50 protein-coding genes, 2 tRNA genes and 2 pseudogenes (2 of these 54 running past the window's edge) are annotated in these 56,553 nt (G+C 63.0%); 15 read left to right on the forward strand and 39 right to left on the reverse strand.

Going from position 1 to position 56,553, the window contains the following annotated elements; genetic code table 11:
* Positions 1-435: the 5' end (the start) of a branched-chain amino acid ABC transporter substrate-binding protein gene (locus QQ992_RS25290; protein WP_286111483.1), read on the reverse strand. The gene continues 702 nt to the left of window position 1, outside the view; only the first 435 of its 1,137 coding nucleotides appear in the window; it begins with the start codon at positions 433-435; its stop codon lies off the left edge, out of view.
* A gap of 449 nt (positions 436-884) precedes the next feature.
* On the opposite strand from QQ992_RS25290, the gene pncB reads away from it, so the two are divergent.
* Positions 885-2,090, forward strand: coding sequence for a nicotinate phosphoribosyltransferase (gene pncB / locus QQ992_RS25295; RefSeq protein WP_060498568.1), 1,206 nt, complete (start codon positions 885-887; stop codon positions 2,088-2,090).
* A 3-nt stretch (positions 2,091-2,093) separates the two neighbouring features.
* Positions 2,094-2,921, forward strand: a complete 828-nt coding sequence (nadE, locus tag QQ992_RS25300; protein ID WP_286111484.1) for an NAD(+) synthase — start codon at positions 2,094-2,096, stop codon at positions 2,919-2,921.
* A 33-nt stretch (positions 2,922-2,954) separates the two neighbouring features.
* Here nadE and azu read toward each other — a convergent pair whose 3' ends face one another.
* On the reverse strand, positions 2,955-3,404 hold the full coding sequence (gene azu, locus QQ992_RS25305) for an azurin (protein WP_025752457.1): 450 nt from the start codon (positions 3,402-3,404) through the stop codon (positions 2,955-2,957).
* 349 nt (positions 3,405-3,753) lie between these two features.
* On the opposite strand from azu, the gene QQ992_RS25310 reads away from it, so the two are divergent.
* Complete coding sequence (locus QQ992_RS25310) at positions 3,754-4,341, forward strand: cytokinin riboside 5'-monophosphate phosphoribohydrolase (protein ID WP_286111485.1); 588 nt, start codon at positions 3,754-3,756, stop codon at positions 4,339-4,341.
* 154 nt (positions 4,342-4,495) lie between these two features.
* Here the strand turns inward: QQ992_RS25310 and QQ992_RS25315 are convergent, their stop codons facing one another.
* The 8 genes from QQ992_RS25315 to rnr all read right to left on the reverse strand — a co-directional run bounded on the left by QQ992_RS25315 (position 4,496) and on the right by rnr (position 14,228).
* Positions 4,496-6,796: a YgiQ family radical SAM protein gene (locus QQ992_RS25315; protein ID WP_025752453.1), complete on the reverse strand. Its 2,301-nt coding sequence runs from the start codon at positions 6,794-6,796 to the stop codon at positions 4,496-4,498.
* A 215-nt stretch (positions 6,797-7,011) separates the two neighbouring features.
* The gene (dnaB, locus tag QQ992_RS25320) at positions 7,012-8,409 is read right to left on the reverse strand and encodes a replicative DNA helicase (RefSeq protein ID WP_025752446.1); all 1,398 of its coding nucleotides are present in this window, start codon (positions 8,407-8,409) and stop codon (positions 7,012-7,014) included.
* Positions 8,410-8,522: 113 nt separating this feature from the next.
* Complete coding sequence (rplI, locus tag QQ992_RS25325) at positions 8,523-8,969, reverse strand: 50S ribosomal protein L9 (RefSeq protein WP_003249568.1); 447 nt, start codon at positions 8,967-8,969, stop codon at positions 8,523-8,525.
* A 20-nt stretch (positions 8,970-8,989) separates the two neighbouring features.
* Positions 8,990-9,853 (reverse strand): hypothetical protein, encoded by an 864-nt coding sequence (locus QQ992_RS25330; RefSeq protein WP_019098921.1) that lies wholly within the window; start codon positions 9,851-9,853, stop codon positions 8,990-8,992.
* Between the two features lie 33 nt (positions 9,854-9,886).
* Complete coding sequence (rpsR, locus tag QQ992_RS25335; RefSeq protein ID WP_003249563.1) at positions 9,887-10,117, reverse strand: 30S ribosomal protein S18; 231 nt, start codon at positions 10,115-10,117, stop codon at positions 9,887-9,889.
* A gap of 28 nt (positions 10,118-10,145) precedes the next feature.
* Positions 10,146-10,571, reverse strand: coding sequence for a 30S ribosomal protein S6 (gene rpsF, locus QQ992_RS25340; protein ID WP_003249557.1), 426 nt, complete (start codon positions 10,569-10,571; stop codon positions 10,146-10,148).
* A gap of 328 nt (positions 10,572-10,899) precedes the next feature.
* Positions 10,900-11,646 (reverse strand): 23S rRNA (guanosine(2251)-2'-O)-methyltransferase RlmB, encoded by a 747-nt coding sequence (gene rlmB, locus QQ992_RS25345; protein WP_016712311.1) that lies wholly within the window; start codon positions 11,644-11,646, stop codon positions 10,900-10,902.
* Positions 11,643-14,228, reverse strand: coding sequence for a ribonuclease R (gene rnr / locus QQ992_RS25350; RefSeq protein WP_286111487.1), 2,586 nt, complete (start codon positions 14,226-14,228; stop codon positions 11,643-11,645). The genes rlmB and rnr overlap by 4 nt, the downstream gene beginning before the upstream one ends.
* Positions 14,229-14,499: 271 nt before the next feature.
* On the opposite strand from rnr, the gene QQ992_RS25355 reads away from it, so the two are divergent.
* The 5 genes from QQ992_RS25355 (at position 14,500) to QQ992_RS25375 (ending at position 18,631) form a co-directional block, all read left to right on the forward strand.
* Positions 14,500-14,586, forward strand: a tRNA-Leu gene (locus QQ992_RS25355).
* Between the two features lie 88 nt (positions 14,587-14,674).
* Positions 14,675-14,761 (forward strand) — tRNA-Leu (locus QQ992_RS25360).
* 139 nt (positions 14,762-14,900) lie between these two features.
* On the forward strand, positions 14,901-15,926 hold the full coding sequence (locus tag QQ992_RS25365; RefSeq protein WP_286111489.1) for a methyltransferase domain-containing protein: 1,026 nt from the start codon (positions 14,901-14,903) through the stop codon (positions 15,924-15,926).
* A gap of 126 nt (positions 15,927-16,052) precedes the next feature.
* Positions 16,053-17,066 (forward strand): extracellular solute-binding protein, encoded by a 1,014-nt coding sequence (locus QQ992_RS25370; protein WP_119371596.1) that lies wholly within the window; start codon positions 16,053-16,055, stop codon positions 17,064-17,066.
* Positions 17,066-18,631 (forward strand): ABC transporter permease, encoded by a 1,566-nt coding sequence (locus tag QQ992_RS25375; RefSeq protein ID WP_119371597.1) that lies wholly within the window; start codon positions 17,066-17,068, stop codon positions 18,629-18,631. Before QQ992_RS25370 ends, QQ992_RS25375 begins: the two co-directional genes overlap by 1 nt.
* Before the next feature lie 112 nt (positions 18,632-18,743).
* Here the strand turns inward: QQ992_RS25375 and QQ992_RS25380 are convergent, their stop codons facing one another.
* From QQ992_RS25380 to QQ992_RS25440, 14 genes and pseudogenes are all read right to left on the reverse strand, one after another.
* Positions 18,744-19,214 (reverse strand): DUF2867 domain-containing protein, encoded by a 471-nt coding sequence (locus QQ992_RS25380; RefSeq protein ID WP_286111491.1) that lies wholly within the window; start codon positions 19,212-19,214, stop codon positions 18,744-18,746.
* Between the two features lie 59 nt (positions 19,215-19,273).
* Positions 19,274-19,789, reverse strand: a pseudogene (locus QQ992_RS28185) (methyl-accepting chemotaxis protein); the annotation flags it as partial.
* 390 nt (positions 19,790-20,179) lie between these two features.
* Positions 20,180-21,298 (reverse strand): annotated as a pseudogene (locus QQ992_RS28190) (methyl-accepting chemotaxis protein); the annotation flags it as partial.
* 106 nt (positions 21,299-21,404) lie between these two features.
* A complete protein-coding gene (locus QQ992_RS25390; RefSeq protein ID WP_016712316.1) occupies positions 21,405-22,697 on the reverse strand; it encodes an adenylosuccinate synthase in 1,293 nt (430 codons plus the stop codon).
* Between the two features lie 56 nt (positions 22,698-22,753).
* A complete protein-coding gene (locus QQ992_RS25395) occupies positions 22,754-23,941 on the reverse strand; it encodes an ATP phosphoribosyltransferase regulatory subunit (protein ID WP_003249540.1) in 1,188 nt (395 codons plus the stop codon).
* Between the two features lie 301 nt (positions 23,942-24,242).
* A complete protein-coding gene (gene hflC / locus QQ992_RS25400; protein WP_105946312.1) occupies positions 24,243-25,112 on the reverse strand; it encodes a protease modulator HflC in 870 nt (289 codons plus the stop codon).
* Positions 25,112-26,293 carry an FtsH protease activity modulator HflK gene (gene hflK, locus QQ992_RS25405; RefSeq protein ID WP_105946313.1) on the reverse strand — a complete coding sequence of 394 codons (1,182 nt, stop codon included), beginning with the start codon at positions 26,291-26,293 and terminating at the stop codon, positions 25,112-25,114. Before hflK ends, hflC begins: the two co-directional genes overlap by 1 nt.
* 96 nt (positions 26,294-26,389) lie before the next feature.
* The gene (hflX, locus tag QQ992_RS25410; RefSeq protein ID WP_016712319.1) at positions 26,390-27,691 is read right to left on the reverse strand and encodes a ribosome rescue GTPase HflX; all 1,302 of its coding nucleotides are present in this window, start codon (positions 27,689-27,691) and stop codon (positions 26,390-26,392) included.
* A 12-nt stretch (positions 27,692-27,703) separates the two neighbouring features.
* Positions 27,704-27,964, reverse strand: coding sequence for an RNA chaperone Hfq (hfq, locus tag QQ992_RS25415; RefSeq protein ID WP_003258160.1), 261 nt, complete (start codon positions 27,962-27,964; stop codon positions 27,704-27,706).
* 94 nt (positions 27,965-28,058) lie between these two features.
* Entirely contained in the window at positions 28,059-29,030 is a 972-nt protein-coding gene (gene miaA / locus QQ992_RS25420; protein ID WP_016712320.1) for a tRNA (adenosine(37)-N6)-dimethylallyltransferase MiaA, read from the reverse strand.
* A 1-nt stretch (position 29,031) separates the two neighbouring features.
* The gene (mutL, locus tag QQ992_RS25425) at positions 29,032-30,930 is read right to left on the reverse strand and encodes a DNA mismatch repair endonuclease MutL (RefSeq protein WP_119371603.1); all 1,899 of its coding nucleotides are present in this window, start codon (positions 30,928-30,930) and stop codon (positions 29,032-29,034) included.
* Positions 30,927-32,357 (reverse strand): N-acetylmuramoyl-L-alanine amidase, encoded by a 1,431-nt coding sequence (locus tag QQ992_RS25430; RefSeq protein WP_016712322.1) that lies wholly within the window; start codon positions 32,355-32,357, stop codon positions 30,927-30,929. Before QQ992_RS25430 ends, mutL begins: the two co-directional genes overlap by 4 nt.
* 11 nt (positions 32,358-32,368) lie before the next feature.
* Positions 32,369-32,782 (reverse strand): tRNA (adenosine(37)-N6)-threonylcarbamoyltransferase complex ATPase subunit type 1 TsaE, encoded by a 414-nt coding sequence (gene tsaE, locus QQ992_RS25435; RefSeq protein ID WP_156867742.1) that lies wholly within the window; start codon positions 32,780-32,782, stop codon positions 32,369-32,371.
* A 47-nt stretch (positions 32,783-32,829) separates the two neighbouring features.
* The gene (locus QQ992_RS25440; protein ID WP_286111497.1) at positions 32,830-33,690 is read right to left on the reverse strand and encodes an NAD(P)H-hydrate dehydratase; all 861 of its coding nucleotides are present in this window, start codon (positions 33,688-33,690) and stop codon (positions 32,830-32,832) included.
* A 65-nt stretch (positions 33,691-33,755) separates the two neighbouring features.
* Here QQ992_RS25440 and queG point away from each other — a divergent pair, with 65 nt between their 5' ends.
* Positions 33,756-34,820, forward strand: coding sequence for a tRNA epoxyqueuosine(34) reductase QueG (gene queG, locus QQ992_RS25445; protein WP_286111498.1), 1,065 nt, complete (start codon positions 33,756-33,758; stop codon positions 34,818-34,820).
* 298 nt (positions 34,821-35,118) lie between these two features.
* On the opposite strand, the gene QQ992_RS25450 is transcribed toward queG, so the two are convergent.
* Together QQ992_RS25450 and orn are read right to left on the reverse strand one after the other, a co-directional pair.
* On the reverse strand, positions 35,119-35,730 hold the full coding sequence (locus QQ992_RS25450; protein ID WP_020193322.1) for a trimeric intracellular cation channel family protein: 612 nt from the start codon (positions 35,728-35,730) through the stop codon (positions 35,119-35,121).
* Between the two features lie 91 nt (positions 35,731-35,821).
* Positions 35,822-36,364 (reverse strand): oligoribonuclease, encoded by a 543-nt coding sequence (orn, locus tag QQ992_RS25455; protein ID WP_016712326.1) that lies wholly within the window; start codon positions 36,362-36,364, stop codon positions 35,822-35,824.
* A 152-nt stretch (positions 36,365-36,516) separates the two neighbouring features.
* Here orn and rsgA point away from each other — a divergent pair, with 152 nt between their 5' ends.
* Entirely contained in the window at positions 36,517-37,548 is a 1,032-nt protein-coding gene (gene rsgA, locus QQ992_RS25460) for a small ribosomal subunit biogenesis GTPase RsgA (protein ID WP_286111502.1), read from the forward strand.
* Positions 37,549-37,712: 164 nt separating this feature from the next.
* On the opposite strand, the gene motB is transcribed toward rsgA, so the two are convergent.
* Positions 37,713-38,747 carry a flagellar motor protein MotB gene (motB, locus tag QQ992_RS25465; RefSeq protein ID WP_286111504.1) on the reverse strand — a complete coding sequence of 345 codons (1,035 nt, stop codon included), beginning with the start codon at positions 38,745-38,747 and terminating at the stop codon, positions 37,713-37,715.
* A gap of 3 nt (positions 38,748-38,750) precedes the next feature.
* The gene (gene motA / locus QQ992_RS25470; protein ID WP_016712329.1) at positions 38,751-39,602 is read right to left on the reverse strand and encodes a flagellar motor stator protein MotA; all 852 of its coding nucleotides are present in this window, start codon (positions 39,600-39,602) and stop codon (positions 38,751-38,753) included.
* Positions 39,603-39,732: 130 nt separating this feature from the next.
* Between motA and QQ992_RS25475 the strand changes: the two genes are divergently transcribed.
* Genes QQ992_RS25475 through asd form a run of 3 tightly spaced genes read left to right on the forward strand, consistent with a single transcriptional unit; the run spans position 39,733 to position 42,995 of the window.
* Positions 39,733-41,268 carry an HDOD domain-containing protein gene (locus QQ992_RS25475; protein ID WP_286111505.1) on the forward strand — a complete coding sequence of 512 codons (1,536 nt, stop codon included), beginning with the start codon at positions 39,733-39,735 and terminating at the stop codon, positions 41,266-41,268.
* A 44-nt stretch (positions 41,269-41,312) separates the two neighbouring features.
* The gene (locus QQ992_RS25480; RefSeq protein ID WP_286111507.1) at positions 41,313-42,122 is read left to right on the forward strand and encodes a rhodanese-like domain-containing protein; all 810 of its coding nucleotides are present in this window, start codon (positions 41,313-41,315) and stop codon (positions 42,120-42,122) included.
* 9 nt (positions 42,123-42,131) lie between these two features.
* The gene (asd, locus tag QQ992_RS25485; RefSeq protein ID WP_016712332.1) at positions 42,132-42,995 is read left to right on the forward strand and encodes an archaetidylserine decarboxylase; all 864 of its coding nucleotides are present in this window, start codon (positions 42,132-42,134) and stop codon (positions 42,993-42,995) included.
* A gap of 73 nt (positions 42,996-43,068) precedes the next feature.
* Here asd and serB read toward each other — a convergent pair whose 3' ends face one another.
* Complete coding sequence (serB, locus tag QQ992_RS25490; RefSeq protein WP_198752007.1) at positions 43,069-44,283, reverse strand: phosphoserine phosphatase SerB; 1,215 nt, start codon at positions 44,281-44,283, stop codon at positions 43,069-43,071.
* Positions 44,284-44,417: 134 nt separating this feature from the next.
* On the opposite strand from serB, the gene QQ992_RS25495 reads away from it, so the two are divergent.
* Positions 44,418-45,878, forward strand: a complete 1,461-nt coding sequence (locus QQ992_RS25495; RefSeq protein WP_110740833.1) for an AhpA/YtjB family protein — start codon at positions 44,418-44,420, stop codon at positions 45,876-45,878.
* A gap of 218 nt (positions 45,879-46,096) precedes the next feature.
* Here QQ992_RS25495 and QQ992_RS25500 read toward each other — a convergent pair whose 3' ends face one another.
* The 9 genes from QQ992_RS25500 to QQ992_RS25540 form a co-directional block, all read right to left on the reverse strand.
* Positions 46,097-46,807, reverse strand: a complete 711-nt coding sequence (locus QQ992_RS25500) for a PqiC family protein (protein ID WP_119371612.1) — start codon at positions 46,805-46,807, stop codon at positions 46,097-46,099.
* A 172-nt stretch (positions 46,808-46,979) separates the two neighbouring features.
* Positions 46,980-49,238, reverse strand: a complete 2,259-nt coding sequence (parC, locus tag QQ992_RS25505) for a DNA topoisomerase IV subunit A (RefSeq protein ID WP_286111509.1) — start codon at positions 49,236-49,238, stop codon at positions 46,980-46,982.
* Positions 49,239-49,248: 10 nt separating this feature from the next.
* Positions 49,249-49,767, reverse strand: a complete 519-nt coding sequence (locus QQ992_RS25510) for a retropepsin-like aspartic protease family protein (protein ID WP_198750357.1) — start codon at positions 49,765-49,767, stop codon at positions 49,249-49,251.
* A complete protein-coding gene (locus tag QQ992_RS25515; RefSeq protein WP_105946327.1) occupies positions 49,764-50,750 on the reverse strand; it encodes an esterase-like activity of phytase family protein in 987 nt (328 codons plus the stop codon). The genes QQ992_RS25510 and QQ992_RS25515 overlap by 4 nt, the downstream gene beginning before the upstream one ends.
* Positions 50,747-52,651 (reverse strand): DNA topoisomerase IV subunit B, encoded by a 1,905-nt coding sequence (gene parE / locus QQ992_RS25520; RefSeq protein WP_286111512.1) that lies wholly within the window; start codon positions 52,649-52,651, stop codon positions 50,747-50,749. Before parE ends, QQ992_RS25515 begins: the two co-directional genes overlap by 4 nt.
* Before the next feature lie 34 nt (positions 52,652-52,685).
* Positions 52,686-53,294: a YqiA/YcfP family alpha/beta fold hydrolase gene (locus tag QQ992_RS25525; RefSeq protein ID WP_016712341.1), complete on the reverse strand. Its 609-nt coding sequence runs from the start codon at positions 53,292-53,294 to the stop codon at positions 52,686-52,688.
* A 110-nt stretch (positions 53,295-53,404) separates the two neighbouring features.
* Positions 53,405-54,202, reverse strand: coding sequence for a 3',5'-cyclic-AMP phosphodiesterase (gene cpdA, locus QQ992_RS25530; RefSeq protein ID WP_286114000.1), 798 nt, complete (start codon positions 54,200-54,202; stop codon positions 53,405-53,407).
* A 1-nt stretch (position 54,203) separates the two neighbouring features.
* Positions 54,204-54,656: a DUF1249 domain-containing protein gene (locus QQ992_RS25535; protein ID WP_016501905.1), complete on the reverse strand. Its 453-nt coding sequence runs from the start codon at positions 54,654-54,656 to the stop codon at positions 54,204-54,206.
* Positions 54,647-55,264, reverse strand: a complete 618-nt coding sequence (locus QQ992_RS25540) for an NUDIX domain-containing protein (RefSeq protein ID WP_286111514.1) — start codon at positions 55,262-55,264, stop codon at positions 54,647-54,649. The genes QQ992_RS25535 and QQ992_RS25540 overlap by 10 nt, the downstream gene beginning before the upstream one ends.
* A 196-nt stretch (positions 55,265-55,460) precedes the next feature.
* Here QQ992_RS25540 and QQ992_RS25545 point away from each other — a divergent pair, with 196 nt between their 5' ends.
* Complete coding sequence (locus QQ992_RS25545; protein WP_016712344.1) at positions 55,461-56,207, forward strand: RsiV family protein; 747 nt, start codon at positions 55,461-55,463, stop codon at positions 56,205-56,207.
* On the opposite strand, the gene cytX is transcribed toward QQ992_RS25545, so the two are convergent.
* On the reverse strand, positions 56,176-56,553 hold the 3' end of the coding sequence (gene cytX, locus QQ992_RS25550; protein ID WP_286111517.1) for a putative hydroxymethylpyrimidine transporter CytX. Its footprint extends 906 nt past the window's final position; only the last 378 of its 1,284 coding nucleotides appear in the window; its start codon lies off the right edge, out of view; its stop codon occupies positions 56,176-56,178. The two genes, QQ992_RS25545 and cytX, sit on opposite strands and share 32 nt — an antisense overlap.

Genomic DNA, 56,553 nt, shown 5'->3' on the forward strand with positions numbered 1-56,553 from the left:
GCACATGCGGAACATGGCGCTCAGGCCGCGTTCGGTCACCTGCGGGTTGGTGGAGCCTGGGGTGATGGCGATAACGCCGGCTTCGTCATACACCTCGGAGGCCGGGATGGTGTTGGAGGAACAGAAGTGGCCGACCACGCCGATCACCTTGTCCTGGTCGACCAGGCGGTTGGCCACGGCCACGGCCTGCTTCGGCTCGCAGGCGTCATCGCCCTTCACCAGGACGATTTTCTCGCCATTCACGCCGCCAGCGGCGTTGATCTTGTCGGCCGCTGCCTGCGCACCTTTCATGTACTGCTCGCCAAACGCTGCGTTTGCCCCGGTCATCGGGCCCGCTACACCGATCTTGACGTCGGCCTGAACATACGAAGAAACACCCAGTGCTGTAGCCACGGCCAGAGCCAGGAAACCTTTCTTGTAAAACGTCTGCGACATGAGGTGGTGCTCCTAGAGTTTTTTTTGGTTGGCACTACAACTTCTCAACCCTGTGCTCAGAGCAAGGGCCGTGCCATAGGGTTTGTCTTCCGGGAAAACACACTGTGCCAAGCGCCAGCAGGCGACCGGCGGCCTTTTCTTTATTGAGCGTGCAACCGTCTGCCACGCGGCAGGCGCCACCACACGTACAGACAAGGAGCAACCGCCTGGTGCCATCATTGCAACCCCGCCAAGTGTTAACGTGCAACCAGCCTGTAACAGCGGACGTCACCGAACTGCACACCGCTGGTGCGCGACTGCTACAGGCGGCACCGTTTCAAGGCTAGCCGGTGCACGGAAAAACACCTCTGTTTTGGCTGTTCCGGCCTCTTCGCGGGCAAGCCCGGACACAACAAGCCCCAAAAGGCTGGCACAATGTCCGCCATTCGCCGCTTCCGGAGCCCCCCTTGATGAGCGAGAGCGCATTCGCCGAGCGCATCGTGCACAACCTGCTCGACACCGACTTCTACAAACTCACCATGATGCAGGGCGTGCTGCACAACTACCCGGACGCCGACGTCGAATGGGAGTTCCGCTGCCGCAACGGCGAGGACCTGCGCCCATATCTTGGCGAGATCCGCCACCAGCTCGAACTGCTCAGCGACCTCACCCTGGATGATGGCCAGCCGGCCTTCCTCGAGCGCATCAGCTTCCTCAAGCCCGACTTCCTGCGTTTTCTGCGACTGTTTCGCTTCAACCTGCGCTACGTGCGCATCGGCATCGAAAACGACCAGCTGTTCCTGCGCCTGAAAGGCCCGTGGCTGCATGTGATCCTGTTCGAAGTACCGCTGCTGGCCATCATCAGCGAAGTGCGCAACCGCCACCTGCACCCACGCATGCGCCTGGCGGAGGCCCGCGACCAGCTGTACCGCAAGTTCGACTGGCTGCGCGCGCATGCCAGTGACGATGAACTGGCCGAACTGCAGGTAGCCGACTTCGGCACCCGGCGGCGCTTTTCCAGCCGTGTGCAGGAAGACGTGGTGCGGGTACTGCGCGACGACTTCCCGGGCCGCTTCGTCGGCACCAGCAACGTCGACCTGGCATGGAAACTGGATATCAAGCCACTGGGCACCATGGCCCATGAATGGATCATGGCCCATCAGCAACTCGGCCCGCGCCTGATCGACAGCCAGATCGCCGCGCTGGACTGCTGGGTGCGCGAATACCGCGGGCTGCTCGGCATCGCCCTGACCGACTGCATCACCATGGATGCCTTCCTTGGCGATTTCGACCTGTACTTTGCCAAGCTGTTCGACGGCCTGCGCCACGACTCCGGTGAACCGGTGGCCTGGGCCGAGAAGGCCATTGCCCACTACCAGAAACTGGGTATCGACCCGATGACCAAGACCCTGGTGTTTTCCGATGGCCTCAACCTCACCCGTTCGCTGGAAATCTTCCGTGCCCTGCGCGGTCGCATCAACGTCAGTTTTGGCATCGGCACCAACCTGACCTGCGACATCCCGGGTGTGGCCCCGATGAGCATCGTGCTTAAAATGACCGACTGCAACGGCGCGCCAGTGGCCAAGATTTCGGACGAAGCCGCCAAGACCCAATGCCGCGACGAGAACTTCGTCGCCTACCTGCGCCACGTATTCAAAGTCCCCAGCAAGGAGTAACCCATGCAAGCGGTTCAGCAAGAGATTGCCCAGGCACTGAAGGTACAGCCGCCGTTCGCCGACACTGCCGCGCTTGAGGCCGAAGTCGCCCGGCGCGTGGCGTTCATCAAGGACTGCCTGGCCAACGCCCGGCTCAAGACCCTGGTGCTGGGCATCAGCGGTGGCGTCGACTCGCTGACCGCCGCCCTGCTCGCCCAGCGTGCCATCAACGAGCTGCGCGCCGAGACCGGCGACAAGGCCTACACCTTCATTGCCGTGCGCCTGCCGTACCAGGTGCAGCATGACGAGCATGACGCCCAGGCCTGCCTGGACGTGATCAAGGCCGATGAAGTGCACACCGTCGACATTGCCCCGGCAGTGAAAGCGCTGGCCGCTGAGGTTGTAGAACTGAAAAATGGCTCGCCAACCTTGGTGGACTTCGTGGTGGGCAACGTCAAGGCGCGTACGCGCATGGTCGCCCAGTACACCATTGCCGGCGCACGTGCGGGCCTGGTGATCGGTACCGACCACGCCGCCGAGGCGGTAATGGGCTTCTTTACCAAGTTTGGTGATGGTGCCTGCGACCTGGCGCCGCTGAGCGGGCTGGTGAAAAACCAGGTACGGGCCATTGCGCGCAGCTTTGGTGCGCCGGAGTCACTGGTGGAGAAGGTGCCGACTGCAGACCTTGAGGACCTGGCGCCGGGCAAGCCGGACGAAGCGTCCCATGGCGTGACCTACCAGCAGATCGATGCCTTCCTGCATGGTCAGTCGGTTGATCAGGCGGCGTTCGACATCATCGTTGCCACCTACCGCAAGACCCAGCACAAGCGCGAACTGCCGTTCGCCCCTTGAAGCTAAGGGGCCGCCTTGCGGCCCCTTACCCGCTTACTTGACGACGACCTTGCCCTTCATCATCGAGATGTGGCCCGGGAAGGTGCAGAAGAAGCTGTAGTCACCACCGGCTTCCAGCTTGGTAGCGTCGAACTTCACTTCGGTTTCTTTCTCAGGCGCACCGATCATCTTGGTGTGAGCGATGATCGCGGCGTTGTCAGCCTTGATGTAGTCCTTGTCCAGGCCCTGGCTCATGCCTTCGGTAGCAATGCCCTGCATGTCGGCAGTCTTGCTGATCACCAGGTTGTGGCCCATCACGTTCTTCGGCAGGTTGCCCGAGTGGGTCAGTTTGACGGTGAATTCCTTGCAGCTCTTGTCGACGGTGATTTCCTTGGTGTTGAAGGACATCTGGTCGGTCGAGTCGACAGTTACCGAGCACTCGGCGGCGAAGACAGAGGCGCTGGCGAGGGTCAGCAGGGATACCGCTACAGCTTTCGCAAACATCATGAATCTCCTTGGCAGGGTTTTATCAATTGCGAGACTGCCTGAAACCGTTCAGCCCCTTGCTGATATGGGTCAAGGGGGTGTCAAGAGGCCAGCCAGTAGAATTGTTCAATGGATTGTATACAACCAATCTAAGGGCACATCATGCCCTTTTATTAGACGATGGGACAACCTCTCATTTAGGAGCAATACCAAATGCCCATCTCTGCCTTCATCAATAGCCTGCTCGCCGCCTATGCCCACGGGGCTACCGGCGCCATCTGCGAATTCTCCCGCCCGGAATGAACGCGGCCTTGGAAGCAACGGGCATGCGCCGTACCCTGTGCACCTGAGTGACAGGAGATGAGCAATGCCCGTACGTTCCGTTTGTGTGTTCTGTGGTGCCAGCATTGGCGCCAACCCTGCTTACCGTGAAGCTGCCGTCGCGCTCGGCCAGGCCATTGCCCGCCGTGGCCTGACCCTGGTGTATGGCGGCAGCGCCGTGGGCCTGATGGGCGTGGTGGCCGACGCGGCCATGGCAGCAGGTGGCGAAGTGGTCGGCATCATCCCGCAAAGCCTGTTGGACGCTGAAGTCGGCCACAAAGGCCTGACGCGCCTGGAGGTGGTCGATGGCATGCACGCGCGCAAGGCACGCATGGCCGAGCTGAGCGATGCCTTCATCGCCCTGCCGGGTGGGCTGGGTACGCTGGAAGAATTGTTCGAGGTATGGACCTGGGGGCAACTGGGCTATCACGCCAAGCCGCTGGGGCTGCTCGATGTGAACGGCTTCTATGACAAGCTGGGCGGGTTCCTCGACCATATCGTCGAAGAAGGCTTTGTGCGGCCGCAACATCGGGCGATGTTGTTGTTGGAGCAGCAGCCGGATGCGCTGCTGGACGGGATGGACAGCTTTGTTGCGCCGGTGGCGCCGAAGTGGGTCGACAAGAAGCCTGATTGAAGCTGAGACTTTTGGGACCGCTTTGCGGTCCTTTCGCGACACAAGGCCGCTCCTACACCGACCGCGCCCCTCGGATTTATCGGGTTTGCGCGATCAATGTAGGAGCGGCCTTGTGTCGCGATGGGCTGCAAAGCAGCCCCAAAAAAACGATCAGTTAACGTGGAATGACAGGCTGGCGCGGCTTCTTGTTGCCCTTGCCACCCTTGGCCGCTTCCTTGCGCTCTTTGGCCGCCTTCTCGTTACGCGCAAACGCCTCGGCCTTGGCCTTCTCGCGCTTGTCCCACGGTTTGCTGCCATCACTGGCACGCGGTGGCAGGCCCGTGTGCTGGGTAAGGATCTTCTGATCCTTGCCCACCTTGTGGCTGCCCGCCGGCGTCGAGTTCTTGCGGCGTGCGCTCTGGTAGGTATCGGTCTGCGGCTGGTGCAGCGGGATCAGCTGGTGCTTGCCCGGGCCGATCAGGTCGGCACGGCCCATACGCTGCAGTGCTTCACGCAGCATCGGCCAGCCTTTCGGGTCGTGGTAGCGCAAGAACGCCTTGTGCAGGCGGCGCTGCTCGTCGCTCTTGACGATCTCCACCCCTTCGCTCTTGTAGGTCACCTTGCGCAGCGGGTTCTTGCCCGAGTGGTACATGGCCGTGGCAGAAGCCATCGGCGACGGGTAGAACGCCTGTACCTGGTCGGCGCGGAAGCCGTTGCCTTTCAGCCACAGGGCCAGGTTCATCATGTCTTCGTCGGTGGTACCCGGGTGCGCGGCGATGAAGTACGGGATCAGGTACTGTTCCTTCCCCGCCTCTTTCGAGAACTTCTCGAACATGCGCTTGAAGCGGTCGTAGGTGCCGATGCCCGGCTTCATCATCTTGTCCAGCGGGCCACGCTCGGTGTGCTCCGGGGCAATCTTCAGGTAACCGCCCACATGGTGGGTGACCAGCTCCTTCACGTACTCCGGCGACTCGACGGCCAGGTCGTAACGCAGGCCCGAGGCGATCAGGATCTTCTTCACACCTGGCAAGGCACGGGCCTTGCGGTACAGCTCGATCAACGAGCTGTGGTCGGTGTTGAGGTTTTCGCAGATACCGGGGAACACGCACGACGGCTTACGGCAGTGCTTCTCGATATCGTGGCTCTTGCAGGCGATGCGGTACATGTTGGCGGTCGGGCCGCCAAGGTCGGAGACCACGCCGGTGAAGCCCGGCACCTTGTCGCGCATCTCTTCGATCTCGTTCAGGATCGACTCGTGCGAGCGGTTCTGGATGATGCGGCCTTCGTGCTCGGTGATCGAGCAGAAGGTGCAGCCGCCGAAGCAGCCACGCATGATGTTCACCGAGAAACGGATCATCTCGTAGGCCGGGATGCGCTCCTTGCCATAGGCCGGGTGCGGCACACGGGCGTACGGCATGCCGAACACGTAGTCCATTTCTTCGGTGCTCATGGGGATGGGTGGCGGGTTGAACCACACATCCACTTCGCCATGCTTCTGCACGAGGGCGCGGGCGTTGCCCGGGTTAGTCTCCAGGTGCAGCACGCGGTTGGCGTGGGCGTAGAGAACCGGGTCGTTACGCACCTTTTCGAACGACGGCAGGCGGATCACCGATTTTTCACGGGTCACACTCGGACTGTCGAGGATCTGCACCACTTTGGCTTCGTTCGGGTCTTCCTGGTCGCCCTTGGCCTGCTCGATCGCGCAGGCCTGGGTGTCCTGGGTGTTCACGTACGGGTTGATGATCTTGTCGACGCGGCCTGGGCGGTCGATACGTGTGGAGTCGATCTCGTACCAGCCCTGTGGGGTATCACGGCGCACGAAGGCCGTGCCGCGCACGTCGGTGATGCTCTCGATCTTCTCGCCGTTGGACAGGCGCTGGGCCACTTCGACCACCGCGCGCTCGGCGTTGCCGAACAGCAGGATGTCGGCACTGGCGTCGATCAGGATCGAATGGCGAACCTTGTCCTGCCAGTAGTCGTAGTGCGCGATGCGGCGCAGCGACGCCTCGATGCCGCCGAGTACGATCGGCACATGCTTGTAGGCTTCCTTGCAGCGCTGGCTGTACACCAGGCTGGCGCGGTCCGGACGGCTGCCGGCCAGGCCACCAGGGGTGTAGGCGTCGTCCGAACGCATCTTCTTGTCTGCGGTGTAGCGGTTGATCATCGAGTCCATGTTGCCCGCGGCCACACCGAAGAACAGGTTCGGCTCGCCGAGCTTCATGAAGTCGTCTTTCGACTGCCAGTTCGGCTGGGCAATGATGCCCACGCGGAAGCCCTGGGCCTCCAGCAGGCGGCCGATGATGGCCATGCCGAACGACGGATGGTCGACGTAGGCATCACCGGTCACGATGATGATGTCGCAGGAATCCCAGCCGAGCAGATCCATCTCCTCCCTGCTCATCGGCAGGAAAGGTGCTGGCCCGAAGCATTCGGCCCAGTACTTGGGATAGTCGTAGAGTGGTTTGGCTGCTTGCATGTCAGTGACCGGTTCTGGTGTGCAGGGAAATCGCGGGCGCGGAATATAGCACAAATTTTGACCAAATCCGACGATGGTTGTCGGATTCATGAGGATCGACGAAAGAAAACATCGCCCCCTGTGGGAGCGGGTTTACCCGCGAATGCGGCGGTACAGCTGACATCGCATTCGCGGGTAAACCCGCTCCCACAGGGAACCGATAATTGTCTCAGTGCTTATTCGTCGTCGTCGAAGTTGTACATGCCCGGTGCGAGGTTCTCGAAGCGGGTGTACTTGCCGATGAACGCCAGGCGTACGAAGCCGATGGGGCCGTTACGCTGCTTACCGATGATGATTTCCGCCACGCCCTTGTGCTCGGTCTCGGGGTGGTACACCTCGTCGCGGTACACGAACATGATCACGTCGGCGTCCTGCTCGATTGCACCGGATTCACGCAAGTCGGAGTTCACCGGGCGTTTGTTCGGGCGCTGTTCCAGGGAGCGGTTCAGCTGCGACAGGGCGATGACCGGGCAGTTGAATTCCTTGGCCAGGGCCTTGAGCGAGCGGGAGATCTCGGAAATTTCGTTGGTCCGGTTGTCGCCGGCCGACCCCGGGATCTGCATCAGCTGCAGGTAGTCGACCATGATCATGGCGATTTCGCCGTGCTCACGGGCCAGCCGACGGGTACGGGCGCGCATTTCCGAGGGGCTGATGCCAGCGGTATCGTCGATGAACAGCTTGCGGTCGTTGAGCAGGTTCACCGCCGAGGTCAGGCGCGGCCAGTCATCGTCGTCCAGCTGGCCGGAACGCACCTTGGTCTGGTCGATTCTGCCCAGCGACGAAAGCATACGCATGATCAGCGATTCGCCTGGCATCTCGAGGGAGAACACCAGCACAGCCTTGTCGGTACGCAGCACGGCGTTTTCCACAAGGTTCATGGCAAAGGTGGTCTTACCCATCGACGGACGGCCCGCGACGATGATCAGGTCGGCAGCCTGCAGGCCACTGGTTTTTTCATCCAGGTCGGTAAAGCCGGTGGACACGCCGGTGATATCGCTGTCGGAGTTGAACAGCGTATCGATGCGGTCGATGGCCATGGTCAACAGCTCGTTGACGCCTACCGGGCCACCGGTTTTCGGCCGCGCCTCGGCGATCTGGAAGATCTGCCGTTCGGCATCGTCGAGGATTTCTTCGGCGTTACGCCCCTGCGGGTTGAAGGCGTTGTCGGCAATGTCGGTACTGATGCTGATCAGTTGGCGCAACGTGGCCCGCTCGCGAATGATCGCGGCATAGGCCTTGATGTTGGCCACCGATGGGGTGTTCTTGGCCAGTTCGGCCAGGTACGCCAGGCCGCCGATTTGCGAAGAGAGGCCTTCTTTATCCAGCTGCTCGTGCAGGGTCACCACGTCGAATGGCTGGTTGGCGTCGGCCAACTTGTGCACGGCACGGAAGATCAGGCGGTGGTCATGCCGGTAGAAGTCGCCATCCGACACCTGATCCAGCACCCGCTCCCAGGCGTTGTTGTCCAGCATCAGGCCACCGAGCACGGCCTGTTCGGCCTCGATGGAATGCGGCGGCACCTTCAGGGCTGCGGTTTGCAGGTCTAGCTGTTCGGAGGTGGTGATCTCGTTCATGGCCACGAAAGAATTCTGGAGGATGAAAAAGACAAAGGGCACGGCCTGTCGAAAACAGGACCGTGCCCGATGTTAACCGCCTGGCTCGCAAGGAGCCAGCCAGTCAGCGCAGCTTAGGCAGCTACGACAACCACGCGTACGGTGGCTTCAACGTCGCTGTGCAGGTGCACGGCTACGTCGTATTCGCCAACCTGACGGATGGTGCCGTTCGGCAGACGAACTTCAGCTTTGGCCACTTCAACGCCGGAGGCGGTCAGGGCGTCAGCGATGTCGTGGGTGCCGATCGAACCGAACAGCTTGCCTTCGTCGCCAGCGGTGGCAGTGATGGTCACTTCCAGCTCGGCCAGTTGGGCAGCGCGGCTTTCAGCCGAAGCTTTCTTGTCAGCGGCTGCTTTTTCCAGCTCGGCGCGACGCTCTTCGAACGCAGCCAGGTTGGCGGCGTTGGCAACGGTGGCCTTGCCGAATGGCAGCAGGAAGTTACGGCCGTAACCAGCCTTAACTTTTACTTTGTCGCCCAGGTTGCCCAGGTTAGCGACTTTTTCCAGCAGGATCAGTTCCATTTGGTAAAACCTCTTAACTTTTAACCTTCACCGTTCGCGGAGTCATTCCCCTTGGGGGACTTGCGACCGCGAAAATCAATCAGGCTGTCGACAATGGCCAAAACCACCAGCAACGGATAAATCAGCTGCATGATCAGCGGCAGCGTCACGTACATGCCCACCAGCCAGAAACCGGCCAGTCGCCCCTGTGCCACCAGCCCATGCATCAAGGCGATGCCGGCCAGTACCAGAACCAGGCTCGAAGCCGATGCCAGGATGATGAACTGCGGGCCGATAAACGGCGCCACCACCATCACTGCCACCAAGACCGCCATGGTCTGTTTCGGCAACTTCAGTTCGCGAAACTCGCGACCGAAGCCTCCAGGGTTGTACAACGCTGCCTGCCAGTAGCGCGCCAGCATTAACGCCAACACACTGAACAATTGCACCGTCACTGCTGTGGAAGCGACCAGCACAGGGCGGATCAGCTCACCGGAGAGCACCGGTTGCCCTTCGATTTTCGGCATGGCTTCGGCAAACGCCTTGGCCAGCACATCGAAGGTTTGGGCCAGCGCCAGATCAAGCACGAGGCTAAACGCCACGGCGAACACGGCACTGGCCAGCAACACCCGGCTCCAGGGATGCTCGGCACGCAACATGGCGGCCAGGGCCAGGGCACCCGCAATCACCAGAAAGGTGATGGGATCGCCCATGACCCACACGGCCAGCCCGGCGAGCAGGCCGCCGGCGATGACCGTTGTAGCATCCTTGAACCCACGCCGCAGCAGCACAAGGCTGCTGGCAGCGGCACTCAACCAGAACAGCAGCGGCAGTACCGCGCTGATGACCACCACCAGGGTGGCCTGCACACGACCGCGCATGATGAAACTTGCTAACGCTCGCATGCTAATCCCTTACTGCTTGTCGACGACCCGGTCTCAGCGGCCGTGGCTGTCGGTGTAGGGCAGCAGGGCCAGGAAGCGGGCGCGCTTGATAGCGGTAGCCAGCTGACGCTGATAACGAGCTTTGGTACCGGTGATACGGCTTGGAACGATCTTGCCGGTTTCGGATACGTAAGCTTTCAGGGTGTTGAGATCTTTGAAGTCGATCTCTTTCACGTCTTCAGCAGTGAAGCGGCAGAATTTACGACGACGGAAGAAACGTGCCATTTAATAGGCTCCTCTAAAGGTCCGTGGATTACTCGTCAGCGTTATCGCTGGAGTCGCTGTCATTGCTGTCGTCGCCTTCGGCGGAGTCAGCATGCTCAGGACGCTCGCGACGCTCACGGCGCTCGCTGCGGTTCTCTTCAGCCTTCAGCATCTCGGACTGGCCGGTAACGGCTTCGTCGCGACGGATGACCAGGTTACGGATAACGGCATCGTTGTAGCGGAAGTTGTCTTCCAGCTCGGCCAGGGCCTTGCCGGTGCACTCAACGTTCAGCATCACGTAGTGAGCCTTGTGAACATTGTTGATTGCGTAGGCCAGTTGACGACGGCCCCAGTCTTCCAGGCGGTGGATTTTGCCACCATCTTCTTCGATCAGCTTGGTGTAACGCTCAACCATGCCGCCGACTTGTTCGCTCTGGTCCGGGTGAACCAGGAAGATGATTTCGTAATGACGCATGAATGCTCCTTACGGGTTAGTAGTCTGCCAGGAAATCTGGTCAGACAAGGAGTGAATGACACTGTATGTCTTGCACGGAGGGGAGGCACATGAGCGCCTGCCAGCTCGGCAAGGGGCGCAATTGTAGAGAAGGCGGGGCGGACAAGCAAGGAGATTGGTGAATATTTGAACAGCCTGAAACACTTTATGCCTGCCCCGGCCCTATCGCCTGTAGGAGCGGCCTTGTGTCGCGAAAGGGCCGCAAAGCGGCCCCAGGATTTATGCATCGACACAGAGATCCCGGGACCGCTTTGCGGTCCTTTCGCGACACAAGGCCGCTCCTACAAGATCAGCGCTTGGCCTGCCGCTGCCGCACGGCTTCGAACAGGCAAACGCCGGTCGCTACCGAAACGTTCAGGCTGCTGACGCTGCCGCCCATCGGCAACTTCACAAGGAAGTCGCAATGTTCGCGGGTCAGCCGGCGCATGCCCTTGCCTTCCGCGCCCATGATCATCACCAGCGGCCCGGTCAGGTCCTGCTGGTAGATCTCCTGCTCGGCCTCGCCCGCAGTACCCACCACCCACAGGCCACGCTGCTGCAGTTTCTCCAGCGTACGCGCCAGGTTGGTCACGGCCACCAGCGGGATCACCTCTGCCGCACCGCAGGCCACCTTGCGCACAACCGGCGTCAGCGTGGCCGATTTGTCCTTGGGCACGATCACAGCCGTGGCACCCGCCGCATCGGCCGTACGCAGGCACGCGCCGAGGTTGTGCGGGTCGGTCACACCGTCCAGCACCAGGATCAGCGGCGGCGTTTCGGTGCGCTCAAGCAACTCTTCGAGCATCAACTCGCCCCATACCTGGCTTGGGCTGACCTCGGCGACCACGCCCTGGTGCACACCTTCTACCCAGGCATCCAGCTCACGGCGCTCGGCCTGGCCGACCGGCACGCGGTTTTCCGCCGCCAGCGCCAGCAAGGTTTCCAGGCGTGGCTCGCTGCGCCCTTCCGACAGCCAGATCTGCTTGACCCGCTTCGGATGGTGCTTCAGCAATGCCTGCACGGCGTGCACGCCGTAGATCTTTTCCAGCTGACTCATGACTTGCTCTTGCTCTTGCGTGGCGCACCGGACTTCGGCGGGCCTTTACGGTGCTTGGTCGGCTTGCCGGAACCGGAGGGCTTGCCACCTTTGTCCGACTTGCTGCTGGCATGGCCGCCACTGCGCGCCTCGCTCATCAGCGCCTTTTTCATTTCGCGGCTCTTGCGCACTTCGGCGTTACGCTGCACGGCGTCTTTCGGGAAGTACGCCTCGGCGGTTTCGCTCTTGCGGCTACGCGGTTTAGGCGTGGCTTTCGCTTCGGTTACTGGCTGCTGTTCAACCTTGTCGGCTGCTGGCGCGGCGCCGCGCTGCTTGCGGCCGATCGGTGCAGCGAGGGTTTTTTCCGCCACTTCGAAGTCGATCTTGCGCTCGTCCAGGTCAACACGCATGACCTTCACTTCGATGGTGTCGCCCAGGCGGAAGCTGCGGCCGGTGCGCTCGCCCGACAGGCGGTGGTGCACCGGGTCGAAGTGGTAGTAGTCGCCCGGCAGCGCACTGACGTGCACCAGGCCTTCTACATAGATGTCGGTCAGTTCGACGAACAGGCCGAAACCGGTCACGGCGGTGATCACACCCGGGAAGGTCTCGCCCACGCGATCCTTCATGAACTCGCACTTGAGCCAGTTCACCACGTCACGGGTGGCTTCGTCGGCCCGGCGCTCGGTCATCGAGCACTGCTCGCCGAGTTGCTCCAGGGTGTTCTCGTCGTACGGGTAGATACGCGCCTTGGGGATGCTCATGGCGCCGGCACGCTTGACGTGCGGGGTATCGACCTTGGAACGGATGATGCTGCGGATGGCGCGGTGCACCAGCAGGTCCGGGTAGCGGCGGATCGGCGAGGTGAAGTGGGTATACGCCTCGTAGTTCAGGCCGAAGTGGCCATTGTTCTCGGTGCTGTACACCGCCTGGCTCAGCGAGCGCAGCATCACGGTCTGGATCAGGTGGAAGTCCGGGCGCCCGGCGATGCTCGCCAGCAGGGCCTGGTAATCCTTCGGTGAAGGGTCCTTGCCTTTGTGCAGGCTCAGGCCCAGCTCACCCAGGAAGGCGCGCAGTTTTTCCAGGCGCTCCGGCGGCGGGCCGTCGTGCACGCGGTACAGGGCTGGCACGCCGTGCTTTTGCAGGAACTCGGCGGTGGCCACGTTGGCCGCCAACATGCATTCCTCGATCAGCTTGTGGGCATCGTTGCGCACGGTCGGGCGGATTTCCGCGATCTTGCGCTGGTCGCCGAAGATGATGCGGGTTTCCTGGGTTTCGAAGTCGATGGCGCCCCGGGTGTGACGGGCATCCACCAGCACCTTGTACAGGTTGTACAGGTTCTTCAGGTCCGGCACGACTTCCTTGTATTCCTCGCGCAGCGCCTTGCCCTCACGGGTGCGGGCGTGCTCGAGCATGCTGCTGACCTTGTTGTAGGTCAGGCGGGCGTGGGAATGGATAACGCCTTCGTAGAACTGGTAGTCGACCATCTGGCCGGCTTTGTTCATGGTCATTTCGCAGACCATGGCCAGGCGATCGACATGCGGGTTCAGCGAGCACAGGCCGTTGGACAACTCCTCAGGCAGCATTGGCACTACACGCTCGGGGAAGTACACCGAGTTGCCGCGCTGCTGGGCTTCGACGTCCAGGGCCGAGCCCAGGCGTACGTAGCTGGACACATCGGCAATGGCCACGTACAGGCGCCAGCCACCGGAGAACAGGCGCAGCTTGCCCAGCGGTTCGCAATAGACAGCATCGTCGAAGTCGCGCGCATCTTCGCCGTCGATGGTGACGAACGGCAGATGGCGCAGATCGACGCGCTTCTCTTTGTCCTTCTCTTCGACTTCGGAGCGGAACTTGCGCGCTTCCTTGATCACATCCTTGGGCCAGACGTGCGGGATATCGTAGCTGCGCAAGGCAACGTCGATTTCCATGCCCGGCGCCATGTAGTTGCCGATGACCTCGACCACGTCGCCTTGCGGCTGGAAGCGCGGGGTTGGCCAGTGGGTGATCTTGATCTCGACGAACTGGCCGATCTTCGCGCCGCCGTTACGCCCGGCGGTCACCAGCACTTCCTGCTGGATCTTCGGGTTGTCCGGGGTTACGTAGCCAATGCCACCTTCTTCGAAGTAACGGCCGACCACGCTTTCGTGGGCACGGGAGATGACCTCGACCAGCACACCTTCGCGGCGGCCACGGCGGTCGACGCCAGAGACACGGGCCAGGCCGCGGTCACCGTCGAACACCAGGCGCATCTGCGACGGGCTGAGGAACAGGTCTTCGCTGCCGTCATCGGGAATAAGGAAGCCGAAGCCATCGCGGTGGCCGGAGACGCGACCACAGATCAGGTCCAGCTTGTCTACCGGGGCATAAGTGCCGCGCCGGGTATAGATAAGCTGGCCGTCACGCTCCATGGCACGCAGGCGGCGGCGCAGGGCTTCGATCTGGTCTTCTTCGTACAGACCGAACTCGGCCGCCAGCTCCTCACGCGCAGCCGGTTCGCCACGGTCGGCGAGGCGCTGCAGGATCAGCTCACGGCTGGGGATAGGGTTGTCGTATTTTTCCGCTTCGCGAGCGGCCTCGGGATCGAGGGATTGCCAATCGGCCATCAGAAGGGGTTCACCTTGGGGTATATAGATAGGAATTCTGGCATAGGCGTATTGAAACCGGAAATGTCAGCCTTGGACAGCCCCACCGGCGCTTCCGGCGAGCAGGAATAGGCCTGCGGAATCAACAAGTTGAATTTTTTGAAATTTTTTTCGTTTGGGGGGTTTACAGCCCCCCGGACCGTCCGTATAGTGCGCACCACAACGACGGACAACCCCGAAGTTGTAGTAGAGATGAACGACGCTGTAAAGCATCAAGTAACCTCGAATGTGTGCCCAGGTGGCGGAATTGGTAGACGCGCTGGTTTCAGGTATCAGTGACCGCAAGGTCGTGGAAGTTCGAGTCTTCTCCTGGGCACCAAATATTTTCAAGTAACAGATGACCAAGGATCTGTTACTACTGTGTGAAAGCTGACGATAGTCGCCTTCAACAGATGATGTAAAGCTTTGCCCAGGTGGCGGAATTGGTAGACGCGCTGGTTTCAGGTATCAGTGACCGCAAGGTCGTGGAAGTTCGAGTCTTCTCCTGGGCACCATACAAAAACCCACTAGCTTGCTAGTGGGTTTTTTCTTGCCTGCGTTTTTTGCATTCCCTCTCTCCCTGCCCTCTCTTTCGTTGCAATCCAGAATGATTCCTATCTAGGATTGGGCTTTCTCTCATGGAGCGAGCGAACGATGAGCACGGACCTGACGACCCCTCACCCGCTACAGGCGTGCTGGGACCTGCAACTGGCGGGCCTCGCTGCCGATGCCTTGCGCGTGGCTCTGACAATCGACCTGTTCGAGCACCTTGAGCAATTCACCGCACCCGCTCAGCTGGCGAATGTACTGGACCTTGAACCTTTCAATACTGGCTACCTGCTGGAAATGCTCTGGGCACAAGGCCTGCTTGAGCGCGATGAGCAGGGCAGCCGTTACCGCAATGGAGAAACTGCCAAACGCTATTTGCGCCGGAGCGCCGGCAACTATTGCGGCGATGCCCTGCTCTTTCGTCATCAAGTTCTGCGCCAGGCTGGCCAACCACTGGAACAGGCACTGCGCAATGGCCTGCCACCCGCAGCAGCCCCTGGCCCGGAAATGGCCCAACGCTGGGCCGAGGCGGCACGGGTGCAGATTGCCCAGGAGCAATTGGCGGTTACTGTGGACGTGGCGTGCGCGCTGATCGAACGCCTACCGCAGGCACCGCGATTGCAACGCATGCTCGACTTGGGCGGCGGGCCAGGCCTGGTCGCCATTGCCCTGGCCCGGCAGCTACCGGATTTGCACGGGACAGTATTCGACTTCGCCGAAACCGCAGCGGTGGCACAGGAGAATATTGTTCGCGCCGGGCTGGAGAAGCGCCTAGGCATTATCGGCGGCGATCTGGACCTGGATGATATTGGCAGTGGCTATGACCTGATCTGGTGCTCATCGGTATTCCACTTCGCTCATGACCTTGATGGGTTGCTGCGGCGACTGCATGCTGCGCTGAACCCAGGTGGCGTACTGGTGTGCTGCCATGCCGAGGTGCCGGATGACCAGCAGAGTGCCGCGCGGGTGCTGCCTTATTATCTGCATATGCGCATGCAGGGGCGGCATGTGTTGCCGGCCGGGGAGCTAGCTGAGCGGTTGCGCGGCATCGGGTTTGTCGAAGTACAGCAACAGGATGGCCTGAGATACCCGGTTGCGCCGGTAACCGCAGTGATTGCCAGTAGGGGGTAATCCAGTACAGACCCTGAAGGTTAAACCATGGTCTGCCCCATGAATTTCTCGTCACGCGGCCACTTGAGAAACGATTTCGTTTACCATTGTTTCCAAATATGTAGCCGTAAGCGAGGAAGTACCCGCATGACGATCCGCCCGCAACCGCTGATGCGTACCTTGGCCGCCGCCGTGCTGAGCCTGGTCATCGGCGCTCCGGCCGCCATGGCAGACGCACCGGTCACCCTGACCATGTACAACGGTCAGCACAAGGAAATCGGCGAAGCCATCGCCAAGGCCTACGAGGCCAAGACCGGCATCCACATCGATATCCGCAAGGGCAGCAGCAACCAGCTGGCCAGCCAGATCATCGAGGAAGGCGACCGTTCGCCAGCCGACCTCATCTACACCGAAGAGTCCCCGCCCCTGAACAACCTGGGCGAACTGGGCCTGCTGGCGAAGATCGACGACGCCACCGCGAACATGATGCCCAAGGAATACGTAGGCGCCAACGGCACCTGGATGGGCATCACCGCGCGCACGCGCATCGTGGTGTACAACCCGAAGAAGGTCGATGAAAAAGACCTGCCGACCACGGTGATGGACTTCGCCAACCCTGAGTGGGAAGGCCGCGTCGGCTACGTACCCACCAGCGGTGCATTCCAGGAGCAGGCCGTGGCCATCCTGAAAATGCATGGTCGTGAAGCCACCGAAGAATGGCTGACCGGCCTGAAAGCCTTTGGCAAAACCTACACCAACAACATGGTCGCCCTCAAAGCCGTGGAAAAAGGTGAAGTGGCTGCGGTACTGGTGAACAACTACTACTGGTACGCACTTGAACGCGAACGCGGCAAGCTGGACACCAAGCTCTACTACCTGGCCGATGGCGATGCCGGCAACCTGGTGACCATCTCTGGCGCCGCTGTGGTCAAGGCCAGCAAGCACCCGAAAGAAGCCCAGGCCCTGCTCAACTGGATGGCCAGCGAAGAAGGCCAACGGGTGATCACCCAGACCACCGCCGAGTATCCGCTGCACAAGGGCATGGTTTCCGACCGTGGCCTGAAGCCGTTCGAAGACCTGCGCCCGCCGAAAATCTCGCCGGCCGACCTGGGCAATGCCGAGGAAGCCATCGAGCTTGAACGCGAGGTCGGCCTGCTCTGATGACCGCCGCCCTGTCCGAGCCGGCACCGGTACGCTTCGTACCGCGCCGCAAGCGCCCCTCCATCTGGGTGGTGCTGCCTGTGCTGTTCCTGGTGGCGATGAGCTTGCTGCCGCTGCTGTATGTCGCCATCAAAGCCTGGGAAGCCGGCTGGCGTGAAGCCTTGCACCTGCTGTGGCGCCCTTTTGTCTGGGGGCTGATGCGCAATACCCTGATGCTGATGGTCGGGGTGACGCTGACCTGCATGGTGGTCGGCCTGGCCCTGGCCTGGCTGCTGGAGCGCAGCAACCTGGCTGGCCGACGGCTGTGGGGCGTGGTGCTTTGCCTGCCCTTCGCGGTGCCGTCGTTCGTCAGCAGTTTCACCTGGGTGTCGCTGAGCTCGGACTTCGAAGGGCTGGGCGGGGCCATCCTGGTCATGGCCCTGTCCAAGTACCCACTGGTGTTCCTGCCGGTGGCCGCCACCCTGCGCAACCTCGACACCTCGCTGGAGGAGTCGGCGCGCACCCTGGGTTGCAGCCGCTGGGGCGTGTTCATCAAGGTCACCTTGCCACTGCTGTGGCCGTCGATGCTCGGCGGAGCGCTGCTGATCGCCCTGCACATGCTGGTGGAGTTCGGTGCGCTGTCGATCCTCGGCCTGCAGACCTTCACCACGGCGATCTACCAGCAGTTCGAACTGGAATTCAGCAATGCCAACGCAGCCATGCTGTCTGCCGTACTGCTGGCGATGTGCCTGGTGATGCTGTGGCTGGAATTGCGTGTACGTGGCAAAGCCCGCCATGTGCGCATCGGCCAAGGCGTGGCACGCCGCGCGCAACCCGTGCGGCTGCGTGGCTGGGCCGTACCGGCGCAGCTACTCTGCGTGGCCCTGGCAGTGCTGGGCAGCGGTATCCCGCTGGCCATGCTCGGCTACTGGCTGAGCGTGGGTTCGTCGGCAGCATTCCCGGTGGGGGCCATCTCCAAGGCGCTGTTCACCTCGCTGTCGGTGTCGCTTGGCGGCGCCGGTTTCTGTGTGCTGCTGGCGCTACCGATCAGCTTCCTGGTGGTGCGCTACAAAGGCCGCCTGGCGATCTGGGCCGAGCGCTTGCCGTACCTGCTGCACGCCCTGCCCGGCCTGGTGATTGCACTGACCCTGGTGTTCTTCGCCCTGCACTACGTGCCGGCGCTGTACCAGACCACGGCGTTGCTGCTGTTGGCGTATGCGCTGCTGTTCCTGCCATTGGCGCAGTCACCGGTGCGCACCGCGCTGAACAAGGCCTCGCCAACACTGGAAGAGGCTGCGCGAACCTTGGGTGCCAGCAGCTTCACGGCATTCTGCCGGGTGACCCTGCCGATCATCTTCCCGGCCATGGCGGCAGCGTTTGCGCTGGTGTTCCTGGATGCCATGAAAGAACTGACAGCTACCCTGCTGCTCAGCCCGACCGGGATGACCACCCTGGCTACCGAGGTGTGGGCGCATACGGCCAACGTCGAGTTCGCGGCGGCGGCGCCCTATGCGGCCTTGCTGATCGTGGTGTCGGGGCTGCCGGTTTATCTGCTGACCACGCGGATGTACCTGAACAAGGCATAAACCGCGTAGCCCTCATCGCCGGCAAGCCAGCTCCCACAGGTACAGCGCCGCCCTCAAGGCCTGCGTAATACCTGTGGGAGCTGGCTTGCTGGCGATGAGGCCATAACAGACATCACGCAATATTGCGCAGCATGCGCCGCACGATTGGCCCATGCGCCCTGCCGACCGGCAACATGTAAAGGCGGCCGAACCTGTTGAAGCACTGAACCGACGTGGTCACGCTCAAACGCTGCCGGCCCGGCCCTGTTTCATCCAGATCCATGCTCACCATGACCGCAAGGTGCGTGTCACGCGAAGTCAGGACCAGTTGCTGGTCGCTGATAGCCTCGACGGTAAAGAAATCCAGAAGCTCACCCACTGCCGGAACCCGCTCAGGGTTACGCGATGAGAAACCGTGAATAGTGGCAACGTTGAACCAGCGAGAGATGAAGTCGCGTAGGCGAAAGGCCATGTCCAGCCAGCCCGGAACGTCCGAAGTCATGGCGCAATAGGCCTGGAGGGCGGTCATGGGCGCAGTGACGGAAATGCCATCGCGATGAAGAAAGTCCAGTTCAGCCGGAGCGGCGACCAGTCGGGCGGACATGAACAACTCCCTTTGTCATGTTTCTCCGCCATCATAGCACCGCCCCACAACGATTCGCGTCAGGCCCTGAACTGCCCCAGGCTCGCCCGTAGCTGTGCAGCCAGGTCATCCAGCACCTTGCTGCTGGCCGTGGTCTGCATCACCACCTCGGCCGAGCGCTCAGCCTGGGCATGAATAGTCTCCACCCGCCCACGCACCGCCTGCGCCCCGCTCGCCTGCTGCTCGGCCGCGCGGGTAGCCAGGCCGATAGCTGCGTGAACCTGCTCCACCGCCGCCTGCACAGACTGCTGACGGCGCTCGTTGTCACGCAGCACCAGCAGCCCTTCACTGGCCTTCAGCCCGGCCTGGCTGATCGTCGCCACAGCTTCCTTGGCGCCCTTCTGCAGCGCAGCGATATGCGCCTGGATATCCCCCGTGGAGCTTTGCGTCTTGCTCGCCAACGCCCGCACCTCATCAGCCACCACGGCAAAGCCGCGCCCGGTCTCACCGGCCCGGGCCGCTTCGATGGCCGCATTCAACGCCAGCAGGTTGGTCTGCTCGGCGATACCATGGATAACCGTCAGCACCACTTCGATCTGCTCACTCTGCTTGGCCAGGCGCTCGATCACCTGAGAGCCCGTCTCTACCTGGCCAGCCAGGTTTTCGATCAGCCCTGCGAGCTGGGTCGAGGTGCGGCTGTTTTCGTCGGTGGCCTGGCGGATATCCACCACCTGTTTCAATGCCGCCTGCATCGCATGGCTTTCGGCCTGGGCTTCATCGGCCATGCTCGAAAGGTCGCGCAGGCTGGCCGCCACTTCATCGCGCTGCAGCGCAGCAGCAGCATCGGCACCGGCGTTGCGCTGGGCCATCGCGCCAATTTCCACACCGGTACGCTGGGCCACCTCGCCCGCTTCGCGCACGATCGGTTGCAACTTGTCGACAAAGCGGTTCACGGCCGAAGCCATGTCACCGATCTCGTCTCGGCTGTCGAGTGGTACACGCTTGGTCAGGTCGCCCTCGCCTGCCGCCAGGTCGTCAAGGGCAGCAATCAGCAGGCGAAGCTTGCTCAGCACACGACGACCAAGCACCACGGCCACCACCAGCAACACACCCAGGCCAACCAGCACCAGGCCCAGACCAATGCGCCAGCGCAGCTCGCCGGCAGCATCGCGAACGGTTTGCGCGGTGTTGGCCTGCATGGCAGCGGCACTGCCCTGTGCTTTTTCCAGCCGCTCACGCAGGGTTTTGCCGCTGTCAGCAGCAGCGCCGACCAGGCTGTCGCCTACCAGTTGCTCGCCACTGGCGATCAGGGCCGCGAAACGCTGATCGAGGGCCTTCAGTTCCTGCTCGATACCCGCTGTGGAAACCCCCATCACCACCTTGCCGATTTCTGCGCCATTGGGGCTGATCGAAGCTTCGACGAAGAAAACGGCAGGATCGCGCCGGGCGGCATCGATCACTTTGTCCAGCGCTCGCTCGCCCTGGCCTTTTTCCATCAACGCCTGGTTGACCGGGTTTTGCCGGTTCAGATAGCGGGTCAGGTGCTGGCCCTGGGCGTCGTCGTACACCACGAACAGCACGTTGGGATTGCGCTGGGCACGCCGTGCAAAGTCTGAGAGCACCGGCACATCGTTGTCCCAGATGGCACGCGGGGCCACCGAGGCCAACAGCTCTGCCATATCGTTGGCGGAGTCCTTCAGGTTCTTCTCCAGGGTGCTGCGCAGTTGCTGTTGTTCACTTTGCAGGCGTGCCGACAACCCTGCGCTCAGGCGCTGACGGGTACTGCTGGACAGGCCGTCCAGGCCCGAGCGCACATCTTGCCCGGCTTGCTCCAGTTCGCCGGCCAACTGACGGCTGTCATTGCCCAGGCGTTCGCCAAGGTCGGCCTCCAGGGCAGTGACCGTGCTTCGGGTAAGCGCAACGGCAACCAGCACCTGCACCAAAAGAGCGATACCAAGGGCAACAAACACAGGCCGCAAAAGGCGGCTTCGTAACAGTGAGAGGATGGCAGACACGGTGTAACCCTCGTGTTTTCTGGCGCCACTATTTTGATGGCATCTACAGAAACTTCTTACAGCAAGGGTTGTGCCGGAGACAGCAGGCATAAACGCCAAGGTTCAGCCAGGCGGTTGGCTGCTTTCGCTCGGCGCAGAAATGAAAACGCCGCAGCCCCTTTCAGGGCCACGGCGTCAGATCAGCCTGGAGGACAGATCAGGCGAACGGATGACGCAGTACGATGGTCTCGTTGCGGTCCGGGCCGGTCGAAATGATGTCGATCGGCGCGCCGATCAGGTCTTCGATGCGCTTGATGTAGGCGCGAGCGTTGGCCGGCAGCTCTTCCAGGGTTTTAACGCCCACGGTCGACTCGCTCCAGCCTGGCATCTCTTCGTACACCGGCTCCAGGCCGATGTAGCTGTCGGCATCGGAAGGCGCGTCGATGACAGCACCGTTCTCGTTCTTGTAGCCAACGCAGATGTTGATGGTTTCCAGGCCGTCCAGTACGTCCAGCTTGGTCAGGCAGATACCCGAGATGCTGTTGACGTCGATGGCGCGACGCAGGATCACGGCGTCGAACCAACCGCAACGACGGGCACGACCAGTGGTGGAACCGAACTCGTGGCCACGCTTGGCCAGGGTAGCGCCGGTTTCGTCGAACAGTTCGGTCGGGAACGGACCGGAACCTACGCGAGTGGTGTAGGCCTTGGTGATACCCAGGATGTAGTCCAGGTACATCGGGCCAACGCCGGAGCCGGTGGAGATGCCGCCAGCGGTGGTGTTGGAGCTGGTGACGTACGGGTAGGTACCGTGGTCGATGTCCAGCAGCGAGCCCTGGGCACCTTCGAACATGATGTCCTTGCCAGCGCGGCGCAGGTTGTGCAGCTCGGCGGTGACGTCCAGCATCATCGGCTTGAGCTGTTCAGCGTAGGCCATGCACTCGTCCAGGGTTTGCTGGAAGTCGATGGCCGGCTCTTTGTAGTAGTTCACCAGCTGGAAGTTGTGGTAGTCCAGCAGCTCACCCAGCTTGGCCGCGAAACGCTCGCGGTGGAACAGGTCGCCTACGCGCAGGCCGCGGCGCGCAACCTTGTCTTCGTAGGCTGGGCCGATGCCACGGCCGGTGGTGCCGATCTTGGCTTCGCCACGGGCTTTTTCGCGGGCCTGGTCCAGGGCCACGTGGTACGACAGGATCAGCGGCGCAGCCGGGGAGATGCGCAGGCGCTCGCGCACCGGTACGCCCTTCTCTTCCAGCTTGGTGATTTCACGCATCAGGGCATCCGGGGCAACGACCACGCCGTTACCGATCAGGCACTGTACGCCTTCACGCAGGATGCCGGACGGAATCAGGTGCAGAACGGTCTTCTCACCGTTGATCACCAGGGTGTGACCCGCGTTGTGGCCACCCTGGTAGCGCACTACGGCGGCAGCATGTTCGGTCAGCAGATCGACGATCTTGCCTTTGCCCTCATCACCCCACTGGGTGCCCAGGACGACGACATTCTTACCCATTACATTGGTCCTCATTCACGCAAACTTGGTTGCCGGCCTGTTGCCGACGCAGAAACTCACTGGGCCAGCGGCAGAACCTGCCAGCGCCCGTCTTGCTGAATCAATTGCCGATCACAATCCGCCTCGAGAGCAGCACTCAACGGCTGGCCAGGCAGGGCCTGGACCACACGCTGGCCCTCGTTGCGCAACTGGCAGACTTGCTGCCAGAGGGCCGCATCACCACTGTCCGGCATCCAGATGCCGCCCGTTGGCAATACGACCTCCGCTCGCCCCAGTGTGACCAGGGTCTTCAAATCCGTGGAGAAACCGGTGGCCGGGCGCGCCCGGCCAAAGTCGGCGCCGATGTCGTCGTAACGCCCGCCCTGGGCGATCGATTGACCTTCGCCTGGTACGAACACGGCGAACACCACGCCCGTGTGATAGTGGTAACCGCGCAGCTCGCCGAGGTCGAAGTACAGCGGCAGGTCCGGGTAGCGCGACGCCAGGCGGTCAGCGATCGCCAGCAGGTCGTCCAGCGCTGCCAGCACACTGGCCGGGGCACGGCCCAGGCGCACGCGGGCTTCGGCCAGCACTTCACGGCCACCGCACAGCTCGACCAGGGCGCGCAGCATGTTGCCCAGGTCTTTCGGCAGGTCGGCGGTCAGCGCCTGCACTTCATCGACAGCCTTGCGTTGCATGGCGTCGAACAACTGCTGCTCCACCGCACCGGACAGGCCGGCGGCACGGGCCAGGCCACGGTAGATACCAACGTGGCCCAGGTCCATGTGCACATCCGGCACATCGGCCAGCTGCAGCGTGGCGAGCATCAGGCTGATGACTTCGACATCACTGGTAGGGCTGGCATCGCCATACAGCTCGGCACCCAGCTGGATCGGGCTGCGCGAGGTCGACAGTGCACGCGGCTGGGCGTGCAGCACGCTACCGGCATAGCACAGGCGGCTCGGGCCTTCACGGCGCAGGGTGTGGGCGTCGATGCGCGCCACCTGCGGCGTGAAGTCGGCGCGGAAGCCCATCAGGCGGCCGGACTGCGGGTCCACCACCTTGAAGGTGCGCTGATCCAGGTCCTGGCCGGCGCCGGTGAGCAGCGACTCCAGGTACTCGATATGCGGGGTGACGACCAGCTCGTAGCCCCAACTCTGGAACAGGTCCAACACCTGGCGGCGCGCGATCTCGATGCGCGCAGCCTCAGGTGGCAGTACTTCCTCGATGCCATCTGGCAGCAGCCAGCGGTCTACCGTTGCCATTACGCCATTTCCCCTCTGGTCCGGGCGGCTTGCCAGCAGGCGAGCCGTCAGTAAAGCCGGTATCGCGCACAGCAGCGGGCAGCACTGATCCCAGCGCAGCCACCGTACCCGATACCCTCAAATTGCCTTGCGACCTGACCAAACCGTCAACTGGCGCGTTGCCAATCAACCTTGCAGACGCAAAAAAGCCGGGAAATTTCCCGGCTGCCTCATCATACACCCCTTTTCATTCAGGATGCACCCCGCCTGGTGTTTTAGCTGCCAGGCGGGGCGCCGCTGCATGAAGATCAGGGCCTGAGCATCACGGCTTGCTCTTGTCCAGGAAGCGGAAGAACTCGTTCTTCGGGTCCAGGACCAGCACGTCGCTCTTGCTCGAGAAGCTCTCGCGATACGCCTGCAGGCTACGGTAGAACGCGTAGAAATCGGCGTCCTGGGTGTAGGCCTTGGCATAGATGGCGGCCGACTGGGCGTCGCCGTCACCGCGGGTTTCTTCCGCTTCGCGATAAGCCTCGGCCAGCAGTACACGGCGCTGACGGTCGGCATCGGCACGGATACCTTCAGCCAGCTCGTTACCTTTGGCGCGGTGCTCACGCGCCTCACGCTCACGCTCGGTGCTCATGCGGTCGAATACGCTGCGGTTGACTTCCTTCGGCAGGTCGATGGCCTTGACGCGGACGTCAACCACCTCGATACCCAGCTCCTTGTTGGCCATGCGGTTCAGCGATGCGGTGATGTCAGCCATCAGCGCGTCACGTTCACCGGAAACCACCTCGTGCAGGGTACGTTTACCGAACTGGTCACGCAGGCCGCTTTCCAGACGACGTGACAGACGCTCGTCGGCGATCTGCTTCATGCCGGAGGTGGCGGTGTAGAAGCGCTCGGCATCCTTGACGCGCCACTTGGCGTAGGCGTCGACCATCACCGCTTTCTTCTCCAGGGTCAGGAACCGCTGGGTCGGGGCGTCGAGGGTCATCAGGCGGGCGTCGAACTTGCGTACCTGGTTCACGTACGGAATCTTCACGTGCAGGCCTGGCTGAACATCCGCCTGGACTACCTTACCGAAGCGCAGCAGTACCGCACGCTCGGTCTGGGACACGATGTAGAAGCTGTTCCAGGCCACGATGGCCAGAACCACGGCGGCGATCAGGGCGATCAGCGATCTGTTGCTCATCAGCGGCTCTCCCTAGTGCGCAGCGGCTGCTGTTGCTGTTGCAGGTCCTGCGCCGCACGTGCGGCCGCATCGTTGACCGATGGGGACACGCTGCTGGTTGGCGCGGACGGGTTGCGGCTGCCTTCGACCATCTTGTCCAGTGGCAGGTAGAGCAGGTTGTTCTGCCCGTCCTTGGTGGCCACCATGACCTTGCTGGTGTTGCTGTAGACCTCTTGCATGGTCTCCAGGTACAGGCGTTGACGGGTCACGTCAGGTGCCTTGCGGTACTCGGCGACCAGCTTGGTGAAGCGGTCGGCCTCACCCTTGGCCCGGGCGATGACTTCGTCGCGATAACCGTTGGCGTCCTCGATGATGCGCTGGGCCTGACCACGGGCTTCCGGCACCACGCCATTGGCGTAGGACTCGGCCTGGTTGCGGGCACGCTGCTCGTCTTCGCGGGCACGGATCACGTCGTCGAAGGCTTCCTGCACTTCACGCGGGGCTGCCGCGCTCTGTACGTTGACCTGGGTGACGGTGATACCGGTACGGTAGTTGTCGAGGAAGCGCTGCAGGCGTTCGCGGATATCCACGGCCATCTGCTCACGGCCTTCGGTGAGCACCTGGTCCATCGAGGTGGAACCCACCACGTGGCGCAGGGCACTGTCGGTCGCGTGCTGCAGGCTTACCTCAGGCTGGTCGACGTTGAGCACGAAGTCCTGCAGGTTGCTGATCTTGTACTGGACGGTCAGCGGCACCTCGACGATGTTCTCGTCTTCGGTCAGCATCTGGCCCTGCTTGGTGTAGGCACGCTCACGCGTGACGTTTTCCATGTACTTGCGATCGATCGGCGGGAAGTAGATGTTCAGGCCGGGACCGACCGTCTCATAGTACTTGCCGAAGCGCAGCACCACGGCCTGCTCCTGCTCGTCGACCACGTACACGGCGCTGTACAGCCAGATGGCAGCCAGCACCGCCAGGCCAATGCCCAGCAGGCCAAGGCCACCGCCCTTGCCGACATTGCGGTCACCGCCGCCACGTTTCTTGCCACTGCCGAACATGCCATTCAGGCTGTCCTGCAATTTGCGGAAGGCCTCGTCCAGATCCGGCGGACCTTTCTTGTCACCACCACCGCCACCGCCACCACGGCGGCCGCCCCAGGGATCCTGATTGTTCGAGTTGCCACCCGGCTCGTTCCAAGCCATAGCGCTCTCCATCTGATAAAGCAAAGACGCGCCCACGGCGCGCCGTCCAATGCTACAGAATGCCTGTCACTGCTGCCCGGCGACCTCGACGAGCATTTATTGCAAAGTGTGTTGCTCGACAAACACTTGCGGCTCCATGCCTTCGCGGCTGACCAGGCGATTCAGTTCGACCATGGGCAGTCGCACGCTCAGCAGGCTGCGCCCTTCTTCATCATGCTCTTCACTCTGCACGGCACCCAAGGCAAAGAATTGCGCGCGCAAACGGGCAAAACGCTGCTCCAGGCACAGGGTACCGACAAACAGATCATCCCCCAGCAACTCGGCAATTGCCTGGCCGACCAGCTCCAGGCCACGCCCATCGCGTGCCGATACCCAGACCCGTTCCGGCTTGCCATCGGCATTGCGCTGGATCTGCGGCTCGACATCTTCGAGCAAGTCGAGTTTGTTATACACCTCGAGGATCGGCAACCCTTCAGCGCCAATCTCGCCCAAAACCGCGAGCACCTGCTCAATCTGCTCCATGCGCTCTGGCTCATGGGCGTCGATCACATGCAGCAACAGGTCGGAGTTGCTCGACTCTTCGAGCGTAGCCCGAAATGCCTCGACCAGCTTGTGCGGCAGGTGGCGAATGAAGCCCACGGTGTCGGCCAGCACGATCGGCCCCAGGTCGTTCAGCTCAAGCCGGCGCAAGGTCGGGTCGAGCGTGGCGAACAACTGGTCTGCGGCGTACACCTCGGATTCGGTCAGGGCGTTGAACAGCGTGGACTTGCCGGCGTTGGTGTAACCCACCAACGACACCGACGGGATGTCTGCGCGCTTGCGCCCACGGCGCGCCTGCTCGCGCTGGCTGCGTACCTTTTCCAGGCGTGACTTGATCTGGCGTATGCGCACCCGCAACAGGCGGCGGTCGGTTTCCAGCTGGGTTTCACCCGGGCCGCGCAGGCCGATACCACCCTTTTGTCGCTCAAGGTGGGTCCAGCCACGCACCAGCCGCGTGCTCATGTGCTCCAGCTGGGCCAGTTCGACCTGCAGCTTGCCTTCATGGGTACGCGCCCGTTGGGCGAAGATATCGAGGATCAGCCCGGTACGGTCGAGCACACGACACTCGAACACACGTTCAAGGTTGCGCTCCTGACTGGGCGTGAGGGTGTGATTGAAAATCACCAGGTCTACCTGCTCGGCATGGACCAGGTCGTGCAATTCCTCGACCTTGCCACTGCCAATCAGGTATTTGGCGGAAGGCTGATGCCTTGACACCGTGACCAACGAGACGATGTCGGCACCGGCCGACAATGCCAGCTCCTGAAACTCCTGCGGGTCTTCGCGCGCCTCAGGGTTCTGACCTTCCAAGTGAACGAGCAACGCCCGCTCACCACCACCGTGGCGCTCAAAGAACAATGCAGGCTCCTATCAGGCGTTGCCTGGCTCGCTGTCGCCGTGTTCGGAATCGGACGGGCTTGGCAGGCGAACCGGACGGGCAGGCACGACAGTCGAAATGGCGTGCTTGTAGACCATCTGGCTGACGGTGTTTTTCAGCAGTACCACGAACTGGTCGAAGGATTCGATCGAGCCCTGCAGCTTGATGCCGTTGACCAGGTAGATGGATACCGGGACCTTTTCTTTTCTCAAGGTGTTCAAGTAAGGGTCTTGTAGCGAATGCCCTTTTGACATATGCCGCACTCCTGTAAGGATAAATAATAGAAAATCAATAAAATCGATAAATTAGGCCGCCCCTTCGCAAGAATAGACGGCAATCAGCAGGGACTCAGCTCAATATGGAGATGGCCCCAAGGTATTTCAAGGTGCGGGACAGATTGTCGCAGGCCAGGCTGTCAAGCCAGTGTACGTCAGGCCAGCCACGCAACCAGGTGAACTGCCGCTTGGCCAGCTGCCTGGTTGCAATGATACCGCGTTCACGCATCTCATTCTCAGTCAGCTTGCCATCCAGGTAATCCCAGACCTGCCGATACCCCACTGCCCGTATAGACGGCAGCCCGGCGTGCAAGTCACTTCTGGCTCGCAGCGATCGGACCTCGTCAACGAAGCCCTGTTCCAGCATCTGCGAAAATCGTAACGCAATTCGCTGATGCAAAATGTGACGATCTGTAGGAGCAATCGCCAAACTGGCGACAGTATAGGGCAAATGTCCGTCAGCGCCTGCGTCTGCGCCGCGACTTTCCGCGAATTGACGTTGGCGATGAGCCGTCATGCTCTCGCCACTCACCCGGTACACTTCCAGCGCCCGGATCAGCCGCTGCGGGTCGTTGGGGTGGATGCGCGCCGCTGACACCGGGTCAACCTCGGCCAGCTGGCGGTGCAGCTCGGCCAGGCCCAGCGCTTCGGCCTGAGCCTCCAGCTCGGCGCGCACGGCAGCGTCGGCGGCCGGCATGTCTGCCAGGCCATCGATCAACGCCTTGTAGTAGAGCATGGTGCCGCCCACCAGCAGCGGTATCTTGCCGCGCGCAGTGATCTCGGCCATGGCCTCCAGGGCGTCAGCACGGAACTGCGCGGCCGAATAGCTCTCGGCCGGGTCGCGGATGTCGATCAGCCGGTGCGGGTGGGCAGCGAGGATTTCTTTCGACGGTTTGGCCGAGCCGATATCCATACCGCGATAGACCAGCGCCGAATCGACGCTGATCAGCTCGCAGGGCAGTACTTGTGTCAACTCGATAGCCAGGTCGGTCTTGCCGGCCGCCGTCGGGCCCATCAGGAATATTGCAGGGGGCTTGCCGCTCATTTCATCGACCGCGCAGGAAGAGTTTGTCCAGGTCGTCCAGGCCCATCTGGGTCCATGTGGGACGGCCATGGTTGCACTGGCCGCTGCGCTCGGTGTTTTCCATGTCGCGCAGCAGGGCGTTCATCTCGGGAATGGCCAGGCGCCGGTTGGCGCGCACGGCGCCGTGGCAGGCCATGGTGCCGAGCAGCTCGTTGAGGTGCGCCTGGATACGGTCGCTGGTGCCGTATTCCATCAGGTCGGCGAGCACATCCTGCACCAGGCGGTTGGCCTCCGCCTGCTTGAGCAAAGCCGGGATCTGGCGGATCGCCAGGGTCTCCGGGCCCAGGCGCTGAAGCTCGAAGCCCAGGCGCTGGAACCACTGCGCGTGTTCTTCGGCGCAGTCCGCTTCGCGCTGGCTCAGGGCCAGGGTTTCAGGCACCAGCAGCGGTTGACCGCTCAGGCCTTCGCTGGCCATGGCCACCTTCAGGCGCTCGTACATGATGCGCTCGTGGGCGGCGTGCATGTCCACCAGCACCAGGCCAACGGCGTTCTCGGCAAGGATGTAGATACCCTTGAGCTGCGCCAGCGCGTAGCCCAGCGGGGGAATGTCACCCTGGCTTTCGGGAAGGGCCGTCGCCGGCGCCGCACCGTTTTCCAACGGCTTGTAAAACTCGCGATACACCGCCTGCGCTTCGGCAGCCGGCACCGGCTGTGACGGGCGCGGGGTGTACTGATACTGGTAGCCCGCGCCACTGCCGCCATTGGAGAACGACTGCTGCGGGGCACGAGGCTGCTCGAGCACCGGCGAAGCCAGGCGCATTTCGCCCTGCGGGCCGAACTCACCGGCCTGCTGGCCAGTCGGGCGGATCACCTCAGGCACGGCGGCAGGCGCGGCCAGCTGGTCTTCCGGGCGCACATCGGCCAGGGCACGGTGCAAGGTGCCGTACAGGAAATCGTGCACCGAACGCCCTTCGCGGAAGCGCACTTCGTGCTTGGTCGGGTGCACGTTGACGTCGACGCCGTTGGGCTCCAGCTCCAGGAACAGCACGAAGGTCGGGTGCCGGCCATTGAACAGCACGTCGCGGTAGGCCTGGCGCACGGCGTGGGCGACCAGCTTGTCGCGCACTGCGCGGCCATTGACGAAAAAGTACTGCAAGTCTGCCTGGCTGCGCGAGAAGGTCGGCAGGCCGACCCAGCCCCACAGGCGCAGGCCGTTGCGCTCGACGTCGATCGGCAGCGCCTGCTCCATGAAGCCCGGGCCGCAGATGGCCCCTACCCGCCGGGCACGCGCTGTTTCGTCGTGGGCCTCGTGCAGGCTGAGGATGCTCTTGCCGTTATGCCGCAGGTGGAAGCCGACATCGAACCGCGCAAGCGCCAGCCGGCGGATCACTTCCTGCAAGTGATCGAATTCGGTTTTCTCGGCCTTGAGGAACTTGCGCCGCGCCGGGGTATTGAAGAACAGGTCGCGCACTTCCACCGAAGTTCCCACCGGATGCGCTGCCGGCTGTACGCGCGGGAGCATGTCACGGCCTTCGGTTTCCACCTGCCAGGCCTCGGTAGCGCTGGCGGTACGCGACGTCAGGGTCAGCCGCGCCACGGAGCTGATCGAAGCCAGCGCCTCGCCACGGAAGCCCAGGCTCAACACCCCTTCCAGGTCTTCCAGCTCGCGAATCTTGCTGGTGGCATGACGGGCCAGGGCCAGCGGCAGGTCGTCGGCAGAAATGCCGCTGCCATCGTCGCGCACCTTCAGCAGCTTGACGCCGCCCTGCTCCACTTCCACATCGATGCGTCGGGCACCGGAGTCCAGGCTGTTTTCCAGCAGTTCCTTGGCGACCGAGGCCGGCCGCTCGACAACCTCGCCAGCGGCAATCTGGTTGGCCAGCCGCGGGCTGAGCAGCTGGATGCGCGAACCGCCACTCATTGCGAGGCCAATGTGGTGGCAGGGATGTCGAGGCGCTGGCCAACCTTCAGCTCATCGGTCTTGAGGCTGTTGGTGCTGCGCAGGCTGGCGACGCTCACCTGGTAGCGCACGGCGAGCATCGCCAGGGTTTCGCCAGGGCGTACCGTGTGCTCACGCGGGCCGGCGGCAATCTTGCCGGTGTCACGCAGCCAGGCGATATAAGTGCCAGGCGGCGGGTTTTGCTGGAAGTACTGGCGCACACCGGTGTGGATCGAACGGGCCAACGCCTGCTGGTGGCTGGCGGTGGCCAGCTTGGCGGCTTCGTTGTTGTTCGAGATAAACCCGGTTTCAACGAGAATCGATGGAATGTCCGGCGATTTCAGCACCATGAAGCCGGCCTGTTCCACGCGCTGTTTGTGCAGCGAGGTGACGCGGCCCATGTTACCCAACACCTTCTGCCCCACGTTGAGGCTGGAACTGAGGGTGGCGGTCATCGACAGGTCCAGCAGCACGCCCGCGAGCATGCGGTCCTTGTCATCCAGGCTGACGTTGCCGGCACCACCGATCAGGTCGGAACGGTTTTCCGTGTCGGCCAGCCAGCGCGCGGTCTCGGAGGTAGCGCCACGGTCAGACAGGGCGAACACCGAGGCACCAAAGGCGGCACGCGACGGTGCCGCGTCGGCATGGATCGAGATGAACAGGTCGGCGCCCTTCTTGCGGGCGATTTCCGTGCGTTTGCGCAGCGGAATGAAGTAGTCGCCAGTACGGGTCAGCTCGGCACGGAAGCCCTTTTCGCTGTTGATCTGGCGCTGCAGCTCTTTGGCGATCTGCAGCACGATGTCTTTTTCGTGCTGGCCGCGCGAGCCGGAGGCCCCCGGGTCTTCGCCGCCGTGGCCGGCGTCGATGGCCACCACGATGTCACGCTTGCCGCTCGGTACCGGTGGCAGCTTGATGGCGGGCTGGGCCGGGCTTACCGGCACGGCAGGCGTGGTGGCAGGCGTCTGCACCGGCGCCGGGGCCGGAGGCGGCGCACTGGCCGCAATGGCGTCGGCTTCCTGGTCGTACAGGTCGACCACCAGGCGGTTGCCGTACTGGGCATTCGGCGCCAGGGTGAAGCTTTTCGGGGTGACCGACTTTTTCAGGTCGACCACCACGCGCAGGTCGGTCGGGGTACGCTGGGCCGAACGCACGCTGCTGATCGGCGTGTTGGAGGTGGCCACGTTCAACGGCGCGGCCAGGGTCGCGCCATTGATGTCGATAACCAGGCGGTCCGGCGCGCTCAGGGTGAAGACGCTGTGCTGCACGGGGCCAGACAGGTCGAAGACCAGCCGCGTGTTGTCTGGCGCGCGCCACAGGCGCACGCTCTTGACTTGAGTGACGGCCAGAGCGTCAACGGTCACCGTTGTCAGCAGCAGACCAACGATGGCGACCAGTGCGCGTATGCGCATACCTACCCCACTTACTGTTTATAGTGTTTGGCCAGTGCCACGCACCAGGCCTCGCCGCGAGCCCCCTGCGGCGAAAGGATCAGCGAGCGTCCGCCCGCTTGGGGGCTTATGGTAATGGTCAGGTCAGGCTTTGGCAAAACGCCCGCACCCTTTTGTGGCCACTCGAACAGGCACAGCGGGTCGCCCTCGAAATAGTCACGAATCCCCATGAACTCCAGCTCCTCCGGATCGACCAGGCGATACAGGTCGAAGTGGAATGCTCGGACCTCACCGATCTCGTAGGGTTCGACCACGGTGAAGGTCGGGCTTTTCACTGCACCCGTATGGCCCAGGCCACGGATCAGCCCTCGGGAAAGCGTAGTCTTGCCAGCGCCCAGGTCGCCTTCAAGAAAGATCACGCCGCGACCACCGGTCACCTCGGCCATTTTTGCACCGAAGTCGACCGTAGCCGCTTCATCGGCCAGAAACAGGGTTATGCCAGACACGCAGAATGCTCCTCCAACAACGCTCGAATGACCGGCGCCAGATCACTGGCCGCCAGGCCTCTACCTTTTACACCCAGCCGCTCGCCCGCACAGGCGTGCAGCCACACCCCCAGCCCGGCGGCCTGCCAGGCCTCCAGCCCCTGGGCCAGCAACGCCGCCAGCACACCGGTCAGCACATCGCCAAAGCCGGCACCGGCCATGGCCGGATGGCCACGCTCGCACAGCATCAGCTGCCCGGCAGGGTCGGCCACCAGGGTACCGGCCCCTTTCAGCACGCAGACGCTGTTATACCGGCGCGCCAGCTTGCGCGCAGCACCCGGGCGGTCGGCCTGCACCGCCTCGGTGGAAATGCCCAGCAACCGCGCCGCTTCGCCCGGGTGCGGGGTGAGGATGCTGCCACTGGGCAGGGCCAGCGGGGTACGTGCCAGCAAATTCAGGGCATCGGCGTCCCACACCTGCGGCCGCTCGGCATTGGCCACCGCCGACAGCAAGCTGCGGCCCCATGCCGCCTGCCCCAACCCCGGGCCGACCACCAGCACCGAGGCTCGCTCCAGCACACCCATCAACTGATTGGCCGAACTGACGCCCAGGCACATTACCTCAGGCAAGCGCGCCAGGCTGGCCGGAACATGTTCGGGCCGGGTTGCCACGCTGACCAGCCCGGCACCGCACCGCAGCGCGGCTTCGGCGCTGAGCAGCACGGCGCCGCCGGTGCCGAGGTCACCGCCGACCACCAGCACATGGCCAAAGTCGCCTTTATGGGCATGCGCATGCCGGGCTGGCAGGTGCGCGACGGTCACGCTGCTGAGCGGTTGAGGGGCATGGCTGGGGTGTTTGGTCTGCGGCATGGGGTCAAAGGCTCCAATGTCTGGCAGAATTATACGCACCTGAACCCGTATTGCCTTGCCCATCCATGTCCGTCTGTACGCCTGACCTCGCCCAACTGGCCCAATCGATCAAGATTTGGGGCCAAGAACTCGGTTTTGCCCACGTTGGCATCGCCGGGGTCGACCTTGGCGAACACGAACATCACCTGCAACGCTGGCTGGATGCTGGCTACCAGGGTGAGATGGAGTACCTGGGCGCGCATGGCAGCAAGCGCTCGCACCCCGACCAGCTGATCCCCGGTACCGTGCGCGTGGTGTCGCTGCGCATGGACTACCTGTCCGGCGACACGCAGATGGCACACCGCCTGGCACAGCCTGAAAAAGCCTACATCTCGCGCTATGCGCTGGGCCGGGACTATCACAAACTGGTGCGCAAGCGCGTGCAGTTCCTGGCCGACCGCATCCAGGAGGCCATCGGCCCGTTTGGTTACCGTGCCTTCGTCGACAGCGCCCCGGTGCTGGAAAAGGCCCTGGCCGAACAGGCCGGCCTGGGCTGGATCGGCAAGAATACCCTGCTGCTCAACCGCAAGGCGGGCAGCTACTTCTTCCTCGCCGAGCTGTTTGTCGACCTGCCAATACCCGTGGACGAAGCCACCACCAGCGAACACTGCGGCCGCTGCCAGGCCTGCCTGGACATCTGCCCGACCCAGGCCTTCGTCGGGCCCTATGTGCTGGATGCGCGGCGCTGCATTTCATACCTGACCATCGAGCTGAGGGGCGCGATCCCTGTCGAGCTGCGCGCGAAGATGGGCAACCGGGTGTTCGGTTGCGACGATTGCCAGATCGTCTGCCCATGGAACCGCTTTGCCAAACACAGCCAGGAGCAGGACTTCCAACCACGGCATGGGCTGGAAAATGCCGAGCTGGCGGAAATGTTCCTGTGGGATGAGCGCACCTTCCTGCGCAAGACCGAGGGCGGGCCGTTGCGGCGGGCGGGGTATGAGCGGTTCTTGCGCAACCTGGCGGTGGGGTTGGGCAATGCGCCGTCGACAATCCCAGTGATCGAGGCGCTGAAGGCGCGGCGCGAGGATGCGTCGGAGTTGGTGCGCGAGCATGTGGAGTGGGCGCTGGCCCGGCACGGCCACGAATAGAGCGCGTCGGGGCTGACAGACGCTCGCCTTAAACTTTATAGCGCCTAGAAGATCGAGCGCCGCCCGCGCGGCGCATCGCGAGCAAGCTCGCTCCTACATCTGTTTTGGGCCAATAATTCCTGAGGCAGAGGCGCGCGGCCCTTTGGTGTCCACCTCGGTATCGTGTGGAACAAACAAGGCGGTCGCGTGCGTTGGCGCAAGCGATACTGGCCCGAAACAGATGTAGGAGCGAGCTTGCTCGCGATGCGCCGCGCGGGCGGCGCTCGGTCTCACAGGCACCGCAGCACACACGCCTGGCTTATTGCTGGTCGTTATAGTGGAACTTGGGCATTTCCCAGTGGAAGCGGATTGCCAGCAACCGCAGCAGGAATCCGCCAAACAAGGTCAGCAGCATCGCCTGCTCTGCCGGCACCTTGAAGTACACGCACCCCAGGTAGAACCACGCAGCCGCAAACGACACGCTGGCATACAGCTCGCGGCGGAACACCAGCGGAATGTCGTTACAGAAGATATCCCGCAAGATCCCGCCAAACACCCCGGTAATAACCCCGCTGATCGACGCCACCAGCATGCCCTGCCCCATTTCCAGCGCGGTCATGCAGCCAATCAGGGTAAAGGCCACCAGCCCCAGTGCATCGAGCACCAGAAACAGCGAGCGCAGGCGGCGCATCATCGGCGCAATGAAGATGGTCAGCAGCGCCGCGAAGCTGGTCAGCACCAGGTATTCCGGGTGCTTCACCCAGGTCAGCGGGTAATGCCCGAGCAGCACGTCGCGCACCGAGCCGCCACCCAGGGCGGTGACGCAGGCAATCAGCACCACGCCGAACCAGTCCATGCCGCGGCGCCCGGCAGAAAGCGCGCCAGTCATGGCTTCGGCAGTGATTGCGATGAGGTAGAGCATCAACAACATGGTGCGGGTCCGTGCGAGAAAGGCGCGCAGTCTAACCAGTTGCTCGAAGCACCAAAAGGGGGCGCAAATACAATATCTGCGCCGTTTCAGCTCACACCTTGATGAAGTGCTCGCGGTAGTGGCGCAGCTCGGCGATCGATTCGCGAATGTCGTCGAGCGCGAGGTGGGTATTGCCCTTCTTGAAGCTGTCACGCACATTCGGCGCCCAGCGCGCGGCCAGCTCCTTCAGGGTGGAGACATCCAGGTTGCGGTAGTGGAAGTAGTTTTCCAGGTTGCGCATGTGGCGATAGAGGAAGCGGCGGTCCTGGCAGATGCTGTTGCCGCAGATGGGCGACTTGCCCTTCGGCACCCACTGTTCGAGGAAGGCGATGGTCTGCGCCTCGGCTTCAGCCATGCTGACCTTGCTCTCGCGCACGCGCTGGGTCAGGCCCGAAGCACCGTGGGTGCGGGTGTTCCATTCGTCCATGCGCGCCAGCACTTCGTCACTGTGATGGATCGCGATCACCGGCCCTTCGGCCAGGGTGTTCAGCTCGCTGTCGGTGACGATGGTGGCCATCTCGATGATGACGTCGCTGTCCGGATCCAGGCCGGTCATTTCCAGGTCGATCCAGATCAGGTTCTGTGGGTTTTGCATGCAGGGGCTCCTCGTATAGGCCGTCATAGTAGCCTAGTGGCCAAGGCACGCCCATTCACCGCACAAAGGTAAGCGGAAAAGTCCAACGCCTGGCGTGCTAAACTGCCTGCCGTTTTCAATGCCCCTCGCCGGGCCTCTCTCACGGTACCTTCATGGCCAAACGCCAGCTCAATCGCCGCCAGAACTGGCGGATCGAAAAAATCCAGGGCGAGCGCGCCGCTCGCGCCGCCAAACGCGAGCAGCACGTGCTGCAAGAACTGGAAGGCGGCGATTTGGGGCCTGAGCAACTGGGCCTGGTGATCGCGCACTTCGGTGTGCAGGTAGAGGTGGAAGCCCAGGACGGCGAATCCGCAGGCCAGGTGTTCCGCTGCCACCTGCGCGCCAACCTGCCAGCACTGGTCACCGGCGACCGCGTGGTATGGCGTGCGGGCAACCAGGGCATTGGCGTGATCGTGGCGCAGATGCCGCGCAGCACCGAGCTGTGCCGGCCGAACAATCACGGGCAGCTGAAGCCTGTGGCAGCCAACGTCGACCTGATCGTGATCGTGTTCGCCCCGGCCCCGGAGCCCCACCCGAACCTGATTGACCGCTACCTGGTCGCTGCCGAGCACGCGGGGCTGCGCCCGCTGCTGCTGCTGAACAAGGCCGACCTGATCAACGACGAGAACGGCCCTGGCCTGCATGCATTGCTGGAGGTTTACCGCGAACTGGGCTACCCGCTGCTGGAGGTATCGGCACACCACGGTGATGGCATGCAGCGCCTGCAACAGCAGCTCGACGGCCACATCAGCGTATTCGTCGGCCAGTCGGGCGTGGGCAAGTCGTCGCTGGTCAACAGCCTACTCCCAGACGCCGGCACCCGTGTCGGCGACCTGTCGGAATGGTCTGGCCAGGGCACCCACACCACTACCACGGCACGGCTGTACCACTTCCCTAACGGCGGCGACCTGATCGACTCGCCGGGCATCCGCGAGTTCGGCCTTGGCCATGTCAGCCGCGACGATGTGGAAGATGGCTTCATCGAGTTCCGCGATCTGTTCGGCACTTGCCGCTTCCGCGACTGCAAGCATGACCGCGAACCGGGCTGTGCGCTGCTCAAGGCACTGGATGAGGGACGTATCAAGCCGCAGCGGATGAACAGCTACCGTTCGATCATTGCCAGCCTGACGCAAGACAGCTACTGATCGCTGTGAGCAACGCGGTCCCTGTAGGAGCGGCCTTGTGTCGCGAAAGGGCCGCGCAGCGGCCCCAGAAATAAGCATTGGTGCATGGATTGCCGGGGCCGCTTTGCGGCCCTTTCGCGACACAAGGCCGCCCCTACACTGGACCGCGCAAGGCAGGCAAGGGCTTACTGCTCCTTGGCCTCATCCATCTTCAGCGTCCCATCTTCAAAGATGTTCAGCTTCTGGCGCAGCTCTCGCGGTTGCATCGGTGCTTGTTCAGTTGCCCCAGGCGTAGCTGGCACCGAAGCCCCTGGCGCCGCACCATTGGCTGGCGGTGCCGCCGGCTCGGCAGCCGGCGCTTCCGGCGCACCCTGCTCACCCTCGATATTGCGCTGGGCCTTCTTGGTCAGCACGATGATGTCGATGCGGCGGTTGACCGGGTTGAACGGGTCCTTGCGGTCGAACAGCGACGACGAAGCGTAGCCCACCACCCTCGCCACCTGCCCGTCCGGGTAACCACCGGCCACCAGCGCACGGCGTGCGGCGTTGGCACGGTTGGCCGACAGCTCCCAGTTGCCGAATTCGCCAGTGCCGGCATATGGCTTGGCATCGGTGTGGCCGCTGATGCTGATCTTGTTCGGCACCGCCTTGATGGTGTCGGCCATGGCCAGCAGGATATCTTCGAAGTACGGCTGCAGGCGCGCGCTGCCGATGTCGAACATCGGCCGGTTCTCGGCATCCATGATCTGGATGCGCAGGCCATCCTGGGTGATCTCGAACAGGATCTGGTCCTTGAACTTCTGCAGTTGCGGGTTCTCTTCCACCTTGTTCTGCAGCTCTTGCAGCAGCAACTCCAGACGCTCACGCTCGACCTGCTCGGCCATGGTCTCGACCTGGTCTTTGTTCAGCTGGGTCGTGGTCTCGGGCATCGGCTCGGATTTGGCTTCCGGGTTGATGGTTTTTTCCGGTGCCAGCTCAGGCGAACCACCCAGGTCGATGACATAAGGCGTGCCGCTTTCCGAAAAGCCGATCGGGTCCTTGAAGTAGCCGGCGATGGCGATCTTCTGCTCCGGCGTGGCCGTGGACATCAACCACAGCACAAGGAAGAACGCCATCATTGCCGTAGCAAAGTCGGCAAAGGCGATTTTCCAGGCGCCACCGTGGTGGCCGCCGCCAAAGCGCTTGACGCGCTTGACGATGATGGGCTGATTGTTCTCCATGACTCAGCGACCGCGAACCGCTTGTTCCAGCTCGGAGAAGCTTGGGCGGTGCTTGGGGTACAGCACCTTGCGCCCGAACTCGACCGCCAGCGAAGGTGGCATGCCCGAGGCCGACGCAACCAGCGAAGCCTTGATCGACTCGTAAAGGTTCAGCTCTTCCTTGGCATCGTGCTCCAGGCACTTGGCCAACGGGCCAAAGAAGCCGTACGCCGCCAGAATACCGAAGAAGGTACCGACCAGTGCCGCACCTACGTGCATGCCGATAGCCGCCTGATCACCCTCGCCCAGCGAGGCCATGGTCACCACGATCCCCAGTACTGCCGCGACGATACCGAAGCCAGGCATGCCGTCGGCGATACCGGTCACCGCATGGGACGGGTGCTCCAGCTCTTCCTTCATGCTCAGCAGCTCCATGTCGAACAGGCCTTCAAGCTCGTGCGGGGCCATGTTGCCGGTGGACATGATGCGCAGGTAGTCGCAGACGAACGCGGTCATGCGCTCGTCGGCCAGCACCGTCGGGTACTTGGCGAAGATCGGGCTGGCTGCTGCGTCCTCGATGTCGGCCTCGATGGCCATCATGCCTTCGCGCCGGCTCTTGTTGAGGATCTCGTACACCAGGCCCAGCACCTCCAGGTAGTAGGCGTGGGTGAAGCGCGAGCCGAACATCTTCATCGACTTCTTGATGACGTGCATGGTCATGTGGCCAGGGTTGGCCTGCAGGAATGCACCAAAGGCCGCACCGCCAATGATCAGTACTTCGAACGGCTGGATCAGCGCCGCGATCTTGCCGTGGGAGAGCACGTACCCGCCGAGCACGCTCGCGAATACGACGATGATGCCGATAATTTTAGCCATAGGTTCAAAGCACTTGCTGTCGTGGTCAGGGGAAGAGACGGGAGCTTTAAAACTCTTCTTCTACTTATCGGCAGAACTGCGCCAGACTATAGCCACTCAATGCGAAAAGCCAGTTCGGACTGATGTCAAAATGCCAATTGAAACCAAGGTGCCCGCTCAGGCCCCACGTACGCTAGAGGCCTGGGTAAAGCTGCTAGAGAGTGTTCGCATCCCCGTGCCGAAGCACAGCTACGACCGGGTCATGGCCGCCATTAACGATAGCCGCCGCTCGCTGCGTGATATCGCCGAACTGATGCAGGATAGCCCGGCACTGGTGCTGTCGGTGATGCGCGAAGCCAATCACCCCACCAATGCCAGCCAGGCCGAACCCGCCGAAAGCCTGGAAGTCGCCCTTAATCGTCTGGGCCTGGCGCGCACCGAACAACTGCTCAAGCGCCTGCCTTCGGTGCCTGCGGAAGAAATCCCGCCCGTACTCAGCCAGTTCCAGCTGATCAGCCAGCACGCCTCGCAACAGGCCAGCGGCCTGTTCGCCAGCCGCCTGGCACGGCTGTGGCAGGAGATTCACTGGGGCAGCCTGCTGTTCCTGTCGCCACTCTGGCCGCTGGCGTTGGCCTACCCCAAACTGCTCGACACCTGGGAGCTACGGGTTATCCACAAGGGCGAAGACGCCGCCCATGTCGAGGAAGAGCTGTTTGGCGTGCGGATCATGGCGCTGTGCCAGACCATGGCCGAGTACTGGCGCCTGCCGCAGTGGGTAACCCAGGGTTACCGCCTGCTGCTGGAAGAGCGCGAGCAACTGGCTCAGGTGCTGAGTATCGCCCGCGACGAAGACCTGCTCAGCCAGCAACACCGCCTGGACGCCGAGCCCGGCCTGCGCCGCTGGTTCAACCAACCGGCCAACACCGTGCTGCTGGCCAACAACCTGGCCCTGGCAGCACAAGTTGGCTGGGACAACCCGCACTTGCTGCGCTGGCAACTGCTGACCGCGCTGTACCTGCAAACCTCGCTGGAAGATGTGCAGCAGCAAGTGCACCAACAGGCCGCCGCCAGTGCCCGCCGCCACGCCCGGCACGCGTTGTTCCACCCGGCAGAGGCCTTGATCTGGCCCTGGCACCAGCGCCGCCCGCACCCGGACATGCTCGCCCCGCCACCGCCCAGCAGCGACGACCTGGCGCGCTGGCGCAAGCTGTGCCAGCACCTGCTGGCCCAGCCCAGCCCGTTCACCAACACCGTGCACCTGGCCACCCAGGCCCTCGAGGCCCTGCAGGCCTGCGGCATGCAACGCATCCTGCTGCTGAGCCTGGACAAAGCCAGCGACTACCTACGCGTGCAGCAACTTGCCGGCCTGCCCAAGGAGGCTGGCGCCCTGGCCCTTCAAGTGTCGCAGAACAAACTGCTGCAAAAGCTGCTGGCCCAGGCAGGGCAGTTGCGCATCACCCCGGAAAACCACACCCAGTTCTCGGCACTGTTACCCGCGCCCCTGCGTGCACTGTTCCGCAGCGAGCATGTGCTGCTACGCTCGCTGGCGGTAAACGACCAGGTGCTGATGCTGATGGTGGCCGACCAAGGCTGCCGGCCTTTGGCCGACATCAGCGTGCAGGCCTTCGGCAAGACCGCGCAATGCACCGAGCGGGCGCTGTCGGTGTTTGCCAACCGCAAGGGCTGAGCCTTGCGCTACAATCGCCCCTCTTTCCACACTGGAGACCGTGGATGACTGACTTTTCCGGCCTGCCCCTGGTGATCGAAGCCGCGGACCTGCTGCCACGCCTGGATTCGCCCCAGCTGATCCTGGTCGACCTGAGCAGCGCCAACCGCTATGTCAGCGGGCATATCCCCGGCGCACGCTTTGTCGAAGGCAAGCGTACCCAGCTTGGCCAGCCTCCTGCGCCCGGCCTGCTGCCTGCGCTGGGTGACCTGGAAAAACTGTTCAGCGAACTCGGCCACCGCAACGACGCCGTGTATGTGGTGTATGACGATGAAGGCGGCGGCTGGGCCGGGCGTTTCATCTGGCTGCTCGACGTGATCGGCCATAAGCATTACCACTACCTCAATGGCGGCATCCAGGCCTGGCCAGCAGACAAGCTGACCACCGAAGTGCCCGCCAGCGGCAACCATCCGGTGCACCTGCGTATCGACAACGCGCCCACCGCCACCCGCGAGTACCTGCAAAGCCGCCTGGGCGCCGATGACCTGGTCATCTGGGACGCGCGCGGCCCGCAGGAATTCAACGGCGAGAAAGTGCTGGCAGCCAAGGGTGGCCATATCCCCGGCGCGATCAACTTCGAGTGGACCGCCGGCATGGATCTGAACGACCACCTGCGCATTCGCAAGGACATCAAAGAAGTCCTCGAGCAACTGGGCATCACCCCTGACAAGGAAGTGATCACCCACTGCCAGACCCATCGCCGCTCCGGTTTCACTTATCTGGTGGCCAAGGCCCTCGGCTACCCACGCGTCAAGGCCTATGCCGGCTCGTGGAGCGAATGGGGCAACCACCCGGACACGCCTGTAGAAGTTTAAGGAACCTGCATGAAATCCCGTCTGTTCATCATCAGCCAGTACCTGCTGCCGCACCACCTGCTGTCGCGGTTGGCCGGCTGCGTTGCCGAGTGCCGCGCGCGCTGGTTCAAGAACGCCTTCACCGCCTGGTTCGCCAAGCGCTACCAGGTCAACATGTCCGAGGCCCTGGTCGAGGACTTGAGCGCCTACGAGCACTTCAATGCGTTCTTCACCCGCGCCCTGAAACCGGGTGCGCGCCCGCTGGACGAAACGCCAGGTGCCATCCTGTGCCCGGCCGACGGTGCTGTCAGCCAGCTCGGCCCGATCGAGCATGGCCGCATCTTCCAGGCCAAGGGCCACGGTTTCAGCGCACAAGAGCTGCTGGGCGGCGATCCGGCCATGGCCGCGCCGTTCATGGGCGGCGAGTTCGCCACCATCTACCTGTCGCCCAAGGATTACCACCGCGTGCACATGCCGCTGGCCGGTACCCTGCGCGAAATGGTCTACGTGCCGGGCCGCCTGTTCTCGGTCAACCAGACCACCGCAGAGAACGTTCCCGAGCTGTTCGCCCGCAACGAGCGCGTGGTCTGCCTGTTCGACACCGAACGCGGGCCGATGGCCGTGGTGTTGGTGGGTGCAATGATCGTGGCCTCGATCGAGACCGTGTGGGCCGGGCTGGTGACGCCGCCCAAGCGTGAGCTGAAGACTTTCCGTTACGACGAAGCCAGTCGTGCGCCGATCCACCTGGAGAAAGGCGCCGAGCTGGGCCGCTTCAAGCTGGGCTCGACCGCCATCGTGCTGTTCGGGCCAGAGCAGGTGAAATGGGCTGAAAACCTGGGCGCTGGTTCCGCAGTGCGCATGGGGCAGCTGTTGGCAGAGCCGGCACAGGCTTGATTCAAGCCGCATGAAAAAGGCCCTGCATGAGCAGGGCCTTTTTATTGGGGCTTTGCAGCCCCAGACTCCCAGGTCAACCGCGGGCGTCGCGGTCGCGCAGGCCCAGCAGGTACAGCACACCATCCAGCCCCAGGGTGGAAATGGCCTGCTTGGCCGACTGGCGCACCAGCGGCTTGGCGCGGAACGCCACGCCCAACCCGGCCAGCGACAGCATCGGCAGGTCGTTGGCACCGTCACCCACGGCAATGGTCTGCTCCAGCTGCAAACCTTCTTCAATGGCCAGCTTCTGCAACAGCTCGGCCTTGCGCTGGGCATCGACGATCGGCTCGACCGCCACGCCGGTCACCTTGCCGTCAACCACTTCCAGTTCGTTCGCAAATACGTAGTCGATACCCAGACGCGCCTGCACCTGGCGGGCAAAGTAGGTAAAGCCACCGGACAGGATCGCAGTCTTGTAACCCAGGCGCTTGAGTTCGGCGAACAGGTTTTCGGCGCCCTCGGTCAGGCGCAGCGAAGCCCCGATTTCGTCCAGCACGCCCACATCCAGGCCCTTGAGCAGCGCCATGCGTTCCTTGAAGCTGGCGCGGAAGTCCAGCTCGCCGCGCATGGCACGCTCGGTGATGGCCGCCACCTGCTCACCTACGCCGGCCGCCTTGGCCAACTCATCGATGACTTCGGCCTCGATCAGTGTGGAGTCCATGTCGAACACCGCCAGACGGCGGTTGCGACGGAACAGGTCGTCCTTCTGGAAGGCGATGTCGACGCTCAGCGCTTCAGCCAGGGCGAAGAAGTCAGCACGCAGGGCCTGGGCGTCGCTCGGCACGCCGCGCACGGAAATCTCGATGGCCGCCTTGCCCTTTTCGGTTTCGGCGTCCAGTGCTACCCGGGCCGACAGGCGTTCGATGCGCTCGATGGTCAGGCCGTACTGGCTGATCACCGCACTCACACGCTGCAATTGCTCGGGGGTGATCTTGCGGCTGAGCAGGGTCACGATGTGGCGCGCTTCACCCTGGCCGTCGGCCCATTGCTGGTAGTCCGCCTCGGAAATCGGTGTGTAGCGGGCCTGCAAGTTCAGTTCGTGAGCCTTGGCCTGCACGCTTTGCAGCAGCGCGGTAGCCACTTCGTTGTCCGGGATATCGACCAGAATGCCGAACGACAAGGTGCCGTGCATGACCGCCAGGCCGATGTCGAGGATGCTCACACCGCCCTGCAGCAGGACGCCGGTGATAGCCGCAGTGAGACCGGGACGGTCCTCACCGGTGATGTTGATCAGGACGATTTCGCGCACAACCTGGCTCCGACTTCGATGAAAAATGCGCATTCTACCGATTTTCCATGACCATCGGGCGCCAACGATACTTTGCCGACAAAACCCGGCTCGCTATACTCCCCCCACTTTCATGCCATTAAGAGCCGAGCTCAGTGAACCGGCCCACGCCCGTCAAACCAGACAACTTCTTCCTGATGATCTATCGTGCCCTGAGTCAACGTCGCGTGCCGCTGGCACTGCGCATCGCCTGCACCAACATCTTCCTGGTGGCGCTGGCGCTGGTGATCTATGCCTGCGTCATGGGCCTGCAGTTCAAGCAGGCCATGCATGAGCAGGCCGATGCCCTGGGCCAGAGCCTGACCACCCAGACGGCCACGTCGGCAACCGAGCTGCTGGTGTCAAACGACATCCTCAGCCTCAACGTGCTGCTGGGTAACCTGGTGAAAAACCCGCTGGTGGCCCATGCGGCGATCTACAGCGTGGACAACCGCATCCTCGCCGAAGCCGGCCAGCGCCCGCGCAACAGCCTGCTGGGTGAGGCCGAGGGCTTGTACCAGACCAAGATCACCTTCCAGGACGTCACTGCCGGGCAACTGCGCATAAGCCTGGACATGAGCCAGTTCCAGCAGCCGATGCTGATCAGCCTGCAGAGCATGGGCATCCTGGCCGCGATCCTGCTGGTGCTCGCCTTGACCCTGAGCCTGCGCCAGGGCCGCTTCATTACCCTGCCGCTGCTGCAGTTGCGGGTATGGCTGCGCGACCCGCAACCCTACACCCCGGCCACCGACCGTCAGGACGAGATCGGCGATATCGCCCGCCAGCTGCATGCGCGCCTGGCCCCGCCGCCACCGCCAGAGCCCGAGCTGGAGGAAGAGGACGACGCGCAATACGACGACCTGCACGAGCCTTCACCGGCCCCCAAGGCCGCGCCACGCGCCAGGGTTGCCGCGGTGGAAGACGAGGATGACGACGATGCCTTCGCCGGCCTGCTGGACGACGACAGTGCGCCCAAGGCCGCTGCAGTGGTCGAGTCTGACGAGCCGCAGTACAGCGCCGTCCTTGCCGTGCAACTGGGCTCGCAGGAGCAGTTGCGCCGTTTGCCACGCACACGCCTCACCGAGCTGACCGAACGCTACCGCGATTGCCTGGAGCACGCGGCTTCGCTGTACGACGGTGAAACCCACACGCTGAACGATGGCAGCACCCTGGTGCTGTTCCACAGCCGCGAGTGCGGCGAAGACTACCTGACCAATGCCATCTGCTGCGGCGAGCTGTTGCGCGCCCTGGGCCACGCCCTGCAGATTGAAGTGGCCGACAGCGGCATCACCCTGCAGCTACAGCTGGGCCTGGCCCTGGGCAACGACCTGCAAGGGCTGGAGATGGTGGACCTGCTGATGGCCGAAAAGGCCCAGGATGCCTTGGCGCTGTCGCAACACAGCCGCAACCTGTTGCTGGTGGAGCGGCAGATCAGCGATGACGCGCTGATTCGCCAACGTGCCCGTATTCGCCCGATTGCCAGCCCTGAGGGTGCCTGCTGCGTGGAGCGTTTGATGGAGCCCTATCCGTCGATGCTGGAGCGGCAGTTGGCGCGGATGCACGAGCGCAGGGCCTGATGGGCATTCGCTGTACCCCTGTAGGAGCGGCCTTGTGTCGCGATGGGCTGCGAAGCGGCCCCAACTATGTGTGCCACACCGCCCAACCCCGGGGCTGCTACGCAGCCCATCGCGACACAAGGCCGCTCCTACAGGGACCGCGCCGAGCTTCAGACAGGTTTATCGCAGATACAAAAAAGCCCGCAAATATGCGGGCTTTTTCGTGGCTGGCGGTTTGATCAGAACCGATAAACTTCCATATCGGTACGAATCGGCGAAGCCATCGGGATCTTGGATTTCTCCGGTGCCTTCTTCACTTGCACCGGCGCAGCGGGCTTTTTAGGCGACTCTTCGGCAATTGCCGGCTGGTTGGCCAGTGGCTTCACCGCAGTGCTCAGCTGTTCAGCCAGCTTCTGCAGCAGTTGGCCCTGGGCCTGCACCTGCGACGACTCGCTACCCTCGTGCGGCTGTTCAAGGTGAACGATGCGGTTGTCACGCACATGGCCACGGCGGTCCAGCAGACGCCATTGGGCATCGAGGATGGCCGGCTGGTCCTTGCCCGAATCCAGGCGCGTGATCGACAACAGCACTTGTACATCCGGGCTGAAACCAGCAGTTGCCGGGGCCAGCACCACACGCTGGCTGTCCAGGCGCCAGGCAAGCTGACGCACCAGCAGTTGGTCGATATCCGACGAAAGGCTGCCCGCCCAGCGACCGTCGGTCGCCGCGCTCAGGCTGCCATCGGCCTGACGCTGCAGGAACGTCTCGCGCTGCAGGTAATCGGCCACCGATACCGGGCCGAGTACCACGGCCATGCCTGCACTTTGCGAAGGCTGGCCAGGATCACCACTGTCGAGCTGGTACAGGGCAACCGGCTGATGCATGGTGCACCCGCCAAGGCCCAGCAGGCCAGTCATCAACAGCGCAAATGGAAGGCGCAGAAATTTCATCATCCCATCCAGGCGGTCGCCTACAGGCACACCGCAGTGATACATATAGATTCAAACGGGCACACGACTACGTCGGCACCGCAAGGGCCATATCATCCGCGAAATAACCGTCCGACTCCAGCATTTCTGCCCGGAACGGCGCTGAAATTGCCGTTCCAGACATTTCTACCGGTTAAGCCGGTACTTCCACCTGCAACCCATCGACGCGCTGGAAGCCGCGCGGCAGCTTGCTGCCCCGCCGTCCGCGCTCGCCCTTGTAATGCTCCAGGTCGTCCGCTTTCAGAGATAGGGTACGCTTGCCGGCTTGCAATACAAGGGTTGCACCTTCGGGAATCACGGCCAGATCTGTGACAAATTCTTCACGGCTGGCCACCCGGTCGCCCGGCACGCCAATGATCTTGTTGCCCTTGCCTTTACCCAGCTGTGGCAAGTCGCTGACCTTGAATACCAACAAGCGGCCCTCGGTGGTGACTGCCGCCAGCCAGTCCTGCTCGCGGTCGGCCACCGGGCGCGGGGTCATGACCTTGGCGCCGTTGGGCAGGCTGAGCAGGCCCTTGCCGGCCTTGTTCTTGGCCTGCAGGTCTTCGCCCTTGACCACAAAGCCGTAACCGGCATCCGAGGCCACCACATAAAGTGCATCGTCATCAGGCAGCAGCACGCACTCGAAGGTCGCCCCCGGTGGCGGCGTCAGGCGGCCCGTCAACGGCTCGCCCTGGCCACGCGCCGATGGCAGGCTGTGAGCGGCCAGCGAGTAGCTGCGCCCGGTGGAGTCGATCAGCACGGCAAACTGGTTGGAACGCCCGGCCGCAGCGGCCTTGAAGCCGTCGCCGGCCTTGTAGGAAAGGCCGGTAGCGTCGATATCGTGGCCTTTGGCACAACGCACCCAGCCCTTCTCCGACAGCACCACGGTAACCGGCTCGGTCGGCATCAGTTCGTTTTCCGACAGCGCCTTGGCTTCGGCGCGCTCGACAATCGGCGAGCGGCGGTCGTCGCCGTAGGTTTCGGCATCCTTGATCAGTTCGCTACGCACCAGCTTGCGCAGTTTGGCCTCGCTACCCAGCAAGGCCTGCAGCTTGGCTTGCTCCTTCAGCAGCTCGTCCTGCTCGCCGCGAATCTTCATCTCTTCAAGGCGTGCCAGCTGCCGCAGGCGGGTCTCGAGGATGTATTCAGCCTGAATCTCGGTCAGATCGAAGCGCGCGATCAGCGCCTGCTTGGGATGCTCTTCGGTACGGATGATATGGATCACTTCATCCAGGTTGAGGAACGCGGTGAGCAAACCGTCCAACAGGTGCAGACGCTTCTCGACCTTGTCCAGGCGGTGCTGCAAGCGGCGGCGAACCGTGTTGGTACGGAACTCCAGCCACTCCACCAGGATGGCACGCAGGTTCTTCAACTGCGGCCGACCGTCGAGGCCGATGATGTTCACGTTCACCCGGTAGCTGCTTTCCAGGTCGGTGGTGGCGAACAGGTGCTGCATCAGCTCGTCGGCATCCACACGGTTGGAACGCGGGATGATGACGATGCGGCACGGGTTCTCGTGGTCCGACTCGTCACGCAGGTCGGCGACCATGGGCAGCTTCTTGGCCTGCATCTGCGCGGCGATCTGCTCCAGCACCTTGGCCCCGGAAACCTGATGCGGCAGCGCGGTGACGACGATATCACCATCTTCGACGCGGTACACGGCACGCATGCGGATCGAGCCACGCCCGCTCTCGTACATTTTGAGGATTTCCGCACGAGGCGTGACAATCTCGGCCTCTGTCGGGTAGTCCGGCCCCTGAATGTGCTCGCACAGCTGCTCGATGGTGGCCTTTGGCTCGTCGAGCAGGCGCACACAGGCGCTGGCCACTTCACGCAGGTTGTGTGGCGGTACGTCGGTGGCCATGCCCACGGCAATACCGGTGGTGCCGTTGAGCAGGATGTTGGGCAGGCGCGCGGGGAGCACGGCCGGCTCCTGCAGGGTGCCGTCAAAGTTCGGCACCCAGTCGACGGTGCCCTGGCCGACTTCGCTCAGCAGCACTTCGGCGTAGCGCGACAAGCGCGCCTCGGTGTAACGCATGGCGGCGAACGACTTCGGATCGTCCGGCGCACCCCAGTTGCCCTGGCCGTCGACCAAGGTATAGCGGTAGCTGAACGGCTGCGCCATCAGCACCATGGCCTCGTAGCAGGCCGAGTCGCCGTGGGGGTGGAACTTACCGAGCACGTCACCGACGGTACGCGCCGACTTCTTGTGCTTGGCATCGGCATCGAGCCCCAACTCGCTCATGGCGTAGACGATGCGTCGCTGCACCGGCTTCAAGCCGTCGCCGATGTGCGGCAAGGCGCGGTCCATGATCACGTACATGGAATAGTTGAGGTAGGCCTGTTCGGTGAAGTCAGCCAGCGAGCGGCGTTCTACGCCGTCCAGGCTGAGTTCCAGTGAGTCGCTCATGCGGGCCTCGTCATTTCAGGTTCTGGCGCAGCAGCATGGTGCCGCCGCGCTGGGTAAATTCAAGTTGTTTCAGGGCACTCATGCCCAGCAATACGGTTTGCCCTTCCAGCCCAGGCACCACGGTGGCGCGCACATCCTGCAGGCGGATATCACCCAGCTGCAGGTTGGCCAGACGCGTGCGATAGCCTTCGGTGCGGCCGTTGGCGGTGCTCAGCAGCACCGCGCTGCCCCGCTCCAGGTTCAGGTCCCGGGCCAATGCCTCGGGGATGGCCACGTCGGTAGCGCCGGTGTCGAGCATGAAATGCACCACCTGGCCATTGATGGCACCATCCACCACGAAATGGCCCTGGCCATTGCTCAGCAGCCGCACCTCGATAAAGCCTTCGCCATGCTCGGACTGCACCTGGGTGTTGGGGTTACGCTGGCTGTCTTCCCACTGGCCGAAAAAGCGCGTAGCAAGAAACAGTGCCGCCGCCCAGGCGACGACCATCAGCACCCTGCCCGCGCGCTTGCCCGGCGTCTGGCTCATGGCTTGGCGCTCCAGCCGCCTTCCGGCGCTTCGAAACGCCAGACGATCGGGCGGGTTTCGCCATCGGCACGGGCGCCGTTGTTGTTGTCCAGGCCAATCCAGGCGCCCTTGGCATCGATGACCAGCGCTTCGGCCAGGCCGAACGGTTGCGCGTAGCGGCGCGATTCCACCAGGGCATCTGCTGCAAACGACCAGCAGCGCTCGACCTTGCCGCTGTCGACATCACGCCGGCACACCCGGTAGGCGTTGCGTTCGAGCGTGAACAGCTTGCCCTCGAACCAGGCCAGGTCGGAGAAATCGCGCGAAAGCGCTCGGGCATCGGGCATTTGCGCCGGCTGCATCTCGACCCCGGCCTCGCTCAACAGCACACAACTGCGCCCGCAAGTCCACACCGATTGCTGGCGTTCGATGGCTACCAGGCCACGCCGCTCGCGCTCGGCGGCCAGCCACAGACGGTCGCCCGCCGGGTTGATCGCCAGGCCTTCGAACAAGGCATTGAAGTTCAGCAGCATGCCGCTGGCGCGGGCCTGGCGGACCATGGCCGGGTCGATCTTCAACCAGTCCGGCTCGCCGTCCACGGGTAACTGCAACACGGCGGCATGGGCTTCACTGGCCAGGTAGAGGTTACCCGCCTGATCACAGGTGATGCCCTCGAAGTCCAGCTCGCCTCCGCGAATGTACGACGCCGCCCAGTTGCGCGACTTCAGGCCCCACGGCAGGCCGCTTTCCGGTGGCGATGGCGGGGTAAAGGTCAGCGGTTGTGCGCGCCAGGTCGGGTTTTGCTGGTCAAAGCGGTAGATACGGTCGTCGTCGCGATCGGACACGCCCCACAGCCCGCCCCGGCACTCCACCAGGCCCGAAAGGTTGCCACCGCGCATGCCATCGATCGGGTGTTCGGCACTGAGCTTCAGCTCGGGCCAGTTGCCCGCCAGGCTCGGCAGGGCAACCAGCGCAAGGCAAACGGCAAGAAACTGCCGAATCAAACCATGACCTCAGCCAGGTTGCCTTTGGTTTCCAGCCAGCTCTTGCGGTCGCCGGCGCGCTTCTTGGCCAGCAGCTTGTCCATCAGCTCGCAGGTGGCCTGCACGTCATCCAGGGTCAACTGCACCAGGCGCCGGGTGTTCGGGTCCATGGTGGTTTCGCGCAGCTGTGGCGGGTTCATCTCGCCCAGGCCCTTGAAGCGGGTGACCTGCGGCTTGCCGCGCTTCTTCTCGGCCACCAGGCGGTCGAGGATGCCGTCACGCTCGGCTTCGTCGAGGGCGTAGTAGATTTCCTTGCCCAGGTCGATGCGGTACAGCGGCGGCATGGCCACATACACGTGCCCGGCCTCGACCAGCGCCCGGAAGTGCTGGACGAACAGCGCGCACAGCAACGTGGCAATGTGCAGGCCGTCAGAGTCGGCGTCGGCGAGGATGCAGATTTTGCCGTAGCGCAGCTGCGCAAGGTCCGTGGCACCAGGGTCAACGCCAATGGCCACGGCAATGTTGTGCACTTCCTGGCTGGCCAGGACTTCGCCACCGTCCACTTCCCAGGTGTTGAGGATCTTGCCGCGCAGCGGCAGGATCGCCTGGAATTCCTTGTCCCGCGCCTGCTTGGCCGAGCCACCGGCCGAGTCACCCTCGACCAGGAACAGCTCCGCACGCATCGGGTCCTGGCCGGCACAATCGGCCAGCTTGCCGGGCAATGCCGGGCCCTGAGTGATGCGCTTGCGCTCGACCTTCTTGCTCGCCTTGAGGCGGCGCCCGGCGTTGCTGATGGCCAGCTCTGCCAGTTGCATGCCGAGCTCAGGGTGGGCATTGAGCCAGAGGCTGAAGGCGTCCTTGACCACGCCAGAGACGAAGGCAGCCGCCTCGCGCGACGACAGGCGCTCTTTGGTCTGCCCGGAGAACTGCGGCTCCTGCATTTTCATCGACAGAACGAAAGAGATGCGCTCCCACACATCCTCTGGCGCCAGCTTCACGCCACGCGGCAGCAGACTGCGGAACTCGCAGAACTCGCGCATGGCATCCAGCAAGCCTTGACGCAGGCCGTTGACATGAGTGCCGCCCTGAGCGGTTGGGATCAGGTTGACGTAGCTTTCCTGGACGCTGTCGCCACCTTCTGGCAACCACAGCAACGCCCAGTCTGCGGCTTCCTTGTTGCCCGCCAGGCTGCCGCAGAACGGCTCGTCTGGCAGGCGCTGGAACTCGCTGACAGCATCGACCAGGTAGGAACGCAGGCCGTCTTCATAGTGCCACTCGACCTTTTCGCCGGTGGCCTTGTCCTCGAAGCTGACCAGCAGGCCCGGGCACAGCACGGCCTTGGCCTTGAGCACATGCTTGAGGCGGCTGATGGAGAACTTGGGCGAGTCGAAGTACTTCGGGTCGGGGCTGAAGTAAACGCTGGTGCCGGTGTTGCGCTTGCCGACCGAACCGACCACTTCCAGCTCGCTGGCCTTGAAGCCATCGGCAAAGGTCATCTGGTATTCGTTGCCGTCGCGCTTGACGCGCACACGCACCTGGGTCGACAGGGCGTTGACCACCGAAATACCCACACCGTGCAAACCACCGGAGAACTGGTAGTTCTTGTTGGAGAACTTGCCGCCAGCGTGCAGCTTGGTGAGGATCAGCTCGACCCCGGACACACCCTCTTCCGGGTGGATGTCCACGGGCATGCCGCGGCCATCGTCGCTGACTTCCAGCGAGTGGTCGGCATGCAGGATGACCTGCACCGAACGGGCGTGGCCAGCCAGGGCTTCGTCGACGCTGTTGTCGATGACTTCCTGGGCCAGGTGGTTGGGGCGGCTGGTATCGGTGTACATGCCCGGCCGCTTGCGGACCGGGTCAAGGCCCGAGAGGACTTCGATGGCGTCTGCGTTATAGGCGCTAGCGCTGGGATTGGCCATAGGGTCTCTTCGTCAGTCTGGTGAATGCAAAAAATCAAAATACAGAAAAGTCGAGCGCCGCATACTGCCCGCGGGCAATGCCGGCGAAGGCCAGCAGTGCCGGCAGGTGCTGGGCAAAGCCCTGGAAGCTGTGGTCGCCGCCGGCCTGGATGCGCAGGGCACATGCACGGTAATAGTGCTCGGCGTGGCGATAGTCCAAGGTTTCATCGGCGGTCTGCAGCCACACTTGATAGCGGCTGGCATCGACCGGGGCCGGTACTTCCAGCTCGGCCAGGGCCTTCACGTGATCGTGGGTCAGCTCCCAGGTCTCACCACTGTAATGATTGCGCTGGGTGCCCAGGTAACCGTCGAAATGCTTGTGCGGGGTTACCGCCGGGTTGACCAGCAGCGCTTTCAGGCCATAGCGCTCGGCCAGATGGGTGGCATAGTAGCCGCCGAGCGAGCTGCCCACCAGTAATGGCGCACCGAGTTCTGCGATAGCCGCTTCAAGCTGGGCGATGGCCTGGCGCGGGTGGTGGTGCAAGGCAGGCACGCGTAGCTGGGCCGACAGCCCCAGTTGCTGCATCACGGCTTCGAGCTGGCGCGCCTTGGTGGAAAGCGGCGAGCTGTTGAAGCCATGGATATAGAGGATGGAACCCGACATGCTGCCCCCGGAATCTGTGGCGTTGCGCCTGATGATGCGGGCGCAGGGACGCGCAGTGTAGCGCGTTCGCCGGGTTTTGACGCCGCTCCGGGGTTTTAGCAACAAATTCTTCAATACCCTGGGCTATCGAAGTCGAGCTTTACATCGAAATCCAGCGCCCGCTCTACCCCGGTCTCCAGCCGCCCATCGGCATGCAGCCGCAACCAGCGGTAACCTGGGTGTTCCTCGCTCACTTGGAAATCCTCACTGCGCGCTGCGAACTGAATGCAGGTCGACGGCGTAGCCAGCAGGCGCCGGCCATCGCGGACTTCATCCCATTCCTGATGCACATGCCCCCACAGCAACGCCCGCACCTGTGGATAAGCCTCGACGATATCGAACAGGGCCTGGGCATTGCGCAAGCCGATCGGTGCGATCCAGGCGCAGCCGATGTCTACCGGCTGATGGTGGAAACACACCAGGCAATGGCGCTCGCCCGCCCCTTTCAGCGCGGCTTCCAGCACGCCCAGCTGGTCATCTTCCAGCAGGCCATGTGTCGCGCCATGCACCGCCGTGTTGAGCATGACAATACGCCAGGCGCCGATATCGGTTACCGCCTGCACCAGCTCCGGGGCCACTTCGGCCATGACCCGGGCTTCGTCATGGTTGCCCGGCAACCAGCGGGTGGGCACGGCAAACGGCGCGGTCAGCTCACGAAACGCTTCATAAGAGGCAACACTGGCATCCTGGGACAGATCACCCGTGCACAGCAGCAAGTCGACAAGCGGTTGCTCACGCTGCACCTGGGCCACCACATGGCGCAGGCTGTCACGGGTTTCAAGGCCCAACATGCTGCCGGCCGGATCGGCAAAAAGGTGAGCGTCGGTCAGTTGCACCACATGCACAGGGCGCGTCAGGTCTGGCCGCATGTCAGCGAACACTTGCCAGTTCGTGACCGCAAGCCAGGCAATGGCTCAGCCATTCACCGAGGAACAGGTTGAGCTGGGCCTTTTCGTCCGGCTGATGCATGGCCTCGTTAGGGTACGGATAAATGCTGCGCAGGCGCCGCGTGTGTTCGGCGCTGACCACTTCGGCCATGCGCGCGTCGTGGTACACCTGCACTTCCAGGTGCGGCACAGGCAGCCACGGCAGGCTGTGCTCCTGGCGGACATGCAGGGTGGTGGTGTACGGGCAGGCCAGCACCACGTCGAGCACCAGCACACCGAGCATCTGGTCACCCTGGGTCATGCCGATACGGCGCGAGCTCTGGGTGGTGCGCATGTCGGGCAACAGGCGCATCAGCCGGGCGTAGTTGGCCTCGCAGGCTGCCTGCAGCCCGACCAGATCGACTCGATAGCGCTCGCGCAGCAGGTTCACTTCCACATACCTCGTACTTCGTCGCGGTTCAGCGCCAGCCATTGCAGGCCGATGATGGTCGCCGCGTTGCAGATACGCCCGTCGCGCACGGCCTGCAAGGCGTCCTCGAACGACCACACGCGCACGCGAATGTCTTCGCCCTCTTCTTCCAGGCCATGAAGGCCGCCAGCCCCCTCGCTGCTGCACCGGCCAAGGAACAGATGAACGTATTCGTCACTGCCGCCGGGCGACGGGAAGTAGCGGGTCATCGGCCACAGTGCACTGAACGTCAGGCCAGCTTCTTCTTCGGCTTCGCGGTGAGCGACTTCTTCGGGTTGTTCGTCCTTGTCGATCAGCCCGGCGACCATCTCGATCAGCCAGGGGTTATCGATCTTGCCCATGGCGCCAACGCGAAACTGCTCGATCAGCACCACTTCATCACGCAACGGGTCGTAAGGCAGTACACACACTGCATCATGGCGCACGAACAGTTCGCGGCTGATCTCGCGGCCCATGCCTCCGGCAAACAGCTCGTGGCGCAGGTGCACCTTGTCGAGCTTGTAGAAGCCCTGGAAACAGTTGGCCCGCTTGACGATCTCGACCGCCTTGGGCATCGAATTCAATGTGTCTGACATGGAAATCCTCGTTGCTACATCAACCGCCTGGTTACTGCATCGCGCCATCCTACTCTGCACGCCTGCCGGTTTCATCCCTTTCCGCCAACCGCTGGCGCACTCGGGACAGCACGTCTTCACTCTGTTAGCTTAGTGGCGAACTGAAGGCCGCGCAGACGGTCAAAGGCCGACTTTTCCCTGTTCTGCAAGGATCATCATGACACTTGTCAAACTGACTTCCGTGGCCGTGCTGGCACTCGCTCTGGGCGCCTGCCAGAGCCTGTTCACGCCCAACTACCGGGCCCCGCTCGAGGTCAAGCGCGACGCCTGGGAGCACGTGAAACCCGGCTGCAGCGAAAGCGACTGCCCGCTGGTGAATATCGACATGGTCCACTTCCCGGCCTTGCCAAAGCTGGACGCCATCGTCGAAAAACGCCTGCTGCAACTGACCGAAGACAATCAGCATGGCACCGCGCCGAGCACCCTGCAGGCCTACGAGCAGCAATACCTGGCCAGTGCCGACAAACGTAACAGCAGCTACCTGCAAGCCAAGGTACGCGAACAGCATGACGGGCTGGTGATCATCGAATTGTCCAGCTACCTGGACAGCGGTGGTGCCCACGGCATGCCGGGGCGTGGCTTCATCAACTATTCGCGCAAGCTGGACAAGGTGCTGACCCTGCAGGACATGCTGGTGCCCGGCCAGGAAGACACCTTCTGGAAAACCGTCGAGGAGTCGCACCGGGCCTGGCTGATGAGCGTGGGCATGGACAAGGACGCCGAGTTCGTCAAAACCTGGCCGTTCAAGAAATCGCCGCACATCGCCCTGACTTACGGCGCAGTCGTGGTCAAGTATGAGGTCTACGCCATCGCGCCCTATTCCATGGGCCACGTGGAGCTGAAGATCCCCTACCCACGCCTGAATGGCGTGCTCAAGCCTGAACTGTTTCCCGGCCGCGGCTGAAGCTCAGTAGACCATGCAGTACACCTGCCAGCAGCAGTGCTGGCAGGGTAGCCCCCAGCTCCGGAGCGTTGGCGGCAATCAGGTGATAGGCCGCCACCCCCGCAAACCAGGCCACCAGTGCCTGCCAGTGCAAGCCACCCACATGCGCAGGCAGGCGACGACGGCGAATCACGTAGTGGTCCATCAGCACCACGCCGAACAGCGGCGCGAACACCGAGCCGATCAGTAGCAGGAAGTTTTCGTACTGGGCCAGCGGCGCCAGCAAAGCGATCAGGGTGCACAGCACGCCAATGGCCAAGGCCAGGTGCTCGACCTTCACCGGCACCAGCACACCCGTGGACACGGC

The organism is Pseudomonas kurunegalensis, assembly GCF_030291635.1.
GTDB classification, from domain to species: domain Bacteria; phylum Pseudomonadota; class Gammaproteobacteria; order Pseudomonadales; family Pseudomonadaceae; genus Aquipseudomonas; species Aquipseudomonas monteilii.

Excerpts from the sequence above, each read along its gene's own strand:
- pncB (WP_060498568.1), top strand. The coding sequence starts at position 885 with ATGAGCGAGAGCGCATTCGCCGAGCGCATCGTGCACAACCTGCTCGAC.
- nadE (WP_286111484.1), top strand. The coding sequence starts at position 2,094 with ATGCAAGCGGTTCAGCAAGAGATTGCCCAGGCACTGAAGGTACAGCCG.
- azu (WP_025752457.1), bottom strand. The coding sequence starts at position 3,404 with ATGTTTGCGAAAGCTGTAGCGGTATCCCTGCTGACCCTCGCCAGCGCC.
- QQ992_RS25310 (WP_286111485.1), top strand. The coding sequence starts at position 3,754 with ATGCCCGTACGTTCCGTTTGTGTGTTCTGTGGTGCCAGCATTGGCGCC.
- QQ992_RS25315 (WP_025752453.1), bottom strand. The coding sequence starts at position 6,796 with ATGCAAGCAGCCAAACCACTCTACGACTATCCCAAGTACTGGGCCGAA.
- dnaB (WP_025752446.1), bottom strand. The coding sequence starts at position 8,409 with ATGAACGAGATCACCACCTCCGAACAGCTAGACCTGCAAACCGCAGCC.
- rplI (WP_003249568.1), bottom strand. The coding sequence starts at position 8,969 with ATGGAACTGATCCTGCTGGAAAAAGTCGCTAACCTGGGCAACCTGGGC.
- QQ992_RS25330 (WP_019098921.1), bottom strand. The coding sequence starts at position 9,853 with ATGCGAGCGTTAGCAAGTTTCATCATGCGCGGTCGTGTGCAGGCCACC.
- rpsR (WP_003249563.1), bottom strand. The coding sequence starts at position 10,117 with ATGGCACGTTTCTTCCGTCGTCGTAAATTCTGCCGCTTCACTGCTGAA.
- rpsF (WP_003249557.1), bottom strand. The coding sequence starts at position 10,571 with ATGCGTCATTACGAAATCATCTTCCTGGTTCACCCGGACCAGAGCGAA.
- rlmB (WP_016712311.1), bottom strand. The coding sequence starts at position 11,646 with ATGAGTCAGCTGGAAAAGATCTACGGCGTGCACGCCGTGCAGGCATTG.
- rnr (WP_286111487.1), bottom strand. The coding sequence starts at position 14,228 with ATGGCCGATTGGCAATCCCTCGATCCCGAGGCCGCTCGCGAAGCGGAA.
- QQ992_RS25365 (WP_286111489.1), top strand. The coding sequence starts at position 14,901 with ATGAGCACGGACCTGACGACCCCTCACCCGCTACAGGCGTGCTGGGAC.
- QQ992_RS25370 (WP_119371596.1), top strand. The coding sequence starts at position 16,053 with ATGACGATCCGCCCGCAACCGCTGATGCGTACCTTGGCCGCCGCCGTG.
- QQ992_RS25375 (WP_119371597.1), top strand. The coding sequence starts at position 17,066 with ATGACCGCCGCCCTGTCCGAGCCGGCACCGGTACGCTTCGTACCGCGC.
- QQ992_RS25380 (WP_286111491.1), bottom strand. The coding sequence starts at position 19,214 with ATGTCCGCCCGACTGGTCGCCGCTCCGGCTGAACTGGACTTTCTTCAT.
- QQ992_RS25390 (WP_016712316.1), bottom strand. The coding sequence starts at position 22,697 with ATGGGTAAGAATGTCGTCGTCCTGGGCACCCAGTGGGGTGATGAGGGC.
- QQ992_RS25395 (WP_003249540.1), bottom strand. The coding sequence starts at position 23,941 with ATGGCAACGGTAGACCGCTGGCTGCTGCCAGATGGCATCGAGGAAGTA.
- hflC (WP_105946312.1), bottom strand. The coding sequence starts at position 25,112 with ATGAGCAACAGATCGCTGATCGCCCTGATCGCCGCCGTGGTTCTGGCC.
- hflK (WP_105946313.1), bottom strand. The coding sequence starts at position 26,293 with ATGGCTTGGAACGAGCCGGGTGGCAACTCGAACAATCAGGATCCCTGG.
- hfq (WP_003258160.1), bottom strand. The coding sequence starts at position 27,964 with ATGTCAAAAGGGCATTCGCTACAAGACCCTTACTTGAACACCTTGAGA.
- miaA (WP_016712320.1), bottom strand. The coding sequence starts at position 29,030 with ATGAGCGGCAAGCCCCCTGCAATATTCCTGATGGGCCCGACGGCGGCC.
- mutL (WP_119371603.1), bottom strand. The coding sequence starts at position 30,930 with ATGAGTGGCGGTTCGCGCATCCAGCTGCTCAGCCCGCGGCTGGCCAAC.
- QQ992_RS25430 (WP_016712322.1), bottom strand. The coding sequence starts at position 32,357 with ATGCGCATACGCGCACTGGTCGCCATCGTTGGTCTGCTGCTGACAACG.
- tsaE (WP_156867742.1), bottom strand. The coding sequence starts at position 32,782 with ATGGCCGAGGTGACCGGTGGTCGCGGCGTGATCTTTCTTGAAGGCGAC.
- QQ992_RS25440 (WP_286111497.1), bottom strand. The coding sequence starts at position 33,690 with ATGCCGCAGACCAAACACCCCAGCCATGCCCCTCAACCGCTCAGCAGC.
- queG (WP_286111498.1), top strand. The coding sequence starts at position 33,756 with ATGTCCGTCTGTACGCCTGACCTCGCCCAACTGGCCCAATCGATCAAG.
- QQ992_RS25450 (WP_020193322.1), bottom strand. The coding sequence starts at position 35,730 with ATGTTGTTGATGCTCTACCTCATCGCAATCACTGCCGAAGCCATGACT.
- orn (WP_016712326.1), bottom strand. The coding sequence starts at position 36,364 with ATGCAAAACCCACAGAACCTGATCTGGATCGACCTGGAAATGACCGGC.
- rsgA (WP_286111502.1), top strand. The coding sequence starts at position 36,517 with ATGGCCAAACGCCAGCTCAATCGCCGCCAGAACTGGCGGATCGAAAAA.
- motB (WP_286111504.1), bottom strand. The coding sequence starts at position 38,747 with ATGGAGAACAATCAGCCCATCATCGTCAAGCGCGTCAAGCGCTTTGGC.
- motA (WP_016712329.1), bottom strand. The coding sequence starts at position 39,602 with ATGGCTAAAATTATCGGCATCATCGTCGTATTCGCGAGCGTGCTCGGC.
- QQ992_RS25475 (WP_286111505.1), top strand. The coding sequence starts at position 39,733 with ATGCCAATTGAAACCAAGGTGCCCGCTCAGGCCCCACGTACGCTAGAG.
- QQ992_RS25480 (WP_286111507.1), top strand. The coding sequence starts at position 41,313 with ATGACTGACTTTTCCGGCCTGCCCCTGGTGATCGAAGCCGCGGACCTG.
- asd (WP_016712332.1), top strand. The coding sequence starts at position 42,132 with ATGAAATCCCGTCTGTTCATCATCAGCCAGTACCTGCTGCCGCACCAC.
- QQ992_RS25500 (WP_119371612.1), bottom strand. The coding sequence starts at position 46,807 with ATGAAATTTCTGCGCCTTCCATTTGCGCTGTTGATGACTGGCCTGCTG.
- parC (WP_286111509.1), bottom strand. The coding sequence starts at position 49,238 with ATGAGCGACTCACTGGAACTCAGCCTGGACGGCGTAGAACGCCGCTCG.
- QQ992_RS25510 (WP_198750357.1), bottom strand. The coding sequence starts at position 49,767 with ATGAGCCAGACGCCGGGCAAGCGCGCGGGCAGGGTGCTGATGGTCGTC.
- parE (WP_286111512.1), bottom strand. The coding sequence starts at position 52,651 with ATGGCCAATCCCAGCGCTAGCGCCTATAACGCAGACGCCATCGAAGTC.
- QQ992_RS25525 (WP_016712341.1), bottom strand. The coding sequence starts at position 53,294 with ATGTCGGGTTCCATCCTCTATATCCATGGCTTCAACAGCTCGCCGCTT.
- cpdA (WP_286114000.1), bottom strand. The coding sequence starts at position 54,202 with ATGCGGCCAGACCTGACGCGCCCTGTGCATGTGGTGCAACTGACCGAC.
- QQ992_RS25540 (WP_286111514.1), bottom strand. The coding sequence starts at position 55,264 with ATGTCAGACACATTGAATTCGATGCCCAAGGCGGTCGAGATCGTCAAG.
- QQ992_RS25545 (WP_016712344.1), top strand. The coding sequence starts at position 55,461 with ATGACACTTGTCAAACTGACTTCCGTGGCCGTGCTGGCACTCGCTCTG.